Origin of the sequence: Phenylobacterium sp. 58.2.17, from assembly GCF_026411515.1 — a bacterium.
Taxonomy (GTDB): Bacteria; Pseudomonadota; Alphaproteobacteria; order Caulobacterales; family Caulobacteraceae; genus Phenylobacterium.
On record NZ_JAPMTQ010000025.1, the window covers coordinates 1 to 54856 of the forward strand.

51 protein-coding genes are annotated in these 54856 nt (G+C 69.2%); 22 read left to right on the forward strand and 29 right to left on the reverse strand.

The features are described from left to right. Positions 1–139: 139 nt before the first annotated feature. Both aspS and OUA97_RS15075 read right to left on the reverse strand, forming a co-directional pair. Positions 140–1969 carry an aspartate--tRNA ligase gene (gene aspS, locus OUA97_RS15070; RefSeq protein ID WP_267232803.1) on the reverse strand — a complete coding sequence of 610 codons (1830 nt, stop codon included), beginning with the start codon at positions 1967–1969 and terminating at the stop codon, positions 140–142. 59 nt (positions 1970–2028) lie between these two features. Further along, a complete protein-coding gene (locus OUA97_RS15075; protein WP_267232804.1) occupies positions 2029–2934 on the reverse strand; it encodes a LysR family transcriptional regulator in 906 nt (301 codons plus the stop codon). Positions 2935–3040: 106 nt separating this feature from the next. On the opposite strand from OUA97_RS15075, the gene OUA97_RS15080 reads away from it, so the two are divergent. Next, entirely contained in the window at positions 3041–3814 is a 774-nt protein-coding gene (locus tag OUA97_RS15080) for an SDR family oxidoreductase (protein WP_267232806.1), read from the forward strand. A 3-nt stretch (positions 3815–3817) separates the two neighbouring features. Here the strand turns inward: OUA97_RS15080 and OUA97_RS15085 are convergent, their stop codons facing one another. The 6 genes from OUA97_RS15085 to lepB form a co-directional block, all read right to left on the reverse strand. Further along, entirely contained in the window at positions 3818–5146 is a 1329-nt protein-coding gene (locus OUA97_RS15085; protein WP_267232808.1) for a serine hydrolase domain-containing protein, read from the reverse strand. A gap of 73 nt (positions 5147–5219) precedes the next feature. Then, positions 5220–7469, reverse strand: a complete 2250-nt coding sequence (gene parC / locus OUA97_RS15090; protein ID WP_267232810.1) for a DNA topoisomerase IV subunit A — start codon at positions 7467–7469, stop codon at positions 5220–5222. A gap of 72 nt (positions 7470–7541) precedes the next feature. Further along, positions 7542–8273, reverse strand: coding sequence for a DNA repair protein RecO (gene recO / locus OUA97_RS15095; RefSeq protein WP_267232811.1), 732 nt, complete (start codon positions 8271–8273; stop codon positions 7542–7544). A gap of 41 nt (positions 8274–8314) precedes the next feature. Further along, complete coding sequence (gene era / locus OUA97_RS15100; RefSeq protein WP_267232812.1) at positions 8315–9250, reverse strand: GTPase Era; 936 nt, start codon at positions 9248–9250, stop codon at positions 8315–8317. Further along, positions 9247–9945 (reverse strand): ribonuclease III, encoded by a 699-nt coding sequence (gene rnc, locus OUA97_RS15105; RefSeq protein ID WP_267232813.1) that lies wholly within the window; start codon positions 9943–9945, stop codon positions 9247–9249. The genes era and rnc overlap by 4 nt, the downstream gene beginning before the upstream one ends. Beyond that, positions 9942–10715: a signal peptidase I gene (lepB, locus tag OUA97_RS15110; RefSeq protein ID WP_267232814.1), complete on the reverse strand. Its 774-nt coding sequence runs from the start codon at positions 10713–10715 to the stop codon at positions 9942–9944. The genes rnc and lepB overlap by 4 nt, the downstream gene beginning before the upstream one ends. A gap of 246 nt (positions 10716–10961) precedes the next feature. Here lepB and OUA97_RS15115 point away from each other — a divergent pair, with 246 nt between their 5' ends. Together OUA97_RS15115 and OUA97_RS15120 are read left to right on the forward strand one after the other, a co-directional pair. Continuing rightward, positions 10962–11858, forward strand: coding sequence for an EamA family transporter (locus OUA97_RS15115; protein WP_267232815.1), 897 nt, complete (start codon positions 10962–10964; stop codon positions 11856–11858). Between the two features lie 22 nt (positions 11859–11880). Further along, positions 11881–12243, forward strand: coding sequence for a nuclear transport factor 2 family protein (locus OUA97_RS15120; protein ID WP_267232816.1), 363 nt, complete (start codon positions 11881–11883; stop codon positions 12241–12243). Between the two features lie 62 nt (positions 12244–12305). Here OUA97_RS15120 and acpS read toward each other — a convergent pair whose 3' ends face one another. From acpS to pyrE, 3 genes are read right to left on the reverse strand one after another with little or no spacing between them, the layout of a single operon-like run. Further along, the gene (acpS, locus tag OUA97_RS15125; RefSeq protein WP_267232818.1) at positions 12306–12704 is read right to left on the reverse strand and encodes a holo-ACP synthase; all 399 of its coding nucleotides are present in this window, start codon (positions 12702–12704) and stop codon (positions 12306–12308) included. Next, complete coding sequence (locus OUA97_RS15130) at positions 12701–13459, reverse strand: pyridoxine 5'-phosphate synthase (RefSeq protein WP_267232820.1); 759 nt, start codon at positions 13457–13459, stop codon at positions 12701–12703. The genes acpS and OUA97_RS15130 overlap by 4 nt, the downstream gene beginning before the upstream one ends. Then, entirely contained in the window at positions 13456–14040 is a 585-nt protein-coding gene (pyrE, locus tag OUA97_RS15135; protein ID WP_267232821.1) for an orotate phosphoribosyltransferase, read from the reverse strand. Before pyrE ends, OUA97_RS15130 begins: the two co-directional genes overlap by 4 nt. A gap of 39 nt (positions 14041–14079) precedes the next feature. Here pyrE and OUA97_RS15140 point away from each other — a divergent pair, with 39 nt between their 5' ends. Together OUA97_RS15140 and OUA97_RS15145 are read left to right on the forward strand one after the other, a co-directional pair. Beyond that, positions 14080–14811 carry a glutathione S-transferase family protein gene (locus OUA97_RS15140; RefSeq protein ID WP_267232822.1) on the forward strand — a complete coding sequence of 244 codons (732 nt, stop codon included), beginning with the start codon at positions 14080–14082 and terminating at the stop codon, positions 14809–14811. 121 nt (positions 14812–14932) lie between these two features. Continuing rightward, a complete protein-coding gene (locus OUA97_RS15145; RefSeq protein ID WP_267232823.1) occupies positions 14933–15301 on the forward strand; it encodes a hypothetical protein in 369 nt (122 codons plus the stop codon). Here OUA97_RS15145 and OUA97_RS15150 read toward each other — a convergent pair. Continuing rightward, on the reverse strand, positions 15298–16557 hold the full coding sequence (locus OUA97_RS15150; RefSeq protein WP_267232824.1) for an amidase: 1260 nt from the start codon (positions 16555–16557) through the stop codon (positions 15298–15300). The two genes, OUA97_RS15145 and OUA97_RS15150, sit on opposite strands and share 4 nt — an antisense overlap. After that, positions 16551–18278, reverse strand: a complete 1728-nt coding sequence (locus OUA97_RS15155; protein WP_267232826.1) for an N-acyl-D-amino-acid deacylase family protein — start codon at positions 18276–18278, stop codon at positions 16551–16553. Before OUA97_RS15155 ends, OUA97_RS15150 begins: the two co-directional genes overlap by 7 nt. Positions 18279–18753: 475 nt before the next feature. On the opposite strand from OUA97_RS15155, the gene OUA97_RS15160 reads away from it, so the two are divergent. Then, the gene (locus OUA97_RS15160) at positions 18754–19191 is read left to right on the forward strand and encodes a CBS domain-containing protein (protein ID WP_267232827.1); all 438 of its coding nucleotides are present in this window, start codon (positions 18754–18756) and stop codon (positions 19189–19191) included. Between the two features lie 131 nt (positions 19192–19322). On the opposite strand, the gene OUA97_RS15165 is transcribed toward OUA97_RS15160, so the two are convergent. The 4 genes from OUA97_RS15165 to folK all read right to left on the reverse strand — a co-directional run bounded on the left by OUA97_RS15165 (position 19323) and on the right by folK (position 23290). Then, positions 19323–21491 carry a RelA/SpoT family protein gene (locus OUA97_RS15165; protein ID WP_267232829.1) on the reverse strand — a complete coding sequence of 723 codons (2169 nt, stop codon included), beginning with the start codon at positions 21489–21491 and terminating at the stop codon, positions 19323–19325. Positions 21492–21586: 95 nt separating this feature from the next. Then, on the reverse strand, positions 21587–21946 hold the full coding sequence (rpoZ, locus tag OUA97_RS15170) for a DNA-directed RNA polymerase subunit omega (RefSeq protein ID WP_183770296.1): 360 nt from the start codon (positions 21944–21946) through the stop codon (positions 21587–21589). Between the two features lie 85 nt (positions 21947–22031). Continuing rightward, positions 22032–22670: an HAD hydrolase-like protein gene (locus tag OUA97_RS15175; RefSeq protein ID WP_267232832.1), complete on the reverse strand. Its 639-nt coding sequence runs from the start codon at positions 22668–22670 to the stop codon at positions 22032–22034. An 83-nt stretch (positions 22671–22753) separates the two neighbouring features. Then, positions 22754–23290, reverse strand: a complete 537-nt coding sequence (folK, locus tag OUA97_RS15180) for a 2-amino-4-hydroxy-6-hydroxymethyldihydropteridine diphosphokinase (RefSeq protein WP_323690859.1) — start codon at positions 23288–23290, stop codon at positions 22754–22756. On the opposite strand from folK, the gene OUA97_RS15185 reads away from it, so the two are divergent. Further along, the gene (locus tag OUA97_RS15185) at positions 23289–23891 is read left to right on the forward strand and encodes an NYN domain-containing protein (RefSeq protein WP_267232835.1); all 603 of its coding nucleotides are present in this window, start codon (positions 23289–23291) and stop codon (positions 23889–23891) included. The genes folK and OUA97_RS15185 overlap by 2 nt on opposite strands. Beyond that, on the forward strand, positions 23891–24550 hold the full coding sequence (locus OUA97_RS15190; RefSeq protein ID WP_267232836.1) for a uracil-DNA glycosylase: 660 nt from the start codon (positions 23891–23893) through the stop codon (positions 24548–24550). Before OUA97_RS15185 ends, OUA97_RS15190 begins: the two co-directional genes overlap by 1 nt. Here the strand turns inward: OUA97_RS15190 and OUA97_RS15195 are convergent. From OUA97_RS15195 to dapA, 3 genes are read right to left on the reverse strand one after another with little or no spacing between them, the layout of a single operon-like run. Beyond that, positions 24547–25287 (reverse strand): GNAT family N-acetyltransferase, encoded by a 741-nt coding sequence (locus tag OUA97_RS15195; RefSeq protein ID WP_267232837.1) that lies wholly within the window; start codon positions 25285–25287, stop codon positions 24547–24549. The genes OUA97_RS15190 and OUA97_RS15195 overlap by 4 nt on opposite strands. After that, entirely contained in the window at positions 25274–25729 is a 456-nt protein-coding gene (gene smpB / locus OUA97_RS15200; RefSeq protein ID WP_267232838.1) for an SsrA-binding protein SmpB, read from the reverse strand. Before smpB ends, OUA97_RS15195 begins: the two co-directional genes overlap by 14 nt. Then, a complete protein-coding gene (gene dapA, locus OUA97_RS15205; protein ID WP_267232839.1) occupies positions 25729–26613 on the reverse strand; it encodes a 4-hydroxy-tetrahydrodipicolinate synthase in 885 nt (294 codons plus the stop codon). Before dapA ends, smpB begins: the two co-directional genes overlap by 1 nt. A 125-nt stretch (positions 26614–26738) precedes the next feature. Here dapA and OUA97_RS15210 point away from each other — a divergent pair, with 125 nt between their 5' ends. Then, entirely contained in the window at positions 26739–28910 is a 2172-nt protein-coding gene (locus tag OUA97_RS15210) for a lytic transglycosylase domain-containing protein (protein ID WP_267232841.1), read from the forward strand. A gap of 24 nt (positions 28911–28934) precedes the next feature. Here the strand turns inward: OUA97_RS15210 and OUA97_RS15215 are convergent, their stop codons facing one another. Beyond that, complete coding sequence (locus OUA97_RS15215) at positions 28935–30239, reverse strand: serine/threonine protein phosphatase (protein ID WP_267232842.1); 1305 nt, start codon at positions 30237–30239, stop codon at positions 28935–28937. 22 nt (positions 30240–30261) lie between these two features. Beyond that, positions 30262–32709 (reverse strand): TonB-dependent receptor, encoded by a 2448-nt coding sequence (locus OUA97_RS15220; protein WP_267232843.1) that lies wholly within the window; start codon positions 32707–32709, stop codon positions 30262–30264. A gap of 151 nt (positions 32710–32860) precedes the next feature. Here OUA97_RS15220 and OUA97_RS15225 point away from each other — a divergent pair, with 151 nt between their 5' ends. Next, positions 32861–33415 carry a TetR/AcrR family transcriptional regulator gene (locus tag OUA97_RS15225; RefSeq protein ID WP_267232844.1) on the forward strand — a complete coding sequence of 185 codons (555 nt, stop codon included), beginning with the start codon at positions 32861–32863 and terminating at the stop codon, positions 33413–33415. A 19-nt stretch (positions 33416–33434) separates the two neighbouring features. Here the strand turns inward: OUA97_RS15225 and OUA97_RS15230 are convergent, their stop codons facing one another. From OUA97_RS15230 to OUA97_RS15240, 3 genes are read right to left on the reverse strand one after another with little or no spacing between them, the layout of a single operon-like run. After that, positions 33435–34973, reverse strand: a complete 1539-nt coding sequence (locus OUA97_RS15230) for a DHA2 family efflux MFS transporter permease subunit (protein ID WP_323690862.1) — start codon at positions 34971–34973, stop codon at positions 33435–33437. 12 nt (positions 34974–34985) lie between these two features. Further along, on the reverse strand, positions 34986–36137 hold the full coding sequence (locus tag OUA97_RS15235) for an HlyD family efflux transporter periplasmic adaptor subunit (protein ID WP_267232845.1): 1152 nt from the start codon (positions 36135–36137) through the stop codon (positions 34986–34988). Positions 36138–36175: 38 nt separating this feature from the next. Then, on the reverse strand, positions 36176–37588 hold the full coding sequence (locus tag OUA97_RS15240) for an efflux transporter outer membrane subunit (protein WP_267232846.1): 1413 nt from the start codon (positions 37586–37588) through the stop codon (positions 36176–36178). A 111-nt stretch (positions 37589–37699) separates the two neighbouring features. On the opposite strand from OUA97_RS15240, the gene OUA97_RS15245 reads away from it, so the two are divergent. Beyond that, positions 37700–38335, forward strand: coding sequence for a TetR/AcrR family transcriptional regulator (locus OUA97_RS15245; protein WP_267232848.1), 636 nt, complete (start codon positions 37700–37702; stop codon positions 38333–38335). 33 nt (positions 38336–38368) lie between these two features. On the opposite strand, the gene OUA97_RS15250 is transcribed toward OUA97_RS15245, so the two are convergent. Next, positions 38369–39004, reverse strand: coding sequence for a TetR/AcrR family transcriptional regulator (locus tag OUA97_RS15250; protein ID WP_267232850.1), 636 nt, complete (start codon positions 39002–39004; stop codon positions 38369–38371). A 198-nt stretch (positions 39005–39202) separates the two neighbouring features. Here OUA97_RS15250 and OUA97_RS15255 point away from each other — a divergent pair, with 198 nt between their 5' ends. Continuing rightward, on the forward strand, positions 39203–39424 hold the full coding sequence (locus tag OUA97_RS15255) for a hypothetical protein (RefSeq protein ID WP_267232851.1): 222 nt from the start codon (positions 39203–39205) through the stop codon (positions 39422–39424). On the opposite strand, the gene OUA97_RS15260 is transcribed toward OUA97_RS15255, so the two are convergent. Beyond that, entirely contained in the window at positions 39421–40410 is a 990-nt protein-coding gene (locus tag OUA97_RS15260; RefSeq protein ID WP_267232852.1) for a GlxA family transcriptional regulator, read from the reverse strand. The two genes, OUA97_RS15255 and OUA97_RS15260, sit on opposite strands and share 4 nt — an antisense overlap. 114 nt (positions 40411–40524) lie before the next feature. Between OUA97_RS15260 and OUA97_RS15265 the strand changes: the two genes are divergently transcribed. The 5 genes from OUA97_RS15265 to OUA97_RS15285 all read left to right on the forward strand — a co-directional run bounded on the left by OUA97_RS15265 (position 40525) and on the right by OUA97_RS15285 (position 45108). After that, positions 40525–41187: a DJ-1/PfpI family protein gene (locus tag OUA97_RS15265; RefSeq protein WP_267232854.1), complete on the forward strand. Its 663-nt coding sequence runs from the start codon at positions 40525–40527 to the stop codon at positions 41185–41187. Positions 41188–41257: 70 nt separating this feature from the next. Next, positions 41258–42160 (forward strand): class I SAM-dependent methyltransferase, encoded by a 903-nt coding sequence (locus tag OUA97_RS15270; protein WP_267232855.1) that lies wholly within the window; start codon positions 41258–41260, stop codon positions 42158–42160. Then, the gene (locus OUA97_RS15275) at positions 42157–42942 is read left to right on the forward strand and encodes a TrmH family RNA methyltransferase (RefSeq protein ID WP_267232856.1); all 786 of its coding nucleotides are present in this window, start codon (positions 42157–42159) and stop codon (positions 42940–42942) included. Before OUA97_RS15270 ends, OUA97_RS15275 begins: the two co-directional genes overlap by 4 nt. A gap of 99 nt (positions 42943–43041) precedes the next feature. Continuing rightward, on the forward strand, positions 43042–43992 hold the full coding sequence (locus OUA97_RS15280) for a bifunctional helix-turn-helix transcriptional regulator/GNAT family N-acetyltransferase (RefSeq protein WP_267232858.1): 951 nt from the start codon (positions 43042–43044) through the stop codon (positions 43990–43992). Between the two features lie 90 nt (positions 43993–44082). Further along, the gene (locus OUA97_RS15285; RefSeq protein WP_267232860.1) at positions 44083–45108 is read left to right on the forward strand and encodes a protein kinase; all 1026 of its coding nucleotides are present in this window, start codon (positions 44083–44085) and stop codon (positions 45106–45108) included. Positions 45109–45129: 21 nt separating this feature from the next. Here OUA97_RS15285 and hrpB read toward each other — a convergent pair whose 3' ends face one another. Next, positions 45130–47565 (reverse strand): ATP-dependent helicase HrpB, encoded by a 2436-nt coding sequence (gene hrpB, locus OUA97_RS15290; RefSeq protein ID WP_267232861.1) that lies wholly within the window; start codon positions 47563–47565, stop codon positions 45130–45132. Between the two features lie 175 nt (positions 47566–47740). Between hrpB and OUA97_RS15295 the strand changes: the two genes are divergently transcribed. The 5 genes from OUA97_RS15295 to OUA97_RS15315 all read left to right on the forward strand — a co-directional run bounded on the left by OUA97_RS15295 (position 47741) and on the right by OUA97_RS15315 (position 52603). After that, complete coding sequence (locus tag OUA97_RS15295; protein WP_267232862.1) at positions 47741–49288, forward strand: amino acid permease; 1548 nt, start codon at positions 47741–47743, stop codon at positions 49286–49288. A 64-nt stretch (positions 49289–49352) separates the two neighbouring features. Next, positions 49353–50021 carry an MBL fold metallo-hydrolase gene (locus OUA97_RS15300; RefSeq protein WP_267232863.1) on the forward strand — a complete coding sequence of 223 codons (669 nt, stop codon included), beginning with the start codon at positions 49353–49355 and terminating at the stop codon, positions 50019–50021. Positions 50022–50073: 52 nt separating this feature from the next. Next, entirely contained in the window at positions 50074–50811 is a 738-nt protein-coding gene (locus OUA97_RS15305) for a response regulator (protein WP_374452349.1), read from the forward strand. After that, entirely contained in the window at positions 50808–52157 is a 1350-nt protein-coding gene (locus OUA97_RS15310) for an ATP-binding protein (protein ID WP_267232865.1), read from the forward strand. Before OUA97_RS15305 ends, OUA97_RS15310 begins: the two co-directional genes overlap by 4 nt. Before the next feature lie 227 nt (positions 52158–52384). Continuing rightward, entirely contained in the window at positions 52385–52603 is a 219-nt protein-coding gene (locus OUA97_RS15315) for a general stress protein (protein WP_056018305.1), read from the forward strand. Between the two features lie 32 nt (positions 52604–52635). On the opposite strand, the gene egtB is transcribed toward OUA97_RS15315, so the two are convergent. Next, positions 52636–54856, reverse strand: a 2221-nt coding sequence (gene egtB / locus OUA97_RS15320; RefSeq protein WP_416362437.1) for an ergothioneine biosynthesis protein EgtB, incomplete at its 5' end; no start/stop codon positions are given.

Sequence of the window (54856 nt, forward strand, 5' to 3'; positions counted from 1 at the left end):
TCGTCGCTCGCCCCGCGCCGCCGGCCCCGCCCGCGGCCCCGGCGCCGCCGGCCCCGCCGCGCTTCTTCGCCGCCGTCGACTGACGAGCACAAAAAAAGGGGGCCATTGGCCCCCTTTTCCGTATCTGTCGCTGCGCGCCCTAAACCTTGATCGGCGGCGCCAGGCGGATGTGCAGCTCCTTCAGCTGCTTCTCCAGCACTTCCGACGGCGCGTTCATCAGCAGGTCCTGGCCCTGCTGGTTCAGCGGGAAGGCGATGACTTCGCGGATCGCGGTCTCGCCGGCCAGCAGCATGACGATCCGGTCGATGCCGGGCGCCAGGCCGCCGTGCGGCGGCGCGCCGTGGCGGAAGGCGTTCAGCATGCCGCCGAACTCTTCCTCGACGACGTTGGCGCCGTAGCCGGCCAGTTCGAACGCCTTCACCATCACCTCGGGGATGTGGTTCCGGATCGCGCCCGAGCAAAGCTCATAGCCATTGCAGACGATGTCGTACTGGAACGCGCGGATGGTCAGCGGGTCCTGGTTCAGCAGCGCGTCGAGGCCGCCCTGCGGCATCGAGAACGGGTTGTGCGAGAAGTCGACCTTCTGCTCTTCCTCGCTCCACTCGAACATCGGGAAATCGACGATCCAGCAGAACTTGAACTGGTCCTCGTCGACCAGCTTCAGGTCCGTGCCGACCTTGGTCCGGGCGTTGCCTGCAAACTTCGCGAACACCTTGGGATCGCCGGCCACGAAGAAGGCGGCGTCGCCCTGCCCCATGCCGATTGCGGTCATCAGCGCCGAGGTCGCGTCGGGGCCGAGGTTCTTGGCGATCGGGCCGCCCCAGCCGCCCTGGTCCTCGGACCAGAAGATGTAACCCAGGCCAGGCTGGCCCTCGCCCTGCGCCCAGCTGTTCATGCGGTCGCAGAACGCGCGGCTGCCGCCCTTCGGGGCCGGGATCGCCCAGACGGCGTTCTTGGCGTCTTCCAGGATGCGCGCGAACAGGCCGAAACCGCCGCCGCGGAAGTTGTCCGACACGTCCTGCATGACGATCGGGTTGCGCAGGTCGGGCTTGTCGGTGCCATAGCGGGCCATCGACTGCACGTAGGTCAGGCGCTCGAACCCCTTGTGCTCGATGGTCTTGCCGAAGTCGTCGACATAGGACATCGGCTGGTCGATCGGCGAGACGCGCTTGCCGCCGCCGAACTCCTCGAACACCCCATGCATCACCGGCTCGATCGCCGCGAACACATCCTCTTGGGTGACGAAGCTCATCTCGACGTCGAGTTGGTAGAATTCCAGCGATCGGTCGGCGCGCAGGTCCTCGTCGCGGAAGCACGGCGCGATCTGGAAGTAGCGGTCGAAGCCCGAGACCATCAGCAGCTGCTTGAACTGCTGGGGGGCCTGCGGCAGCGCGTAGAACTTGGTCGGGTGCATCCGCGAGGGCACCAGGAAGTCGCGCGCGCCTTCCGGCGACGAGGCCGTCAGGATCGGCGTCTGGTACTCCAGGAAGCCCTGGTCGATCATGCGATTGCGGATCGAGTGGATGACCTTCGAGCGCAGCACGATGTTCCGGTGCAGCGTCTCGCGGCGCAGGTCCAGATAGCGGTGCTTCAGGCGGATTTCTTCCGGGTACTCCGGCTCGCCGAAGACGGGCAGCGGCAGTTCGGCGGCTTCGGACAGCACCTCGACGGAACGCACCCGCACCTCGACCTCGCCGGTCGGCAGGTTGGCGTTCACGGTTTCCGGGCTGCGGGCCACGACTTCGCCGTCGATGCGGATGACGCTCTCGGCGCGCAGGCGCTCAATGACGTCGAAGCCGGGGGTCTCCGGGCTGATGACCAGCTGGGTCAGACCGTAGTGGTCGCGCAGGTCGATGAAGACCAGACCGCCGTGGTCGCGCTTGCGGTGAATCCAGCCTGAAAGGCGGACGGTCTTGCCCGTGTCGGCGGCGCGAAGAGCGCCTGCGGTATGGGTGCGGTAGGCGTGCATGGGGAGTCGCTAAGGCTCTGAAAATCGAGGGCGGAAGGGCGCATGTGGGGCCTCGAAAGTCAAGGCGCGCGGACGTGCGGACGCAGCAGCGCCTCCAGCCAGGCGGAGAAGACCTTGAGCCTTTCCGGCGCTTGTCGACGATGCGGGTAGAGCAGCGTCATCTGCATGGGTTGAGCGCGATGCTCGTCCATCACCCGCACCAACTCGCCCGCCGCCAGATGGCCGGCGACGTCGTAGGCCGGGATCTGAATCAGTCCCAGCCCCGCCAGGCAGCAGGCGATCAGCCCTTCGGCGCTGTTCACGCAGACGGTCCCGCGCATCGGCTGCGTGCGCACCGTCTCCCCGTCCATCCACTCCCACGGTTCCACTCGCCCGCTTGAGGGCGATGCATAGTTGACCGCCAGATGCTCCCCCAGGTCCTGGGGGCCGGCGGGGGCGCCGTGGCGCGTCAGATAGGCCGGGCTCGCCACATTGATCAGTTCCAGGTCGCCGATGCGGCGCCCGACCAATCCGGAATCGCCCAAGGGTCCGACCCGCAGCACGCAATCGGCCCGCTCCTCCACGAGATCGACCGCGCGGTCGGTCATCCCGAGGTCGATCTCGATCTGCGGATACGCCGCGAGGAACTCCGGCAGGGCGGGCGCGATCACCAGCCTCCCGATGCGTCCGGGCACGTCCACCCGTAGCCGGCCGGAGGGTCGACCGCCCGCGTTACGAAAGAGCTCCTCCGCCTCCTCCATGTCCGAGAGGAGTCGAACGCAGCGCTCGTAGAAGATGGCTCCGTCTTCCGTGACGGACACCCGCCGCGTGGTCCGGTTCAGCAAGCGCGCGCCGAGCCGCGTCTCCAGCATCTGCACCGCAGCCGATACCGAGGATCGCGGCAGGCCAAGGCTGTCGGCGGCGCGCGTGAAGCTCGCGCACTCCACCACGCGGGCGAACACCCGGTAGAGATCCATGCGGTCCATCGCCGGCCCCATTATCCAATATTGACGACTAGTGTTGTCACATTGGCGGCATTTATCCAGCAAATACGGACGGTAACTTGCCCCATCAGCAGCAAGGAGACCGGCGATGGCCAATCACGACATCAAGGGAAAGACCGTCCTCATCGCGGGCGGCGCAAAGAACCTCGGCGGCCTGCTCGCCCGAGACCTCGCCGCCCACGGCGCGCGCGCCGTGACGATCCACTACAATAGCCCCGCCACCGCCGCTGACGCCGAAGCCACCGTCCAGGCCGTCCGGGCCGCTGGCGCCGAAGCCTTGGCGCTCCAGGCCGATCTCACCAGCGCCGCGGCGATGGAAAAGCTGTTCGATGACTCGGCCGCGGCGTTCGGCCGGCCCGACATCGCCATCAACACCGTCGGCAAGGTGCTGAAGAAGCCGATGGCCGAGATCACCGAGGCCGAGTTCGACGAGATGAGCGCGGTCAACGCCAAGTCCGCCTTCTTCTTCCTGCGAGAAGCCGGCCGCCTGCTCAAGGACAACGGCAAGGCCTGCACCCTGGTGACGTCCCTGCTCGGGGCCTTCACGCCGTACTACGCCGCCTATGCCGGGATGAAGGCGCCGGTCGAGCACTTCACCCGCGCCGCCGCCAAGGAACTGGGCGAGCGTGGGATCTCGGTCACCGCCATCGGTCCAGGCCCCATGGACACGCCGTTCTTCTATCCGGCCGAAGGCGCGGACGCAGTCGCCTACCACAAGGGCGCGGCGGCCCTCTCGAAGTTCTCGAAGACCGGGCTCACCGACATCGAGGACATCGTGCCCTTCATCCGTTTCCTGGTGTCGGACGGCTGGTGGATGACCGGCCAGACCGTCCTGGTCAACGGCGGCTACACGACGAAGTAGGCGCTACTTCGCCGGATCGACGAGGGCCTGGTAGACCAGCGTCCTCGTCAGTCCGCCCAGGTCCGGCCCGCCGGTGCCGCCATAGCGTTGGATCATGCCGACGAAGATCACGTCGTTGGTCGGATCGATCCAAAACCAGGTGCCGGCCGCCCCGCCCCAGCTCATCGTACCCTTGCCTTCCAGGCCGCCGGCCTTGCGGGGGTCGTTGACCACCATGAAGTCCAGGCCAAAGCCCACCGCCTCGTTGAACGACGAGGCGGTCGAGCCGTTCGACGACACCAGCGCCGCCTGCGGGATGACGTTGGTTCCCATCAGTTCGACCGAGGCCGGCGACAGGATCCGCACTCCGTCCAGTTCGCCGCCGTTGGCCATCATCTGGGCGAAGCGCGCATAGTCGCGGGTGGTCGAGACCAGCCCGCCGCCGCCCGACTCCAGCCGCGGCTTGTCGACGAAGTTCTGGATCGGCTGGCCGAACAGGGTCTTAGCCTCCTCGATCTTGCCGGTCTCGGGATTGCCGATATAGGGCGTCGCCAGCCGCCCGGCCTTGTCCGCGCCGGTGTAGAAGCCGGTGTCGTTCATCTTCAGCGGCCTGAAGATGCGGCTTTCCATGAAGTCGCCCAGGCTCTGGCCGGTCATCCGCTCGACCACCGCGCCCTGCAGGTCGACGGCGACCGAATAGCTCCACTGCTCGCCGGGCTGGTACATCAGCGGGATCGCGGCGGTCTTGGCGGTCAGGTCCTTCAGGTCGGCCGCGCCCAGGATCCGGCCGTCACGGAACATGCGGTCGACCGGGTGCTTGTCGCCGAGGCCATAGCCGAACCCGGCCGTATGGCTCATCAGCTCGCGCATGGTCGGCGGCCGCTTCACCGGCTCCAGGATCGGCTGGCCCTGGACGTCGACGCCCTTCCAGACCTTCAGGTCCTTCATCTCGGGCAGGTACGTCGTGATCGGGTCGTCCAGCCGCCAGCGGCCTTCTTCGAACAGGATCATCATCGCCACGCCGGTGACGGGCTTGGACATCGAGTAGATGCGGAAGATGGCGTCCTTCTCGAGCGCCGCGCCGGTCTCCAGGTTCGCCTTGCCGTAGGTGTTGAACGCCACCACCTTGCCATGGCGCGCTAGCAGGGTCTGCACGCCCGCCACGCGACCATTGGCCACCACCTGGGCCATGGCGCCGTCCAGCCGTTTCAGGCGTGCGCTGTCAAAGCCCACCGCCTCCGGGCTCGCGGCCGGAGCCAGCGCCGCCGCCGGCTCCTTGGCCAGGGCGACGGGCGACGCGGCCCAGGTCATCGTCGCCGCGGCCAGAGCCGTCGCCAGCAGATGGCGCTTCATGAAACTTCCCCCTCCCGAACATCGGTCGGTGAAGCTTAGCGTTGCGCCCGACACCTACAAGGTGTCGCGCGGCCTATTTCGGCTTGAACCGCTTGCTGGTCGGAAAGCCCTTGGGCGCCAGCTTGCCGGCCGCCGCGCGCCGGCCCAGCCACTCGCGCCACTCGCCCCAGACGCGGGTGCGGCCGGCGGTGTCGATCCAGGTCGCGCCCTCCTCGGCGTTGAACACAACCGCGTCGCGCAGGCCGCCTTCGCGGTAGGTTTGCAGCTTCACGCCCTTGCCGCGCGGCATCTCCGGCAGCTCCGACAGCGGGAAGATCAGGATCTTGCCGTTGTCGCCGATCACCCCGAAGTGGTCGCCGCTCATCGGCATGGCGAAGGCCGCGCCCTTGGCCCCGGCGTTCAGCACCTGCTTGCCGGCCCGGCGGAAGCTGACCGCCTCCTCCTCGGGCAGGATGAAGCCGTAGCCCTCCTTCGAGGCGATGACGCGCTTGGTCCCCGGCTTGTGGGGGAAGATGTCGATGATGTCGGTCTTGTCGTCTAGGTCGAGCATCAGCCGCAGCGGCTCGCCATGGCCGCGCGCACTCGGCAGCTTGTCGCAACCGATGGTGAAGAACCTGCCGTCCGAGGCGAAGATCAGCAGCTTGTCCGTCGTCTCGGCCGCGACGATGAAGCCGAGCTTGTCGCCTTCCTTGAACTTCAGTTCCGACGGGTCCTCGACCTTGCCCTTGGCCGCGCGGATCCAGCCGCGCTCGGAAAGGATGACGGTGATCGGCTCGCGCACGATCATCGCCTCCATGGCCGCCTCGGCGTCCACCACCGGGGCGGTGTCGAAGGTCGAGCGGCGCTTGCCCAGGTTGGTGTCGGGACCAAGGATCGCGCGAACGTCCTTCAGGCCGACGCCGACCAGGCGCCACTGCGCCTTGTCCGAGGCCAGCATCTTCAACAGGCCGTCGCGTTCCTCGGCCAGCTCGGCGTGCTCGCGCCGCAGCTCCATCTCCTCCAGCTTGGCCAGTTGGCGCAGCCGGGTGTTGAGGATGGCGTCGGCCTGGATGTCGGACAGCGCGAACGCCTCGATCAACCGGGCCTTGGGCTCGTCCTCGTAGCGGACGATGCGGATCACCTCGTCCAGGTTCAGGAAGGCGATGACCAGGCCGTCCAGGATGTGCAGCCGCGCTTCGATCTTGTCGAGGCGGAAGCGCGCCCGGCGCACCACCACCTCGCGGCGGTGATCCAGGAACGACTGCAGCAGCTGGCGCAGGCCCATGACCCCCGGCGCGCCCTTGGCGTCCAGCACGTTCATGTTGACCGGGAAGCGGCTCTCCAGCGCCGAGAGCTTGAACAGGCTCTCCATCAGCACTTCGGGCTCGACGTTGCGGTTCTTGGGCTCGAGGACCAGGCGCACGTCCTCGGCGCTCTCATCGCGCACGTCGCCCAGCAGCGGGGCTTTCTTGGTCTCGATCAGGTCGGCCAGCTGCTCGACCAGGTCGGCCTTCTTCACCTGATACGGGATCTCGGTGACGACGATCTGATAGGTCCCGCGGCCGGTGTCTTCCTTCTCCCAGCGCGCCCGCACCCGCACCCCGCCGCGGCCGGTGGCGTAGGTCTCCAGCATGCTCTCGCGCGGTTCGACGATCACCCCGCCGGTCGGGAAGTCGGGGCCCTGGACGTGATCCAGCAGCCGCGAGGTCTCGGCGTTCGGGTCCTCCAGCAGCACCAGGCAGGCGTCGATCAGCTCGGCGGCGTTGTGCGGCGGGATCGAGGTAGCCATGCCCACGGCGATGCCGCTCGAGCCGTTGGCCAGCAGGTTCGGGAACCCGGCCGGCAGCACCACCGGCTCCTCGTCCTCGCCGTCATAGGTCGGGCGGAAGTCGACGGCGTCCTCATCGATGCCGTCCAGCAGAAGCTGCGCGGCGACGGTGAGCTTGCACTCGGTGTATCGCATGGCCGCGGCGTTATCGCCGTCGATGTTGCCGAAGTTCCCCTGCCCGTCGACCAGCGGATAGCGCTGGGCGAAGTCCTGGGCCAGGCGCACCAGGGCGTCGTAGACGGCGGTGTCGCCGTGCGGGTGGTACTTACCGATCACGTCGCCAACCACACGGGCGCACTTCTTGGCCGTGGTGTTCGGGTCCAGCCGCAGCTGGCGCATGGCGTACATCAGCCGCCGGTGCACCGGCTTCATCCCGTCGCGCACGTCGGGCAGCGCTCGACCGGTGATGGTCGAGAGCGCATAGGCCAGATATCGCCGTGACAGCGCCTCGGTCAGCGGCTCGTCGATGATGCGGTCGCCGTCCCCGTCGCCGGGCGGTGGGATGTGCTTGGTCATGGTCGAATCAAACTCGCAGTTCAGTCCCGTTCTAACGGGCGACGCGACGGAAGTCGCCGCGGCGGATGCGGCCTAGAGCCGGTCGGCCTCGATGAGCCGCTCCACCAGCCACACCCGCGCCGGCGGCAGCGGCCTGTTCACCGGCCCGAACACGAACAGCTCCAGGAAGTGCGCCGTCAGGTCCAACCCTGCCTTGACGTCGCCGGCCGCCAGCCCGGTCTGAGCCGACAGCATGAACTGCGGCAGCGGCAGCAGCCGGTCCTTGTACGGCTCGCCGGCCTTGCGGCTCACCGCCCGCCCGGTGCGCGGGCTCACATAGATCAGGTCGTCGACCTCGCCGGTCGCCGCGCATTTCGACAGGTCCATGCCGAAGCCCAGCTCCTGCAGCAGCCCGGCCTCGAAGCGCACGAACACCGCCGGCCAGATTTCCGGCAGCATGAGCGCGGCGCTCAGCGCCTCGAAGGCCAGGAACACACCGGGGTGCGGCTCGCGCTCGGGCAGCGCCGCGGCCGCCACCGCCGCAGCCGCCGACAGGCCCGCCAGCGCCATGCGGTCGTCGAACAGCGCCGAGGGCCCCTCCCCCACCGGCTCCAGCTGCGCCGAGCCCAGCTGGTCCGACATCCGCGCCCGGTAGTGGACGACGGTTCGCGCGCCAGCCTGCAGGAACGGCTTCATCCGCCGCGATGCCCCGCCGGCCACGTGGGCCGCATACTTGCCGTGCCGCGCGGTCAGCAGTTCGACGATCGCCCCGGTCTCCCCATGGGCGCGGGCCGACAGCACATAGGCGTCGTCTTCGAATTCCATCAGCCGCGAACAACCGGGATCATGACGCCCAAACTAGGATGCTAGGCGTCGAAATCCAGGCCCACGTCGCCATAGAACTCGCGCTTGTCGGCCCAGCGCTCGTCGACCTTCACGTGCAGGAACAGGTGCACCGGCCGGTCGAACAGCTCGATGAGCTCCTCGCGCGACTTCTGGCCGATCCACTTCAGGGTCTGGCCGTTCTTGCCCAGCACGATCGGGCGCTGGCTTTCGCGCTCGACATAGATCGACTGCTCGATCCGCACCGAACCATCCTTGCGCTCCTGGAACGCAGTGGTTTCGACGGCGGCCGCATAGGGCAGCTCCTCGTGCACCCGCAGGAACAGCTTCTCGCGAGTGATCTCGGCGGCCAGCAACCGCGCCGGCAGGTCGGCGGTCTGCTCCTCCGGATAGAGCCACGGCCCCTCCGGCATCAGCTCGGCCAACCGCGCCTTCAGGTCGTCCACACCTTGGCCGTCGGCGGCCGAGATCATGAACACCTCGGTGTAGACGCCGGTGTCGTAGAGCCCCTGCGCCAGACCCAGCAGGCGCTCGCGCTTGACCCCGTCGATCTTGTTGAGCGCCAGGATCACCTTCTTGCCGGCGGTCTTCAGCCCCTCGACGATCATCTGAACGTCGGCGGCCGAGCGCTTGTCGGCGGACTTGGCGCCCGGCTCGGCGGCGGCCAGTTCGGCCTGCACGTCGACCAGGTGCACCGTGACGTCGGCCTCGTCGGCGCCGCCCCAGGCCGAGCGCACCATCGCCCGGTCCAGCCGGCGTCGGGGCGAGAAGATGCCAGGAGTGTCGACCAGCACGACCTGCGACTCACCGGCCATGGCGACCCCGCGCACGGGGAAGCGGGTGGTCTGGACCTTCTGGGTCACAATGGTGACCTTGGCCCCGACCAAGCGGTTGGTCAGGGTCGACTTGCCCGCATTCGGGGCTCCGATAATCGCGGCGAAGCCGGCGCGGGTGGTCATTGAGGTCCTTCGCGTTTGAGCAGCATCACCGTGGCCGCGGCCTTTTCGGCCTCCTGACGGGAACGGCCTTCGGCAAGCTCGGGTTCATAGTCGCCCACGCTCACCGACACGGTGAACGAGGGGGCGTGGTCAGGGCCTTCGCGGCCGACCACCTTGTAGAGCGGCAGCGGCAGGCCGCGCCCTTGCGCCCATTCCTGCAGCTGGGTCTTGGGATCCTTGATCTGCGGGGCGTCCAGGCGCTCGAACTCCTCGGCCCAGAACTCCAGGAAGAAGGCCCGGGCCGCCTCCAGCCCGTCGTCGATATAGATCGCCCCGATCAGCGCCTCGCAGGCGTCGCCCAGCACGGTGTCCTTGTCGCGCGCGCCGATCTTGCTGGCGCTGTGCGCCATGCGCAGGGCGCTGGGCAGGCCGATCCGCCGGGCGACCCGGGCGCAGGCGTGGTAGTTGACGAGCCCCGCCATCAGCCGGCTCATCTCCCCTTCCCGCGCCTCGGAATTCAACGCCATCAGCCGCTCGGCCGCGAGCAGGTTCAGCACCCGGTCGCCCAGGAACTCCAGCCGCTCATAGTGGCGGACCTTGTGCGCGCCATCGCCGACGCTGGCGTGCGTCAGCGCGCGCTCCAGAAGCTCGCGGTCGTGAAAAACGTGGCCGATGCGGCCTTCCAGTTCGGCGACCGCGACTTCTCGTCTGTTCATTGGAGGATGTTGAAGAACCGGCTGGGCCGGGCGTTCAGCACCCAGGTCCAGGGCTTGAACAGCGACGCCCCCGGGTTCCATGACAAGAGGATGATCTGCGCCTTGCCGACCAGGTTCTCGGCCGGGACGAAACCGACCCCGATCTCGGCCGGGACCCGACTGTCGAGCGAGTTGTCGCGGTTGTCGCCCATGAAGAAGAAGTGGCCTTCCGGCACCACGAAGGTCGGGGTGTTGTCCACGTCGCCGTCCGGGCCGAAGTCATAGGTGATGAAGGTGCGGCCGCCCGGCAGCGTCTCCTGGAAGCGCTGGACGTTGCGCGTGAAGCCGTAGCCGGAGTCGATCATGACCGGCGGCAGTTCCTTGTCGACGACTTCCTTGCCATTGATCCACAGACGGCCCTGGCGCATCTGCACCCGGTCGCCCGGCAGGCCGATCAACCGCTTGATGTAGTCGGTGCGGCCGTCGCGCGGCAGCTTGAAGACGACGATGTCGCCGCGCTCGGGGGCGTGCTCCATGATCCGCCCCTTGAACAGCGGCGGGCTGAACGGGATCGAGTGGCGCGAATAGCCGTAGGAAAACTTCGAGACGATGATGTAGTCGCCTTCCAGCAGGGTCGGCTCCATCGAGGCCGACGGGATCGTGAACGGCTGGAAGAACAGCACGCGCAGGAACAGCGCGATCAGCAGCGCGTAGGCCACGGTCTTCACGATCTCGACGAAGTCGTTCACCCCGCTGGCTTTATCGGAAGCGGTCTCTGCGCGGTCGGTCATCTTCAATCCTTGGCCCGAAGCAGCGGACAGTTCGCCTAGCTAGACGTTGCATTGGCCTTGAGCAAGCACGCCGCGGAGGACTCTCCTCACGGCGCGGTACGGCCAATTTACGGCCAATCAAGCAAAGTCCAGGCCGCATTGAGCTTTCTCGCGCATGAACCGCCCACGACGGAATATCCAGCGTCTCTGGCCGCCGTCGCAACTTTCCTGCCTTGCCCCACCGCCGCCCGGGAGTATCACCAGACCATGACCCGTCCCGGCCTGCCGCTGACCCATGTGCTGCTCGCCCTCGCCGTCGTGGCGGTGTGGGGCACCAATTTTGTCGTCATCCGCATCGGGCTCGACCATCTGCCGCCGCTGACCTTCGCGGTGCTGCGCTTCACCTTCGCCCTGCTGCCGGCGGTGTTCTTCCTCAAGAAGCCGGACGTGCCCTGGAAGAACCTCGCCGCCTATGGCGTGCTGATCGGCGCCGGCCAGTTCGGGCTGCTCTACATCGCCATCAACGGCTTCATCTCGCCGGGTCTGGCCTCGCTGGTCGTGCAGACCCAGGTGTTCTTCACCATCGGCCTGGCCATGTGGCTGGCCAGGGAACGCCTGCGACCGTTCCAGATGGTCGCCCTGGCGCTCGCCGCCGTCGGCCTGCTGGTCATCGTCAGTCACAACACCGACGCCTCGGTGACGCCGCTGGGCCTGGCCCTGGTGCTGGCCGCCGCCGCCAGCTGGGCGGGCGGCAACGCCTTCTCCCGCGCCGCCGGCCAGGTGAACATGCTCGCCTATGTGGTCTGGGCCAGCCTCTTTTCGGTCCCACCGTTGCTGATCCTGGCCCTGGTCTTCGAAGGGCCTGCGGCGATGATCGAGGGCGTCCGCGCCGCCGACGCCGCCACCTGGGCCGCCGTGCTCTGGCAGTCGGTCGGCAACACCCTGTTCGGCTATGCCGCCTGGGGCTGGCTGCTGTCGCGCCACCCGGCCGCGACCATCACCCCCATGGCCATGCTGGTCCCGGTCTTCGGGATGGGCGCCTCGGCGGTGTTCCTCGGGGAAAGCCTGCCGCCGTGGAAGCTGCTGGCCGCGGCCCTGGTGATGAGCGGCCTGGCGCTGAACATCTTCTGGCCCCGCCTGGAACGGCGTCTCGTCAGGGCCTAGCTATCGCGGCGAGGAGATCGCCATGCCCGAACGCAAGACCGTCGACGCCTTCACCGCCCATGTCCTCTCGGGCGATCACGTCGGGGCGATCGGCGACTGGTATCACGAAGGCGCCTCCATGCAGGAAAATCAGGGCGAGCCGCGTGTCGGCCGCGACCTGCTGATGGACGGCGAGGCCCGCACCCTGGCCCGCTTCGCCCGCGTCGAGACCGAGTTGCTCGCCCCGCCGCTGATCGACGGCGACACCGTGGTGATCCGCTGGCGCTTCACCTTCGTGCCGCACGACGGCCCGCCGAAGTGCATGGAAGAGGTCGCCTGGCAGACCTGGCGCGGCGACAAGATCGCGCGCGGGACCTTCTTCTACGACCCGCGCCAGATGGCGTAGGCGCGCTATCGCATATGTAGAAGGCGGCGGTGATGCTCTGTCCGCCTGGAGGGCGACTGGCCCTACTCCGGCACCGCCTCGATGATCACGAAGGCCTGCGCATAGGGGTGGTCGTCGGTCAGCGACAGGTGGATCACGGCCCGGCGCCCCGGCGGCGTTATCTTGGCCAGCCGCTCGGCCGCGCCGCCGGTCAGGGCCATGGTCGGCTGGCCCGAGCGCATGTTGACCACGCCCATGTCGCGCCAGAACACCCCAGCCCTCAGGCCGGTGCCCAGCGCCTTGGCGCAGGCCTCCTTGGCGGCGAACCGCTTGGCGTAGCTCGAGGCCCGGTCCGGCTTGCGCTCGGAACGGGTCCGCTCGATCTCCGTAAAGATGCGATTGGTGAACCGCTCGCCAAACCGCTCCAACGTCTCGGCCACCCGACGGATGTCGGACAGGTCGGACCCGATGCCGATGATCACGCCGCTTTCCCCACCCGCGCTTCGTCCATCAGCGCCCGCATCCGGTGGATCGCCGGCGTCAGGCCCACGAAGATCGCCTCGCCAATCAGGAAGTGGCCGATGTTCAGCTCCATTACTTCCGGAATCGCCGCGATCGGCTTGACGGTCTCATAGTCGATGCCGTGGCCGGCATGGACTTCCAGGCCCAGCCGCCCGGCTTCCGCGGCCGCCGCCCGCAGCGCCTCAAGGAGCGCCGGCGCTTCGGGCGAACGCTCGCGGACGGCGTCGCAGTAGGCCCCGGTGTGGAACTCCACGACCTGCGCGCCCATCGCCTTGGCGGCCGCGGCCTGGGCCGGGTCGGCGTCGATGAAGCACGAGACCCGCACGCCCGCGGCGACCAGCTTGGCCACCACCGGGGCGATGTGATTGTGGCCCCCGACCACGTCTAGCCCGCCCTCGGTCGTGCGTTCCTCGCGCCGCTCGGGCACCAGGCAGGCGGCGTGCGGCAGGTGTGCCAGGGCGATGGCTTCCATCTCCTGCGTCACCGCCATCTCGAAGTTCAGCGGCCGGCCGCGCTTGCGGGTGATCGCCGCCAGCGCCTCGATGTCGGCGTCCGAGATGTGGCGACGGTCCTCGCGCAGATGGGCGGTGATGCCGTCCGCGCCCGCGGCGATGGCCAGTTCGGCCGCGCGCACAGGGTCGGGATAGTTGCTCCCACGGGCGTTCCGGATGGTCGCCACGTGGTCGATGTTCACGCCCAGCCGCAGCTTGCTCACTTGCTCAGTCTCCGGCTGCCCGGATCCTCGACCGGGATCGCCGCCAGCTCGGGAGGCAGTTGGTCGGCCGGATAGGCGGGCACGTCCAGCCGGGCCAGGGCCACGAACGGCGCGCCGGGATCGGCCCGGCCGCCCGAACGGTCGACGATGCAGGCGGCGACGACGACATCGCCGCCGGCCTTCTTGATGGCTTCCACGCACTCGCGCGACGACAGGCCGGTGGAGACGATGTCCTCGACCATGGCGATCCGCGCGCCCGGCGGGATCTCGAACGCCCGGCGCAGCTTGAACTCACCACCCTCGCGCTCGACGTACATCGACGGCACGCCCAGCTGGCGGGCGGTCTCGTACCCGGGAATGATGCCGCCGACGGCCGGCGAGATGCAGAGATCGACCTCGCCCACAGCTTCCTTGATCTTCGCGGCCAGCGCCTTGCACAGCCGCGCAGTGCGCTCCGGATACTGGAACACCAGGTTTTTCTGCAGGAACGTCCCGGAATGCAGGCCGCTCGACAGCACGAAATGGCCTTCGCGCAGCGCGCCCGAGGCGCGGAATTCTTCCAGGACGTCTTCAGTGTTCATGTCGGGTCTCCTGACTTTGCGGATTACCGAACCCCCGGCATGCTGTCATCGACCAATTCGCGTGGGGAGGACCGACCGGTGAAGCTGTTCCAGACCTACGACTCGCCGTTCCCGAGCCGGGTGCGACTGCTGCTCTACGCCAAGGGGATCGAGGTCGAGATCATCCACCCGCCCGGCTTCGGGGCCTCGGAGGAGACCAAGGCCGAATACCTCAAGGTCAACCCTATCGGTCGGGTGCCGACCCTGGTCCTCGACGACGGCCGCGCCCTGCCGGAATCGGAGGTCATCTGCGAGTACCTCGAAGACGCCTATCCAGAGCCCGCCTTGAGGCCGGCCGATCCCTGGGAGCGCGCGCAGATGCGGCTGCTCTCGCGGATCTGCGACTTCTACGTGGTCATGGCCATGGTCCCGCTGTTCACCCTCGCCGGCCGCTCGCGCCGCCACTGGGAGCCGGCCGTGGTCGAGGCCGCCGCCGGCAAGCTGGCCGAGGCCCTGGCCTATCTGGAAGACTTCATCGGGACCGACGGCTATGCGGTCGGCCGGGGCCTGACCCAGGCCGACGGCGCCATCGCCCCGCAGCTCGTGCTGGCCAGCGAATGGATCCCCAGCGTATTCGGTACGCCCGACCCGCTGCTCGCCCTGCCCCGACTGGCGGCCTACTGGAAGGCGATACAGGCCGACCCCATCATCGCCCGCATCCTCGACGAGACCCGCCAAGGCATCCTCGTCCAACAGCAAACGGCCCGCGACCGTGCGGCCAAGGCGGTCTGACCGGCGCCGCCAGGAGTTGAACTCCACCACCTGCCTCGCCACATCAGCGCCACGAAGCGTCCGCAGATAACGGCGTCGTGCGGATTCGGCGCGGCGAGCCATACGGGCCGGGGTGGTGGTGATGCGTAGCAAGGTCCTTCTCGCAGGGGCGCTCGGCGTGGTCGTCATCGCCACGGCCGCCCGCGCCGCAGAAGCCTCCGCCGCCACTCGCCATCCGGTCGTGCTCGACCGCTTCGTCTACGGCGCCGAGGCCTGGGGCCGCTGGGGCCTGCAGCGCCTCAAGCCCGGTCGACTGACGGAAGTCACCCGGATGGCGCGCTGGACCCTGTCGCTGCGCCACAAGAAGATCGATATCTGCGCCATCAGGATCTTCTGCCGGCCCAGGCCGGCCGAAGAGGTCAAGACCGCCGAGGCGGCCCAGCCGAAACCCAAGGGCGCCGGGCGTCTTGCGCCCGGCCTGCCCGCCCGCGTCCACTACGGCGCGCCCTAAAACGCCGACAGGTCGGGCCGCCGGCCGTTCCATCCCGACACCGCCTCGTACGCCGCCGCCAGGGCGACGACGGACGCCTCGTCGGCCATCCGCCCCATGATCTGCAGGCCGGCCGGCAAGCCGCCGTCGGTTAGCCCCATCGGCACGCTGGCGGCCGGCAGGTCCAGGTAGTTGCCGGCCCGGGTCATGGCCGAGAATGGTGAGGCGGTCTCATCGACATCCTCGATCGGCGGCGCGGGGATCGGCAGCGTCGGCGAGATCAGTGCGCCGTAGGGCGCCATCCAATCCTGGAACTCGCGTTGATCGGCCGCCCGCCGGGCCAGCGCCCGGGCCAACTCCGCGTCGGTGACGCTGCGGCCGGCCTCGAAACGCTTGACCACCCAACGATCCATGAACTCGCCATTGGCCGCAATGTGCGGCCCGCGCACCCGCCAGCCCTCGGCCGCCATCAACCAGCCGTTGGGGATGAAGTAGTCGGCGAACGGCCTCGGCGTACGGGCCGTCTCGATCTCCACACCCAGGACCGCCAGGGCGCCGACCGCGGCCTGGTACAGTTCCGCCACCTGCGGGTCGGTCGCCGGCATCGCCTCCATCGGCAGCACCGCCACCTTCCAGCCGCGCACGTCCATCGCCAGCGCCGCCGCCGCGTCGAACCGCGGGCGCACGGCGCCGCCGCCGTCCGGACCGGAGATCAACTCCAGCACCCGCGCGGCGTCCGCCACCGAGCGGGCCAGCGGGCCCAGCGTGTCCAGGCTGGGCGCTAGGTCGTGCACGCCCCGCGTCGAGACCAGCCCGCGTCCGGGCTTTAAGCCCACCACGCCGCACGCGGCGGCCGGGATCCGGATCGAGCCGCCGGTGTCGGTGCCCAGCGCCACGTCGCAGAGGCCGCTCGCCACCGCCACCGCCGAGCCGCTGGACGATCCGCCTGGCGCGCGATGCACGGCCCCGTCCCAGGGGTTCCACGGCGCACCCACCGATCGATTGGTGCCCCAGCCGCCGAACGCCAGCTCGACCGTATGGGTCTTGCCCACCGCCAGGTAACCGGCGTCGAGCAGTCGCTGGACCGCCACGGCATGGTCCTTCGGCGCCGCGTCCAGCGGAACCACCCCGCCGCCGCCCGTCGGCACGCCGGCCACGTCGATCAGGTCCTTGATCGCGAACGTCGGCCCATGGCCAGTCCCCAGCGGCGGGTCGAACACCTGGGTAAAGGCGTGCAGCCGCTCGCCCATCCGGCGACGTTCGCCTGCGCTCACCATGTCCAGCTCCAGTCCTTGGCGCTCGCGCGGCAGCCGCCGTCGCTCCAGCCGCTCCAGCCGCGCCCGCGCACCACCTGGCCGGCCAGCTGACCGGTCGGCTCGCCGTCCTTCAGCGCCTGCTTGCCGTTGACGAACACGTCGCTGACCCCGACAGCGAACTGCTTGGGCTGCTCATAGGTGCCGACGTCGCCGATGGTCGCCGGATCGAACACCACCACGTCCGCATAGTAGCCGGCCTTCAGCATCCCGCGGTCCTTCAGCCCCAGGTTCTGGGCCGGGAACGCCGATAGCCGCCGCACGGCGTCGGCCAGGCTCGTCGTCTTCTCCTCGCGCACGTACTTGCCCAGCAGCCGCGCGAAGTTCCCGTAGGCCCGCGGATGGGTGCTCGACTTCAGGAATACGCCCTCGGGCGCCTGGGCCGAGGCGTCCGAGCCGAAGCTCATCCAGGGCAACGCCGTCTGGCGGGCCACGTTCTGCTCGGACATCAGGAAATAGACCACCTGCACCCGGCTACCATCCTCGATCACCAGGTCGATGGCCGCGTCCTCGGGCGAAACGCCGCGGTCCTTGGCCACCTGCGCCAGGGTCTTGCCGGTCAGCCCCTTCAGAGCCGGGTTCTTGAAGCCGACCAGCAGCGTGCCTTCAGCGCCGGCATGGCGGTAGAGGTTCTCGAAGGCCGGCTTCTCCTGCCGCATCTCGGCGATGACCTTGGCGCGGGTCGCCGGGTCCTTCAGGCGCTGGGTCCAGCTCTCCACCCCGCCGGCCTCCACCCAGGGCGGCATAGCTGCGTCGAGGCCCGTCGAGCCAGCCGTATAGGTGTACATGTCCGCAGTGATCCGATGGCCCGCCGCCCGCGCCGCCTCGATACGGGCGATCGCCGGGCGCAGCTTGTCCCAGTTGCCCTTGCCGGCCTGCTTCAGGTGATAGATCTCGGCCGGCGCGCCGGATTGCTTGGAGATGTCGATCAACTCGTCGATGGCCTCCAGCAGCCGGTCGGCCTCCGAGCGCATGTGGCTGATATAGATCCCGCCGCAGCGGCCCGCCTCGCTCGCCAGCGCGACCAGCTCCGGGGTCTCGGCATAGCTGGCCGGCGCGTAGATCAGCGACGATCCGACCCCCAGCGCCCCGTCCTGCATCGCTTCGACGACCAGCTTGCGCATCGCCGCCAGTTGCTCGGGCGTCGGGTCGACGTCGCCCTCGCCCAGCACGTGCTCGCGCACCGTCGCGGCCCCCACGAACGAGGCGACGTTCAGCGCCGATCCGCGCTTGGTCAGCCACGTCAGGTATTCGTCCAGGCTGGTCCAGGCGATGTCGTACTTGATGTCGCCCATGCGCTGGGTTTCCAGCCGCTTCATCTGCGGGCTCAGCGGTCCCATGGAACTGCCCTCGCCCATCACCTCCAAGGTGACGCCCTGCTTCAGGTCCGACAGCCCGCGCGGATCGGCGATCAGGCTGTCTGTGGCCCACGACAGCATGTTGATGAAGCCGGGCGAGACCGCCTTGCCGCCGGCGTCGATCACGGTGCGGGCGCCCTCGGGCGCCTTGGGCCCGACATAGGCGATGCGGTCCTCGGCGATCGCGACCTCGCCCTTGAACGGCGCACCTCCTGAGCCGTCATAGACCTGGGCGTTGCGGATCAGGACGTCATAGGCCGGGGGCGACGTCGCCTGGGCGGCGGTGGAGGCGAGCAGGACGGCGGCGAACGCGAGCGGCTTGTGCATGGCGCCCATGTGACGGGAGAATCCGCGCCCTGTCAGGCCCCGCAGAACGGGCGCCGCGAAGATTGTGCCACCAGGCCGGGAACCTATGCGCGCCTGCCCGGTTCAAGCTCATGTCTACGGACATGTCCGATCCCCGAAACGCAAACTCGAGATCGGCTCGGAGCCCAGAAGCGCCAGACGGCCTTCTGGGCTTTTTCATCCGCCTTCGGAATTTTTGCAGCCGGCCGGAACCCATCGCACGGGTCGCCCGTTGATGAGACGGTTGGAGATGAAAGTCGAAAACCAGCCCGACAAATCAGCCAGCGATGGAAAACGATAGTCGGACTTGAAGCCCGGTGGGTCCTCGACCCCCGGGCTTCGCTGTTTTGGGCGCACGATCGCCTCGCCGCCGCGACCTCGGAACACCCGCCGTTCCTGGCCGTTTGCCGCAGAGGCCGGCCCCCGTCGCCGGCTCCCCCAGGTACGGAGGCCCGACATGAAAGTCGCCGATTGCATGACCCGCAACGTCAAGATGGCCAGCCCGCAGGAGTCCCTACGCGACGCTTCGAGGATGATGGCCGAGCTCGACGCCGGCATCCTGCCCGTCGCCGACGGTGATCGGTTGGTCGGAATGATCACCGACCGCGACATCTGCGTGCGCGGCATCGCGCTGGGCAAGGGCCCGGACGCCAAGGTCGCCGACGTGATGAGCCGCGAGGTCAAATACTGCTTCGAGGACGACGACAGCGACGCCGTCCTGCGCAATATGGGCGACATACAGGTGCGCCGCCTGCCGGTGCTCAATCGCGACAAGCGGTTGATCGGCATCGTCTCGCTGGCCGACCTCGCCTCGGTCGGCCAGACCTCGCGCACCGGCGAGGCGCTCGGCGGCATCGTGCGACCGGGCGGCGAACACTCGCAGTCGGTTCACTGATCTAGAGCGCCCGTCGAGGCCGCTGTCGGCTGGCGGGTGAAAACGGCCTGAATTCAAAGAGTCCTGAGCATTTCCGATCCAATCAGATCGGAAATCGCTCCAGGGCTGGGCGCGCTCCAGGCGGAAGCCCCTCACCCCTTGGCGCGGTCGACAGTCTCGATGCTGGGATAGGCGCGCAAGGCCGCGGCGATGTTGGTCAGGTGCCGGGCGTCCTTGACCTCGACGTCGAAGTCCACGTCGAAGAAGTCCGACTGCCGCCGGTGCATGCGCAGGTTGACGATATTGCCGCCCGCCTCGCCGATCGCCGTGCAGGCCTGGCCCAGCACGCCGGGCGCGTTGCGGATGGTGGCGGTCAGCTTGGACAGCGTCACCGTGTTGCGCTCGGCCTCGGGCGTCCATTGCAGGTCGCGCCAAAGCTCCTCGCGGTCCTCGAACTCGGCCAGCCGCGCACAGTCGATGGTGTGCACCGTCAGGCCGGTGCCGTCCGGTTCCAGGATGCCGACGATGCGGTCGCCGGGCACGGGCGTGCAGCACTGGCCGAAGTTCAGCGAGACGCCCGGCGTCAGCCCGCCGCCGCGCACATAGAGCCGCGCCCCCTTGCCGCCCTCGATCCGGCGCGTGGCCGCCGCGGCCTCGCGATCGGCCGCGTTCAGCCCGGGGAAGATGACATCCAGCACCTGGGTCGGAGCGATCCGCCCGCGGCCGACCATTTCGAACAGGTCGTCCTCGCTGGCCACCGCGAACCGCTCCAGTGACGGCTTCAGCAGTACGTCCTTGCGCGACTTTCCGGCCCGCTCGAAGGTCTGGTCCAGGCTCGCCCGGCCCAGCCGCACGAACTCGTCGCGCTCGGTCTGGCGGATGTGCCGGCGGATCGCCGAACGCGCGCGCCCGGTGACGGTCAGCGAACGCCAGTCCGGCGGCACCACAGGCTTGGTCCCGCGGATCACCTCGACCACATCGCCGTTCTGCAGCGTCGTGCGCAGCGGCTTAAGCTCGCCGTTGATCTTCACGCCGATGCAGGTGTCGCCGACGTCGGTATGGACCGCATAGGCGAAGTCCAGCGGCATCGCCCCGCGCGGAAGGCTCACCAGCTTGCCCTTCGGCGTGAACACAAACACCTGGTCGAGGTACATCTCGAGCTTGGCGTGCTCGACCAGTTCTTCGACATCGCCGCCGTGCTCCAGCACCTGGACCAGGTGGCGCAGATTGACCAGCGGGTCGCGCCCGCCGCCGGCGGCCTGGTCCTCAGGGTCGAAGCCATAGGACGAGTTCTTGTAGCGCCAGTGCGCCGCCACGCCGTCCTCGGCGATCCGGTCCATGGTCTCGGTGCGGATCTGCATCTCGATCCGCATGCCCTTGGGCCCAACCACGGTCGTGTGCAGCGAGCGGTAGTTGTTTCGCTTGGGAGTCGAGATGAAGTCCTTGAACCGCTCAGGCACGCTCGGCCAGGCGCGGTGGATCACCCCCAGGGCCGCATAGCAATCGGCCTCGGTGTCCACGATCACCCGGAACGCATAGATGTCGGAAAGCTGAGAAAATCCAATCGATTTGCGCTGCAGCTTGCGCCAGATCGAATAGGCGTTCTTCTCGCGCCCGAAGACCCGGGCCGGAATGCCGGCGGTCTCCAGCTTGGCCGCGATTTCGCCAGAGACGATCGAGACGGCCGCGCCCTGCTCGATGCGCAGCGCCTCCAGCCGCCGGCCGATAGCGTCGCGCGCCACGGGGTTCAGGTGCTCGAAGCACAGCTCTTCCAGCTCGGTGCAGATCCGGTGACAGCCGATCGAGCGCGCCAGCGGGGCATAGATGTCCAGGGTCTCGCGCGCGATCCGCTCGCGCTTGGCCGGGCTGGAGATGTAGTGCAGCGTCCGCATGTTGTGCAGGCGGTCGGCCAGCTTGACCATCAGGACCCGCACGTCCTTGGAAATGGCCAGGATGAACTTGCGCAGGTTCTCGGCCTGCTTGGTGCGCTCGCTGTTGAGTTCCAGCTTGGTGAGCTTGGTCACCCCCTCGACCAGCTCGGTGATCTCGGGCCCGAACAGCGCGCGGATGTCGTCGGGCGTGACCGGAGTGTCCTCGATCACGTCGTGCAGCAGCGCGGTGACGATGGTGGCGGTGTCCAGCCGGTAGTCGGTCAGGATCCCCGCCACCTCGATCGGGTGGGCGAAATAGGGGTCGCCCGACGCGCGCTTCTGTGACCCATGCATGCGCATGGCGTAGACATAGGCGCGGTTCAGGACCGCCTCGTCGGCGGTAGGGTCGTACGAACGGACCTTCTCGATCAGTTCGTACTGGCGAAGCATCTTCGGCCGCTGCTTGGCGACCGGCGCATCGGCTTTGTCGGCGGGCGGTTGTTGAGGCGCCGCCGTGACGGTGAGGGGTTCTGCGCCTTCCGGGCTCAGTACCGCTCCTCCTGGCCGCCGTCACGGTCGCTCTGAAGCGCGCGAACCAGTTCCAGCTCGCTCATCTGCATGTGGGTCGGATCCGCCAGCAGGGCCAGGGTTTCGGCCTCTTCCTCGGCTTCCGAACGCTCATCCACGCGCTGCAGCGTGCCGATCAGGTTTTCCCGCAGGTCATCGGCGTCCACCACGTCGTCGGCGATCTCGCGCAGCGAGACGACCGGGTTCTTGTCGTTGTCGCGGTCGACCATCAGCGGCGCGCCGGCGGAAATGGCGCGGGCGCGATGGGCCGCCAGCAGCACGAGGCTGAAGCGGTTGGGGACCTTCTCGACGCAATCTTCGACGGTGACGCGGGCCATGTAATCCTCAGAGCGGCGGTAGAACCGCACAAAATAGAGGGTCCGCGTCGATTGTGCAACGCCGCATACCCTCGGAAAACGAAGCTCAGGCGCCGCAGAGCCCGGCTTCGCGCAATACGTCGTCGGTGGTTTCGAACACCGCGCTCGGCCGCTGGGCCCGCAGGATGTCGGCCGTGGCGTAGCCCCAGGTCACCGCCCCGGCGGCCAGGCGCATCTGCCGCGCCGCCTCAATGTCGCGCACCTCGTCGCCGACGCTCAGCACGTCGGCCTCGGCCACCCCAGCCGCCCGGATCACCTGCCGGAACTTGGCCGCCTTGCCGAAAATCGACGCCCCGCAGCCGTAGTACGCCACCAGGCCGGCCAACTCGGGCCCCAGCACCTGGCGGACCACCGCCTCCCCGTTCGAACTGACGATGGCCACCTTCACGCCGCGCGCCGCCAGGCGGCGCAGCATGTCGGCCACGCCTGGGAACAGGCCGATCGTCGGTGCGGCCTGGGCCGCCAGCTTGCGCATGTGCGCGGCGATGAGCGGCAGCTTCCAGGGGCTGACCTTCAGCGCCTGCATGATCTCGCGATTGGGCCGCCCGCGCAGCTCGGCCATCTCGGACAGGTCGATCTCGCGAAAGCCGTAGCGGCGGGCCACGCCGTTCAGCGCGCCAGCGAACCAGGCGGCGCTGTCGGCCAGCGTGCCGTCGAAATCAAAGATGATGAGCCGATAGCCCACGGGCCGATCCTGCCGCCTCGAAAGGGGCCGCGCCGTATACCCGCCTGACGGGCGCGTCAACTTCGACGATCACCCCTGCGACGTTAAAGCGGGACCGCGTCCAGCCCGACCGTGGCGCTGGCGGCCAGCTCGGCCGCCGTCCGCCCCAGCACCGGATGGCGCCACTCGGGCGCGATCTGCGCCAACGGCCCCATGACGAACAGCCGCTCGTGCGCCCGCGGGTGCGGCAGGGTCAGTTCCGGGTCATTGGAGACGATTCGGCCATGAGCGATCAGGTCGAGATCGAGCGTCCGCGGCGCGTTCCGGACGCTGCGCATGCGGCCGAATTCGTTCTCCAGCATGAACAATGTTCGGATTAGCGCTTGCGGCGAAAGCCGAGCCTCGACAAGCACAACGCCGTTGCGATACTCCTGATCGCTCGGGTCGGGCCAGGCGGCCGAACGCCACCAGGACGACCGACGCAGGATGGGCAATCCCGCCTCCGCGAAACGAGCAAGCGCCGCCTCGAGAAGGGCTTCGGACGAACCATAGTCGCCGGCGACATTACCGCCCAAGGCGACAACAGCAGCCTCGTCCGGATCTACGCCCAGAGACATTTTCGCAGGATTATTCGCACTCATGACTTTCTACCCCACGGACAGGCTGGCGCTCTTCATTGACGGAGCGAACCTGTACTCCGCCGCCAAGGGGCTGGGCTTCGATATCGACTATCGCAAGCTGCTGGAAGAGTTCCGCAGTCGCGGCGTGCTGGTGCGGGCCTACTACTACACCGCCCTGGTCGAGGATCAGGAATATTCGCCGATCCGACCGCTGGTCGACTGGCTCGACTACAACGGTTTCCGCCTGGTGACCAAGCCGGCGCGCGAATACACCGACGCGCAAGGGCGCAAGCGCTGGCGCGGCGACATGGATGTCGAGATCGCCGTCGACATGATGGAGATGGCGGCCCACGCGAACCATCTGGTGCTGTTCTCCGGCGACGGCGACTTCCGGGTCCTGGTCGAGGCCGTGCAGCGCCGCGGCGCGCGCGTCACCGTGGTCTCGACCGTCAAGTCGCAGCCGCCGATGGCGTCGGACGACCTGCGCCGTCAGGCCGACAACTTTGTGGATCTGGCCGACCTCGCCGACATCATCGGCCGACCCTCGCGCCTGCCGCGCTTCATTCAGGAAAGCCGCGCCGCCCGCGACGAGCATGGCCACGACGTCGACGCCGAGCTCTGATGTCCGTTGAACTTTGGGGCGCCGAGCCGCCCCGTGACTGCCCGCTGTGCCCGCGCCTGGTGGCCTACCGCCAGGCCAACGCCGCCCAGAACCCCGACTGGTGGAACGGCCCTGCCCCGTCGCTCGTGCCGGTCGGCGGACCGCAGAGCGTGCGTCTGCTGGTGGCCGGCCTTGCGCCCGGACGCACCGGCGCCAACCGCACCGGCCGCCCCTTCACCGGCGACCATGCCGGCTGGATGCTCTACGACACCCTCTTCAAGACCGGCTTTGCGAACGACAGGTTCGACGCCCGCACAGACGACGGCCTCGAACTGTACGACTGCATGATCACCAACGCGGTCCGCTGCGCCCCGCCCGGCAACAAGCCCGAGACCAGCGAAGAGAACACCTGCCGCCCGTTCCTGACCCAACGGTTCAAGGACCTGCCGAACCTCAAGGTGATCGTCACCCTGGGCGACGTCTCGCGCCGCAACGTGCTCAAGGCCCTGGGCCTCAAGGCCTCGGCCGGCATCTCAGGCCACGGCGCCGAATTCCAGGCCGGCCCCTATGTCGTGCTGAACAGCTACCACTGCTCGCGCCTCAACACGAACACCGGCCGCCTGACCGCGCCGATGTTCGAGGCCGTCTTCCGCCGCGCCCGCGAGCTGATCGACGCCTAGCGGCTCCAGTAGAAGTACCGCCAAGCCTGCGTGAACCCGGCACGCCGGTACAGGCTGCGCGCACCGGCGTTCCCTTCCTCGACCTGCAGGAAGACCCGCTCCACGCCGCGTGCCTGGGCCGCGCCCGCCAGCCCCGCCAGCACCCGCCCGGCCAGGCCCTCGCCGCGCCGCGAGGCGTCGGTGCGCATCCCGTGCACGCTGGCCCAGCCGTGGCCGAAGGCGGCGACGCCGACCGCCAGGGTCAGGTCGCCCTCCGAAATTCCGCCATAGACCGCGTCCGGCGAACGCGTCAGCGCCGCCACTCTATGACGGCCGTCCGCCTCGTCGAAGCCTTCGCTGGTGAACACCCGGGCCCAGCCGGCGTCCGGCGCCTGCGCCACCGCCGCCGCCGCGCCGCGGGCCGCGGCGATCATCGCCGCCGCGCCGCCGACCTTGACCAGCGTCGGCTGCTCGAAGTGATAGCCGCGCCGCGCCAGCTCGGCGCGCACACCCTCCAGTCCGGGCGCATCGGCGACCCGGAACGCCGGCGCCAAGCCGCGCGTGGCATAGGCCGTCTCGATCTGGTCGATCACGCCGGGATCGGCCGCAAGGTCATGGCTCAGCGGCACGGCGCTCGCGGCCCGGCGAATGGTTCCGTCGTTCAGGGCGACCAGCCAGCCGCCGATCTCCAGCGCCTCGCGCGGCGCGACCGCCGCGACGGTCGCCCGCTCGATCGCCTCGACGTCAGCCTCGGTCACGCAGCAGCCGGGCCTTGTCGCGCTGCCAGTCGCGCTCGGCGGTCGCCTCGCGCTTGTCATGCGTCTTCTTGCCCTTGGCCAGCGCGATCTCCAGCTTGGCCAGGCCTTTATCGTTCCAATAGAGCTTGGTCGGGATGATCGTACGCCCCTCGCGGGTCACGGCGCCGATCAGCTTGTCCAGCTGCTTGCGGTGCAGCAGCAGCTTCCGGTGCCGCCGCGGCTCGTGATTGAAGCGGTTGGCCTGGGCGAACGGCGGGATATCCGAGTTGATTAGCACCACCTCGTCGCCCTCCACCGAGGCGTAGGATTCGGCGATGTTGGCCCGCCCATTGCGCAGCGACTTGACCTCGGACCCGGTCAGCATCAGGCCCGCCTCGAAAGTCTCTTCGAGGAAGTAGTCGTACCGCGCGCGGCGGTTCTCTGCGATCAGCTTGCCAGCCATCAGACGACGCCGGCTTCTCTCATCCCGGCCAGCACCTCGGCGCGCGAGGCCTCCGACGCCGGCACGATCGGCAGGCGCACGTCCTCGGTGCAGAGGCCCAGGTGCGAGAGCGCGAACTTGACCGGCGCCGGCGAGGCGTCCGAGAACAGCGAACGGTGCAGGCGGAACAGGCGATCCTGCCAGTAGAGCGCGGTCTTCCAGTCGTCGCCCATGGCCGCGTTGTAGAAGGTGGCGCACAGGTCCGGCGCGACATTGGCGGTGACCGAGATGCAGCCGTGGCCGCCGTGGGCCATGTAGCCCAGCGCCGTCAGGTCGTCGCCCGAAAGCAGCACCCAGTCCTCGCCGCACAGCTGGCGCTGGACGGTGGCGCGGGTCATGTCGGCGGTGGCGTCCTTGATGCCGACGATGTTCGGCAGCTTGGCCAGCCGGCCCAGGGTCTCGTTGCTGATGTCCACCGCGGTGCGGCCGGGCACGTTGTAGACTAGCACCGGCAGCTGCACCGCCTCGTTGATCGCCGCATAGTGGGCGTAGAGGCCCTCCTGGCTCGGGCGGTTGTAGTACGGGGTCACCACCAGGGCGGCGTCCGCGCCGATGGTCTTGGCATGCCGCACCAACTCGATCGCCTCGTCGGTCGAATTGGAGCCGGCGCCGGCGACCACCGGCACGCGGCCGGCGGCGGTCTTCACGGCCAGCTCGACCACCCGGCGGTGTTCGTCATGGGAAAGCGTCGCGGTCTCACCGGTCGTGCCCACGGGCACGATGCCGTGGACGCCGCCCGCGATCTGACGCTCGACGAGGGCCACGAACGCCTTCTCGTCCACCGCGCCGTCGCGGAACGGAGTCGCCAGGGCCGGCATCACGCCCTTGAACAATGTATCTGACATGGTCTGCAAAAAGCCGTGAAAGCGAGGCCAGTTGTTGCGGCCTCATGATTTGGCCGGACAATATGGCGGGGCGCCCCCGCGCCGCAACATAGTTTCATCCTTCAGCGAGACCGGAGTTCGTCACCTTGCCGTCCAAGGCCCGTAAAGCGTTTCTGACCACCGCCTCGATCGCCCTGCTGGCCACCGTGGCCAACGCCCAGGCGCCGACCGGGGGGGCTCCGGCCCAGGGACCCTACCGGCCGTTCTCCGGCGCCGATCGCCCGCCCTCCGAGGGGCCGCGCCCGATCGAGCTGACCCAGACCCCGCCGACCGCCTATCGCCAGTCGCTGTCGATGACCGAATCCGCGACCCTCGAATCCGCCCTGGCCGCGGCCAAGCGCGGCGACGTCACGACAGCCCGGTCCGCCATCGCCGCGCTCTCCGACCCGATCGCCAAGAAGCTCGCCACCTGGGCCCTGGCCGACTCGTCGGCGGAATCGATGTCGTTCTTCGAACTCGACCAGGCCCGCCGCGACCTCGCCGGCTGGCCGCGCGGGAGCCGCCGCCAGCTCGGCGCGGAGAAGCTGCTGGAGACCTCGGGCCAGACGCCCCAGCAGGTCATCGCCTGGTTCGGCGGCTCCGATCCGCAGACCGCCGAGGGCGCGATGGCCCTGGCCAGCGCCTATCAGGCCAGCGGCCGGCAGAAGGACGCCGAGGACCTGATCCGCCGCTTCTGGCGCGACAAGCTGTTCGAGGTGACGCCCCAGCGCACCATGCTGGCCCGCTTCGGCGCGATGCTGACGCCCGAGGACCACGTCCGCCGCGCCGACATCCTTCTCTACGGCCCGCAGGGTCCGGCCGCGCGCGATATCCTGCCGCTGCTGCCGCCCGACCAACTGCAGGTCGCCCAGGTGCGGATGGCCTACCGCGCCGGCTCCTCAGCCGCCAACGACCAGGCGAACGCGCTGCCCGGCGCCCTCTCCAACGATCCGGGCGTCGCCTTCGAACGCGCCAGCTTCTACCGCCAGCGCAACCTCGAGACGCTGGCGCTCGCCAATCTCCGCTACTTCCCCACCGACCTGGCGCACGGCGACATGGCCGACCGCATCTGGGCCGAGCGCTATCGCCTGATCCTCTACGCCCTGCGCAACGGCGACTCAGCCGGCGCCTACGCCGCCGCCGCCAATAGCGGCCTGACCACCGGCGCGCCGGCCGCCGACGCCGAGTTCTACGCCGGCTGGATCGCTCTCACCCGCCTGAAGCGGCCCGACCAGGCCGCAGTCCACTTCGCCAACCTTGAGCGGATCGGCCAGTCGCCCATCACCCGGGGCCGCGCCTTCTACTGGCAGGGCCGCACTGCCGAGGCGCGCGGCGACCAGGCCGCGGCCAAGGGCTTCTACGCCGCCGGAGCCAAGTACAACACGACCTTCTACGGCCAGCTCGCCACCGAAAAGCTCGGCCAGCCGCTGGTGCTCGGGTCGGACCCGCAGGTCACCCAGGCCGACCGTGCGCGGTTCGAGAGCCGCGACACGGTGCGCGCCGCCCGCCTGCTCTACGAGATCGGCAATCGCGACCTCTTCAAGACCTTCGTGCTGGCGCTGGACGACATCCTGCCGACGGTCGAGGAACAGGCCCTGCTGGTCGACCTGGCGCGGGGCTACGGCGACCAGGACACCTCCATGAAGGTGGTGCGGACCGCCGCTCAGCGCGGGTTCATCCTGCCCGAACGCGGCTATCCGCTGCGCAATCCGCCGCCGGTGGCCGGCGCGCCCGAACCGGCCCTCACCCTTGGCATCACGCGCCAGGAAAGCGGCTTCGACCCCATGGCCCGCTCGGGGGCCGACGCGCGCGGGATGATGCAGCTGCTGCCCGCCACCGCCGCCAGCACCGCCCGGGGCCTGGGCATGAGCTTCGAGACCTCGATGCTCTGGCAACCCGACTACAACATGCAGCTGGGCCAGGCCTTCCTCGGCCGGCAGATCAACAACTTCTCGGGCTCGTACCCGATGGCGATCGCCGCCTACAACGCCGGGCCGGGCCGTCCGCCTCAGTGGGTCCAGTTCTGCGGCGACCCGCGCGGCGGCTCGACCGATCCCATCGACTTCGTCGAGTGCATTCCGTTCTCGGAAACCCGCAACTACGTGATGCGGGTCATGGAGGGCATGCAGGTCTATCGCGCCCGCCTGGCCGGCGGCTCGGCCCCGATCACGCTCAGCGCAGACCTCAAGCGCGGTTCGTACAGCGGTTATGCCGGGACGGTCGGCCCGCAACCGCCGCTGCCCCTGGGCGGAGCGAACGCGCCGATCCCTAATCCCTAGGGACCGGCGCTCGCGGCGCGCGCTCTACTTCGCGCCGTTTCCGAACCGCTTGCGGAAGTCCTCAAGGCGGATCGTAAAGTCGTCGGCGGCCAGGAACTCCTGGTCGCTCATCTTCGGCTGCTCGACCTTGCGATACCAGGCCGCGTATTCAGGCGTCTCGCCGGAGAACTTCTTGTAGTAGGTCGAATAGGTGCGGACCTTGATGACCGGCGTCTCGCCGCTCATGTCGAAGGTCATGAACCGCATCCAGCCGTCGCCGATGCCGACCGGCCAGGCGGCCTTCACCCCAGCCGCGATCGCCGTCTGTCCGCGATCCTGATAGTCGGCCAGCACCTGATGCACCATCGCCCCGCCGGCCCCGGCGTCGGCGCGATAGGCCTGGCCGTGCTGGTGGCCGTTGAGCGCCAGGAAGATCTGCGGGTGGCGGCTCAGGAACTTGGTCCACACCGCCTCGGGATTGTTGTGCTCGGGATGGACCATGGCCATGTCGACCATCGGGTTCGGGGCCCGCTCGCCGGCGGTGTTCAGGTGGTCGTGGGTGCTGACGATGGTCGGCAGCCCCGGATGGGCGGCGATCACCTTCGCCGCCCATTCCAGCACCTCGTCGCTCGGCGCCATCTCGAGGCCGATATGCAGGAAGCGATAGCCGCCCGCAGTGAAGATCTGCGCGCTGTCGGCCCCGCCGTTGAAGGAGGCGACATACCAGGGCTTGTCCTTGAAGAACGCGGTCTGCGCCCCGAAGACCTCACGCCAGTTGTCCAGCCCGCCCGGGTGCAGCATCCCGTACGGCCGCGGATGGTCGCCCGGGTTCATGAAGTCCTTGATCGGCAGGTAGCGGGAATCCGTCCACATCGCGTCGTAGTCGTGATTGCCCGGAACCACCGAGAACGGCGTCTTGCCGGCGATGATCTCGAAGCCCTGTTTGGCGGTCGGCATCTCGACGCTGCGGACCTTGTCGGTCGGCGCGAAGTGGGCGTCCAGCAGCGGGTTGGCGCCCTTGCTGACGCCGAACCCCGCATGGGCCTCGTCGAACGGCTTGGTCTGGTGCTGCCAGGTGTCGCCCAGCGAAGTGACGAAGGCGATGTCCCCGCCGTTCGTCTGCAGCCGGCTGGCGATGTAGCTCATCTGCTCGAAGAACAGTTCGCGCGCATCGAACGGAAAGCCCTCGGCCTTCTGGTGGGTGTAGTCGACATAGTTCTGGGTGTCGGGGATCACCGCCAGGGTGAAGCTGTCGTCTTTCGCCCAAGCCGCGGCGGGGGCGAACATGGCGGCGCTGGCGGCCAGGGCCAGGGCCAGGGCCAGCGCCAGACGGCGTGTCTTGCCGATCATAAAATCTCTCCGGAATTGGGGCTTAGAACTGCAGGCCGAGCTCAAGGCCGAAGGTCCGCGGCGCGCCGGCGATCGCGGTCGGGGTGCCGAAATTCTCGCCGGAATTGCCGGCGTCCAGCAGGTATTCCTCGTCCAGCAGGTTGTCGGCGAACAGCCGCACGCTCCACCCCTGCGCCTCGTTGCGGACGCCCAGGTTGCCGCTGACGAAGACGTGGCCCTTGTCCATCTTCGGGGCGACGTTCTCGTTGTCGAAATAGATCTTCGACTGGTAGCGGACGCGGCCCGAGAAGAAGCCCGTCAGGTCGCCGCTCAGCGGACGCTCGGCGTTCAGCCCGACCGCGGCCTGGTATTCCGGCGAGATCCGGAAACGGTGGCCGGTGAAGTCCCCCTCCGACGACTTGAAGTCGTCGAACTTGGCGTCGAGGTAGGAGAAGTTGGCGAAGGCGTCGATGCCGGTCGCCAGCAGGAAACTGCCGGCGAACTCGAACCCGGTGGCGCTGGCCGAGCCGGCGTTCACAGCCCGCTGGCCCAGGGCCGGGTTGGCGGGATCGATCAGCTCCATGGTCTGAAAATCGGTCCAGGCGTAGTGGAACAGGGCCGCGTCGAACCGGATACGGTCAAACGCCCCTTTCAGGCCGACCTCGTAGTTCCACAGCTGCTCGGGATCGACCGGCGCCACCGCGCCCTTGCTGTCGGCCTGCAGGAAACCCGAGCGCTGGCCCTTGGCCACGCCCGCATAGGCGTGCAGCCCGTTGTCGAAGTCGTACTGCACCGACAGGCGCGGCAGCACCGCGTCGAAGTCGGCGTCCCCGTCCAGGGCCCCGTTGGTCACCGCGAACAGCAGGTTCTTGGGCGCGGCCGCATAGGCGGCCGGCAACGCCGCCTGCACCGCCGAATAGTAGCTCGTAAACAGCGGGTGGCGCGGGTTCGTCGCGCTGAAGGTCGGGTCCAGGGCCACGAACTTGGCCGCCACCGCGCTCGACACTGCGCTGTAGACGCCCAGCTTGATCAGGCCCGACTGGCCGACCGCCGGCTGGTTGGAGACGAACCGCCGCTCGTTGCGCACATAGCGGACCCCGCCGTTCACCGTCAGCTGGTCGGTCAGCTCGTAGCTCACATCGACAAAGGCCGAGGTGTCGGCCTTGCGGCCCTTCTGCTCGCGGTATTCGCGACGGTTCGGATCCAGCGTGATCCCCAGCGACGCCGGTAGCACCAGCTCGCTCGGCTGGCCGTTGGGCAGCACCCAGACCCCGCTCTGCAGGATCCCGAAGATCGGCTCGCTGAAAGTCAGGCCGATGGTCTCGTCGACCGCCTCGCGAATATAGCTGACCCCCGCGAAGCCCTGCAGCCGCTCGCCGGACGAGAAGTTGAACCGCGCCTCCTGGTAGAAGCCCGAGGTCTCGTTGGCGATGTCGCTATCGACCAGCGGCACGAAGCCGCCGTCCATGTCGAAGTACTGCTGATAGTCGTACTCGCGATAGCCGGTGATCGACGAGAAGCTCAGCTTGTCGTTCAGCTCCGCCTCGATCAGCAGCGTGCCGCCATAGACGTTGCGCTCGAAGTTCGAGGGCTTGCGCGGCGCCTGGTAGGTTTCCTTGTAGTAGTCCGCATAGCCCAGGCTCGGCGTCGGGATCGTGAAGCTGGTGAACTGCGTCCCGGTCGGATTGTCGTGCTGGACATAGGCGACCGCCGTCAGACTGAAGCGGTCGTTCGGCTCGAACTTGAACGACGCCCGCGCCCCGGTGGTGTCCAGGCCCATATAGTCCTGCGCATCGCCGCCGGCGGCCGCCTTGTTCTCGATGTAGCCCGTGCGTTCCTCATGGAAACCGGCGAGACGGAAGGCCGCGACGTCGGAGACCGGCAGGTTCACCGCCCCCTCGACGCGCCGATAATCCAGGTTGCCGACCGCTGCGTTCAGATAACCGCCGAACTCGTCCTGCGGCTTGCGGGTGATCAGCGACAGGCCGCCGATCTGCGAGGCGGTCCCGAACAGCGTGCCCTGCGGCCCGCGCACGATCTCGATGCGATCCATGTCGTAGATCGCCATCTGCGCACCCTCGCGACGGCTGATGTCGACCCCGTCCAGATAGGTCGAGACGGCTGATTCCGACCCCGCGCCCGACTCGTCAGAGGTGATGCCGCGGATGCTGATGCTGGGCGCCGCCGGGCTCTGGTTCTTGTAGTTGGTGCTGGGCGCCAGGCTCGCCACCTCCTCGACCGAGCGCAGCCGCATCTTCTCGATGGTCTGGCCGCCATAGGCCGAGATCGCGATCGGCACGTCTTCCAGCGCCTCGGCGCGCTTCTGGGCGGTGACGATCACCTCCTCCAGCGTGCCCGGCAGCTCGGCCTCCTCAGCCAGCGCCGGCGCGGCGACGATCAGCACCGACGCCAGCGACATCAGGCCCGCCGCGCGGCGGGCCACACCCCGGCGGCGCACCGATTGCGCGCACCCAGAGAACTTACTCGACATGATTGACGCCCCTTGCCATCGCGATTTACGTTCCTCGCGTGTAACGTTATTGAACGATGGTTTTGCGACGCCGATGCAACGCAATGACGACAGCCGCCCCGATCACGCCGCCCCGCCCCGCCGCGGCCGCGGCCGGCCTCGCGACCTGTCCATGGAACCGGCGATAATGCGGGCTGGCTGGGAGTTGCTTGCCGAGCGTGGCTATGCCGGCCTGGCCTTCGAGGAGTTGGCCGAGCGCGCCGGCTGCAGCCGCCCGGCCCTCTATCGGCGGTTCGCCAACAAGCGTGAGCTGATCATCTGGATGCTCGACAACGCCGCGCGCGACACCGACCCGGCGCTGCCCGAACACGTCCCGCCGCGGACTGTGCTGATCGAGAACCTCTGGGCGTTCGTGCGCCACCTCGGCGGCCCGGCAGGCGTGGCCACGCCTGAGCTCGCCCAGGCGCGGCGGCGCGACTCCGAGCTCTCAGCCGCTCTCGACGCGCTCTATGAGCGCGAGCGTCAGCCCTATCTCCTCGCGCTGAGCCGGGCCTTGAAGGACGCCCTGCCCGCCGCCGACATCTCGGCGCTGGTGGACAACATGGTCGGCGCGGTCCTCTTCCGCGCCGGCCTCCAGGGCCAGACGCTGAAACTGGCCCAGGTCGAACAGATCGTCGACCAAGCCCTGGTCGCCGGCCGGGCCATGACGCGCAAGGCCCGACGCTGAGGGCCCGTATGGCGGGGAGCTAGTGGCCCCCGCCCGGGCCGGCCGCCCGCTTCGGACGCGGGGCCAGCCAGATCGTCGTCGCCGCGATCGCGAAGACCACGGCGGTGGTCAGGAACATCAGGTTGGTCGACAGCATCACCGCCTGGCTCTGCACCAGCCCTTCCAGCTGGCGCAGCGCCTGGTCGGGCGAAAAACCCTGCGCGACCAGGCCGTCCAACGCCGACTGCGGCTGGTTCAGCGCCCCGACCAGTTCGGCCCGCTTGGCGCTGGCCTGGTTCTCCCATGACGTGGTCATCAGCGAGGTGGCGAACGCCCCGGCCACCACCCGCAGGAAGTTGGCGATGCCGGCGGCAGCAGCCGTCTCCTCCTCATCGACGGCGCCCAGCGCGATGCTCTGGGTCGGGATGAAGAAGAACGGCATGGCGAAGCCCAGCGCCAGCTGCGGCAAGGCGATGGTCAGGAAGTCGGCGTTGGTGGCGAAGTGGCTGCGCCAGATGGCGACCCCCGCCATCCAGAACACCCCGAACGAGACCAGCGCCCGTGGATCGCGCCGGGCGACCTGGCTGGCCACGATCGGCGACATCACCACCGCCAGCACGCCCTGGAACGCCGCAGCATAGCCGGCCCAGGTGGCGGTGTAGCCCATGTTGGTCTGCAGCCAGAGCGGCAGGATCACCACGCTGGCGAAGAACGCCCCGAAGGTGAGACTGAGCGTCGTCACTCCGATGGAGAAACCGCGGTGTCGGAACACCCGCAGGTTCACGATCGGGTTCTGCGCGGTCAGTTCCCAGATCAGGAAGGCGACAAACCCCACCGCCGCGACGATCGCCAGGCCTACGATGAACGACGAGGCGAACCAGTCGTGCTCCTTGCCGGTGTCCAGCATGATCTGCAGCGCGCCGACCCAGACGATCAGCAGCGTCAGGCCCATATAGTCGACCGGGACCCGGCGCGTGGCGCCCTGATGCTTGATCAGCGCGCGGTAGGCCAGGAACGCCACCCCGAACGCCACCGGGATGTTGATGAAGAAGATCCAGTGCCAGCCGATGGTGTCCGAGATCGTGCCGCCCAGAATCGGCCCGGCGATCGGGCCGACCACGGTGGTCATGCTCCACAGGCCCAGCGCCTGAGGCGCCTTCTCCTTGGGGAAGATCTGCAGCAGCAGGGTCTGCGACATCGGCATGATCGGGCCGCCGCAGAGGCCCTGCAGCACCCGGGCGAACACCAGGAAGCCGAAGGTCGGCGCCAGCCCGCAGAGGATCGAGCAGACCCCGAACCCGACCAGGCCGAACACGAACACCTTAACCGCCCCGAACCGCTGGGCCAGCCAGCCTGACAGCGGCACGGTGATGGCCTCGGCCACCGAATAGGAGGTGATGACCCAGGTGCCCTGGCTCGGCGACACGGCCAGGCCGCCGGCGATGTGCGGTACGGCCACGTTGGCGATGGTGATGTCCAGCACCACCATGAAGTTGGCCAGGCCGAGCAACAGCCCGGTGACCAGCAGCGCCATCCCCGTGAGGGGCGCCGGCGCCGGCGTCGATTGGCTCTGGCTCACGGGCCTGGCCCCTTACTTCGAGATGTCGATCACGGCTTCCATGGACAGCCCCACCCGCAGCGGATGCTCGGCCAGTTCCTTGGGGTCCAGGGCGATGCGGACCGGCACGCGCTGGACCACCTTGATCCAGTTACCGGTGGCGTTCTGGGCCGGGATCAGCGCAAAGGCCGAACCGGTGCCGCCGCCGACGCCGGCGACCTTGCCGTGGAACTTCACGCCCTTGCCATAGAGGTCGCTGGTCAGCTCGACCGGCTGCCCCCGCCGCACCTTGCGCAGCTGCACTTCCTTGAAGTTGGCGTCCACATACGCAGTCTGGATCGGCACGATGCTCATCACCGGCGCGCCGTTGGCGACCTTCTGGCCGACCACCACGCTCTTGCGCGCCACCACCCCGTCGACCGGCGAGCGGATGGTGGTGCGGGCCAGGTCCAGTTCGGCCTGGGCCAGCTTGGCGCGGGCGGCGGCGACCTCCGGATTGTCGGCGGCGCTGGTTCCAGCGACCAGGGCGTTGGCGGCCTTCTGCTGGCCGGCCGACTGAGCGGCGGCGGCCTTGGCCTGGGCCAGACCCGCCTGGGCGGCGGCCAGCGCGGCCTTGGCGGCCTGATAGCGGTTCTCGGCCTGGGTCAGTTCGTCGCCCGACACCGCGCCGGATTCGGCCAGGTTGCGGCGGCGGCCGTACTCGACCTCGGCCCGCGAATAGTCGGACCGGGCGCTGGCCAGCATCGCCTCGGCGCGGGCGATGTCGGCGCCGCGCGCGGCGGTCTGGGCGGCCAGCGCCTCGTCATTGGCGAAGTACTGCCCCACCCGGCGCTCGGCCTGGCCGAGTTCGGCGCGGGCGCGGTCGACCGCCAGCTTGAAGTCGGCCGGGTCGATCACCGCGATCACCTGGCCGGTCTTGACCACCGTGGTCTCGCCGACCGGCGCCTGCACGATCGGGCCGGCGACCAGCGCCGTCACCTGGGCGGTGTCGGCGTTCACATAGGCGTTGTCGGTGGTCACGTGGCGCGAACCGACCAGCAGCCAGTAGAGGCCCCAGATCAGCGCCCCGGCGAGCACCACGCCGCCGAGGATCATGAACAGGCGCTTGCGCCGCGCGCCGTTGGCGGCGGGCGCGGTCGCGACGGCGGCCGCGGGTTGGGGATGCGATCCGATATCGTCGGGCATGGAAGGCCTTTCCGGGGGAGGACGGAAAATGGTTGGGGTCAGGCGGCCCGGAAGCCGCCGCCCAGGGCGCGGACCAGGGCTGCGTCAAGGGTCAGCGCGCGCGATTCCAGGTCGGCGGCGGCCCGCCGCTGCAGGATCACGGCGTTCTCGGCGGTCAGCACCGAGGTGTAGGAGTCCAGGCCCCCTTCGTAGCGGACCCGGGCGATGCGATAGGCTTCCTCGCCCTTGGCCAGCGCCTGCCGCGCCGCGCCCAGCCGGACGGCCAGCGCCCGCTCGCTCACGGCGGCGTCGGCCACTTCCTTCAGCGCTTGGGTCAGGGTCGCGTCATAGTCGGCGACGGCGGCGTCGTACTCGGCCCGCGCGCCGCGATAGGCGCCTGACAGCCGCCCGCCCTGGAAGATCGGCAGGCTGAGCGCCAGCCCGGCCTGGCCGATGTCCGAGCCGCTCTCGGTCAGCAGGTCCAGGCCCAGCGACTGGGCGCCGATGAAGCCGGCCAGGTTCACGTTCGGATAGAAGGACTTGCGCGCCACGTCGATGCGCTTGCCGGCCGCCTCGGCCCGTAGCCGCGCGGCGACGATGTCCGGACGCCGGCCCAGCAGATCGGCGGCCAGGTTCTCGGGCAGCCCGAATTCGCGCACCGCCGGCGCGGCGGGCCGGGCGATCGCCAGGCCGCGGTCGGGTCCGGCGCCCAGCAGGGCGGCGATCGCGTCGCGGGCCAGGCCCACCTGCTCGCGGCTGGCGGCCAGATCCTGGTCCGCGCTGGCCAGCGCGGCCTCGGCCTGCTTCAGCTCGCCCTGGTTGGCCGCGCCGTTGGCGACCTGCTGGGCGACCAGCTTGCGGGTGGCCTCGCGGTTGGCCTGAGCCTGGGCGGACGCTTCTTCGGCGGCGAACGCCCGCGACAGCTCGGCATAGGCGCCGACCACCGAGGTGGTCAGCACCAGCCGCGCCTGGGCGGCGTCCATCTCCGCGGCGGTGGCCTCCGAGGTCGCTGCGGCCAGCGCCGCGCGGTTCTTGCCCCAGAGGTCGAGGTCGAAGGAGAGGTCCAGCGTCGCCCGGCCGGTGTCGTTGTAACCCTCCGGTACGAAGGCCGGCGGAATGCCGTTGTTGTAGCTCTGCTTGGTCTGCGCGGCCTGCGCGTTCAGCGCCGCGCTCGGTAACAGCGCCGCGCGACTCTGCTGGGCCCGCGCCTGGGCCGCCCGCACCCGGGCCTGCGCCTGGACCAGGCTCGGCGATCCGGCCAGCGCCTCGTCGACCAGGGTGTCGAGCTGGGCGTCGCCATAGCTCTTCCACCACTGGTCGGCCGGCCACTGCGCGGCCGGGGCGTCAAAGCTCGAGGTTGCGGCATAGGCCTGCGCAAGCCTGACCTGGGGGGCTGGACCCAGGTTCGGTACGGCCGCGCAGCCCGCCAACAGGAGGGCCGCCGTCACGGGGGGGAGAATCAGGCGTGCCATGCCGCGTCTCGAGAATCGACTAGGGAGAAGTACGGCCTGGAAAACCGTACGGTACGGTCATATGTTCCCGACACTGGATTTCGTCAAGGACAAACCGTACAGGATGGTCAGATGTTGACAGCCACGCCTCAGAGCAGACGTGAAGAGCGTCGCGACGAACGCCGCGACGGCATTCTGGACGTCGCGCGCGACTGCTTCCTGGCCGACGGCTACGCCGCGACCTCCATGTCGACCATCGCCGCCCGGCTCGGCGGGTCGAAGGGCACGCTCTACAACTACTTCAAGTCCAAGGAAGAGCTATTCGAGGCGGTGATGCAGCGCCAGTGCGGCGCGCTGGCCGAGACCCTGTTCGATGTCGACCACGACGGCGACGACGCGCGCGAGCGCCTGCAGCACTTCGCCGGGAAGTTCCTGACCCTGCTGCTGACCCCCGAGTCGCTCGGCATCCACCGCGTCGTGGTCGGCGAGTCCGGCCGCTTCCCCGAACTCGGGCGCATGTTCTACGACATGGGGCCCAAGGTGATCCTGACCAAGATCGCCGGCTACCTGTCCGACCTCATGGACCAGGGCGTCCTGCGCCGCGCCGACCCCTTCGTCGCCGCACAGCAGTTCAAGGACCTGACCATCTCGGGCGTGCTGCAGCCGCGCACCTGGGGCGTCATCGAAGGCGACATGACCGACGCCGAGATCGAGGACCAGGTCAATAACGCCGTCGACACCTTCCTGCGCGCCTATCGACCGGACTGACGCCCTGCCCGACCGGCGGTGAGCCCGATGCCGCTAGTCGGCGACCAGGCCGTGCATCAGGCCGTCCAGCGTCACGCTGATCAGCTCGTCGGTGGGGGCCCACGCGAAGTTCGGCCGGGCGATCATCATGCTGACCACGCCGTGGCAGGCGGTCCACAGCGCCTGGGCGGCGCTGTCGGCTGTGCCGGTTCGCAGCCGCCCCTCGGCGGCGATCTCGCGGACCACGCCGGAGAACACCTGATAGCACTGGTCGCCCAGGTCGGCGGTCGTCTCTTCTTCGCCGATCACCGCGGCCAGCCGCGCGACGTTGCAGAACACCAGTTCGTAGGCGTTCGGATGCTCCAGGCCCCAGCGCATGTAAGCGTCCAGCATCAGCTTGACGCGGTTCACCGCGTCCATCGGCTTGGCGGAGATCTCGGCGTTGCGCTCCAGCAGGTTGCGGATCGTGCCCTGGCAGATCTCCAGCAGGATGCAGCTCTTGTCGGGGAAGTGCATGTAGAGCGCCGTCGACGACACCCCCACCTCGTCGGCGATCTTGCGGATCGTCGCGCCCTCATAGCCCTCGGCCACGAAGATGCGTTCGGCGGCCTCCAGGATTTCCTGCCTGCGGAGGTGGCCGTCGCCCTTGGGTTTCCGGGCTGAGCGCCGCGTCGTCACTGCGATGGTCACAGCTATCCTTCCGAGTCCGTTCGGTGACAAGCGGAAACCAAAACCACCCAGGTTGCAAGCCTCGACGAAAAGAAAAGGCCTGCTGAATCCGAGACTAAGGGCGCCCTTGCGTAAGCTATTTCGCAGGCGAGCGCGCCCGAACAGCAGCGTTTCGACCGCTCAGGCGTTTCATTCCGGCGAATGGATGAGGGAGCGGCCATGACACTGCCCGACGACCAACTGCAACGCCTGGCGCTGCACAGCGCCTTCGGACTTCACCTCGTCGCCAAGTGGATGGCGACCCGCACCGACGTCGATCCTGAGATCCGCGAGCGGCTGTCGGTCCACATGACCGCCCTCGACGGGGTGCTGTCGGCCAACGGACACGACTGGATCCGCGAGGAGATCGAGGGCACCGAGGCGGCCCTGCACGGGCGCTAGCCCGCTTCTCCTTCGGCGCGGCCGCGGAAGCGCCGGCGATAGGCCGCCGGCGTCATCTGCGCCTTGCGCGCAAACAGCCGCGAGAAGGTGGCCAGGTCCAGGTAGCCGACCTCTCGGGCGATTTCGCCCAGGCCGAGATCGCTCGCTTCGAGAAGTTGCTTGGCGCGCCCGACGCGCAAGTCCTGGAGATGATCCAGAGGCGTGCAGCCGGTCTGCGCCTTGAACCGCCGCAGCAGGGTGCGCGTCGAGACGTTGAGAGCCTGCGCCAACCGCTCAAGGCTGTAGGGCTCGGCCAAGCGCTGGCGCAGCCATCGCGAGACCGACTGCGAGAAACCGTCCCGCGCACGAACGTGCAGCCGCGGGTCCAGATAGGGCGCCTGACTGGTCCGCCCGGCGTCCAGCAGCGTGACCTTGGCCAGCGCACGAACCGCGGCGTCGCCCAATCGCTCGCGCACGATCGCCAGCGCCAGATCGTGGGCGGCGCTGAACGCCCCGCTGGTCGTCACCGGCCCGTCGCGGACCAGCAGAGCTTCCGAGAGGACGTCGGCCGACGGATAACGGCGCGCCAGCTCTCCTGCGAAGGCCCAGGCCGTCGTCGCTCGCCGCCCGTCCAGCAACCCCGCTTCACCGAGCAGGAACGCCCCGCCGCAGATCGCGGCCACGGGTCCACGAACGGCCGCCCTTCGGATCAGGGAAATCTCAGACCCAAGTTTCGAAAGCGTCGCATCAAGCTCGGCGGCGCTCACCACCTCGAAGGCCGGCACAACGAGCAGGTCGCAGGCCGCCGGAGCGGGCCCTACGCCCAGGCTCACGCCGCCAGCCGCCACTACCGGCCCGCCCCGCGCCCCGATCACCGACACCTCGAACGGCGCAGCCTCACGTGGGCGTCGCAGACCCGCGAGCCGATTGGCGATCAGCAGCACGTCGGCCAGGCCGAACACCTCGGCCGCCAGACATCGGTCGTATGCCAGGACGGAGATCCGCATGGGTGGAGCATAGGCGGAGATTGGCGATATCACCCATAAAAATGTCGATACCGCCAGCCGTATGGGTCCGGTCGCCCGCCCTAGGGTCGCACCAACAACAACCGGAGATCCCAGATGCGCATGTCCATCCTGCTTTATGACGGCTTCACCGCCCTCGACATCGTCGGCGGCTACGAGTCCCTTTCCCGGATACCCGGCATGCAGGTCGAGTTCGTGGCCAAGGAGAAGGGCGTCATCGCCTCCGACACCCGCTTCCTGGGGCTGCTGGCGTACAAGACCCTGGAGGACGCCGCCGGGACCGACATCCTCTATGTGCCGGGCGGCCCAGGCGGCTATGTCGCCCAGCGCGACCCGGAGATCCTCGACTTCATCCGCGCGGCCCATGCGACCAGCACCTGGACGGTCGGCGTCTGCAACGGCGTGGAAGTACTGGCCGCCGCCGGCGTCCTCGACGGCGTCGAAGTCACCACCAACTTTTTCGCGCGCGACCAGGTCGCCGCCCTAGGGGCCAAGGTCATGAAGACCCGCTACCACCGCGACGGCAAGGTCGTGACCGGCGCAGGGGTTTCGGCCAGCGCCGACGCCGGACTGATGCTCACCGAGATCCTAGTCGGCCAGCCGCTGGCCGAGATTATTCAGCTCGGCATCGAATACTATCCCTCGCCTCCGTTCGGCGCGGCGACGGTCGACGAGACGCGGCCCGAGTTGCAGGACGCCATCCGCAGCTTCGAGGAGCGCGCCGAAGCACTGTTGGAAGCGACCCCACGCGTCTTCTAGGCCCGGCGGGCGGGCGCGGCGGCCAAGGCGGGGCTTTCCCTTTCCAGCGCCGCGCTCTAATCGCTGGGCCATGACCAAGACCGCCCCCGTCGTCGCCGAACTGCCCGGCGCCATGCGCACCACCGGCTGGGCCGACTACGCCCTGCTGGACTCGGGCGGCGGCCGCAAGCTCGAACGCTACGGCCCCTATACCGTGGTGCGCCCCGAACCCCAGGCGATGTGGGACCCGCGCCTGCCGCAGGACGCCTGGGACAAGGCCGACGCCGTCTTCGATCCGTCGGACGAAGAGGACGCCGGCAAGTGGCGCTTCCGCGGCAAGCCCAAGGAAAGCTGGCCGATGGCCTGGGGCGACGTGTGCTTCCATGCCCGCTTCACGGCCTTTCGGCATCTGGCCTTCTTCCCGGAGCAGGCCGCTAACTGGGCCTGGCTGGACCAGCGCGTGCGCGCCCTGCCCGGCCAGCCGCGGATCCTCAACCTGTTCGGCTACACCGGCGTCGCCAGCCTGGTCTGCGCCGCGGCAGGCGCCCACGTCACCCACGTCGACGCCTCCAAGAAGGCCATCGCCTGGGCGCGTGAGAACGCCGCCCTCTCGGGCCTGGACGACCGCCCGATCCGCTGGATCTGCGAGGACGCGCGCCGCTACGTCCAGCGCGAGGTGCGCCGCGGCTCGCGCTATGACGGCATCATCCTCGACCCGCCGAAATACGGCCGCGGTCCGGACGGCGAGGTCTGGCGTCTATTTGAGAACCTGCCTGAACTTTCGGCCCTATGCGCCGAACTTCTCGGGGAAAACGCCTCCTTCCTGCTGCTAAACGCCTATGCCGAGCGGATCTCGGGCGCGGCCCTTTCGTCGCTTTGCGCCGCCAAGCTTTCCGGCCGCGCCGGGGCCATCGACTGGGGCGAGTTGACCCTGGTCGAGGACGCCGGCGATCGCCAGATCGGCATGTCCTTCTACGGGCGGTGGTCGGCATGAGCCGCCTCGTCACCTCCCTGACCAACCCGACGGTGAAGTCGGTCCGCGGCCTGCACCTGCGCAAGGAGCGCGAGCAGTCCGGCCTGTTCGTGGCCGAGGGCCTGAAGATCGTCACCGAGGCCGTCGAGCTCGGCCACGCCCCGCGCATCCTGATGTACGGCAAGGACGCCGAAGGCCACCCGCTGCTCAAGCGCGCCATCCAGGCGACGCTGGCGGCGCGCGGCGAGGTGATCGAGGTCACCCAGGACATCCTCGCCAAGGTCTCGCGCCGCGACAACCCGCAGGCCGTGGTCGCCGTCTTCGCCCAGGTCTTCACGCCGCTGACCACCCTCGATCCCGCGGCCGCGACCTGCTTCGTCGCCCTGCACCGGGTCCGCGATCCGGGCAACCTCGGGACTATCGTGCGAACCGCCGACGCCGCCGGCTGCGGCGCGGTGATCCTGGTCGGCGACTGCTGCGACCCGTTCTCGGTCGAGGCGGTGCGCGCCACCATGGGCTCGATCTTCGCCGTGCCGATCGCCAAGGCGACCGAGGCCGAGTTCGCCGGCTGGCGCTCCTCCTGGCCCGGCTCGGTGGTCGGCACCCTGCTCAGCGCCACCGTCGACCACCGCCAGGCCTCCTACGCCAAGCCGGCCATGATCCTGATGGGCAACGAACAGCAGGGCCTGACGCCGGAGATGGCCGCGCTCTGCGACGTCAACGTCAAGATCCCGATGCGGGGCCGCGCCGACAGCCTCAACCTGTCGGTGGCCACCGGCATCATGATTTACGCCGCCACCTAACCCCCGCCCCTCCCCGCATGTCCGCGAGCCATCGCTTGACGGCCAATTACATAGCTATGTATATAGTATGCTATATTTATCGTCGCTGGACGAGCTGAGATGACTGCCGACACCCTTTCCGACCTGGGCGTAATGTTCCTGGGCAGTCGCCTGAAGCGCTTGGGCGACCGCTTGCAGACCGAGGCCGCCGCCATCCTGCAGGCCATGGACCTGCCGGTGCAGCCGGCTCAGCAGCCGCTGCTGGCCGTGCTCCGGCGTGAAGGCCCGCGCACCGTCGGCGCCGTCGCCCAGCACCTACGCATCAGCCAGCCGACCGCCACCCGCGCCCTGCAGGCGCTCATAGAACAAGGGCTGGTCGAGGTCAGCAAGGATGTCCGCGACCAGCGCCAGAAGCTGCTGTCGCTCACCCCCGCCGGCGAAGCCCTGATGGACCGCCTGGAACACGACCTCTGGCCGCGGGTTGAAGCGGCCGCCATCGCCCTCTGCGACGGCCGCGATCAGGAGCTCATGAACACGATCGCCGCGGTCGAGGCCGCCCTCGACGCACGCTCGCTGACCGAACGGACCCTGGCCCCCGACATGGCCGTTCGCGATTTCACGGACAACCTGGCCGAGGCGTTCTACGCGATCAACGCCGAATGGATCGAGGAGATGTTCGCGTTGGAGGCCAACGACATCGACCTGATGTCGAACCCGCGCGAGCGGATCGTCGACAAGGGCGGCGAGATCCTCTTCGCCGAAGTCGACGGCCTCGGCGTCGTCGGGACCTGCGCCATCATGCAGGCCAAGGACGGCTGGTTCGAACTGACCAAGATGGGCGTCTCCAAGTCCGCCCGCGGCCGCAAGGTCGGCGAATTCCTGCTCGCCAAGGCGATCGAGCGGGCCCGCGCGATGGGCGCCGCCGACCGGCTCTACCTGTTGACCAACACCAAGTGCGCGCCCGCCATCCACCTCTACGAGAAGCTGGGCTTCGAGCACGACGCCGAGGTCATGACCCTGTTCGGCGCCCGCTACGAGCGCTGCGACGTCGCCATGCGCTTCCGCGGCTGACCGCTCGATCCACTCCCGCCGCCCTTGTTCGCGGCGGCGTCAATTCATAGCTCACCTTGCAACCAGGCGTTTCGAGGAGCACCGAACACAATGGCGCGCGCCGAGGACCGCCTGATGAGCCGCCGGCGCGCATACGATGCGCTCGCCCCGCGCCTGGCCTCCCTGAGCGACAATGACCTGACCGCGCTCCTCGCGCAGACGACGACGTGGCACGACCATGTCCTCGGCAATAAGTCCGGCGTTATTGCGCTCGACGGCGCGAAGGTGTTCGTCAAGAAGATCACCCTCACCGACTTGGAGCTCGCGCCCGACAACAGGGGCACGAGCGCCAATCTATTCGACCTTCCGATGTTCTATCAGTACGGGGTCGGCTCGGCGGGCTTCGGAGCCTGGCGTGAGTTACAGGCCTATCTCAGGGCGACCGGATGGGTGCTCTCGGGTGAATGCCCCTACTTTCCCTTGGTCTATCACTGGCGGGTGCTGCCCAGGGCAAGACGCGCACCCCTACCCGCCGCAAAACAGGAGTGGCTGGATCAGGCGCCCGACTACTGGAACGGCTCGAACGCCGTCCGGCAGCGCCTAGCGGCTATTTCGGCGGCCACGACCTCGATCGTGCTCTTCTTGGAATACGTCCCGGAAATGCTGCACACTTGGCTGGAAAACAGGCTCTCCGGCCAGAGCGTCGATGCAGCGCTTGAATCGACGTTCTTCAATTTTCACGACCAGTGGCGCGCCGCTCGCGGCTTCATGAATGATCGCGGCATGCTGCATTTCGATCTGCATGCCCGCAACGTGCTGACCGATGGCGACCAAGTCTTCGTAACCGACTTCGGCTTGGCTCTGTGCGCCGACTTCGACCTGTCCTCGTCCGAACGCGCGTTCTTCGAGGCTCATCGTCACTACGATCATGCGTACTTGGACTGGGTCGTCGCTAAGTGGCTGGCTTCCCTGCCAGCGCCGCTCTCTCCTGCGCTCACCGATCTTGCCGAGCGGGCGTCGCCCGCCGCGGTTGCCTTCGGAGACTTCTTCGAGGCCCTGTCGCAGAGGAGCCGGCGCACCCCGTATCCCGAAGCGGCGCTTGAGGCGGTGTTCACCACCTCCAGAGCGGCCGACTGACGCCGAGACGGGCGGCGCCGCTCAGGTCCCGCGCGGCTTGGCCCGCGCCGTCGGCGCGGCGTTGGCCGGGTCCTCCGGCCAGACGTGCTTGGGATAGCGCCCGCGCATGTCCGAGCGGACGTCCTTCCACGAGCCGCGCCAGAAGCCCGGCAGGTCCTTGGTCGTCTGGATCGGCCGATGCGCCGGCGACAGCAGCGACAGGGTCAGCGGCGCGCCGCCGACGCTTGGATGCTCGGCCAGGCCGAACACCTCCTGCACCCTCACGTCCACCCGCGGCCCGCCCTCGGCGGCGTAGTCGATGGCGAAGCTGTTGCCGGTCGGCGCCGTCCAGCGGGCCGGGGCGCTCGCCTCCAGCCTGCGCTGCTGGTCCCACGGAACCAGCGCCCGCACCGCCCCGTCCAGCACGTCCGGCTTCAGCGCCCCCAGCGAACGCACCCCCGCCAGCAGCGGCGTCAGCCAGTCGTCGAGCCGCTCCAGCAGCGCGCCGTCGCTGAGGTCCGGCCAGTCCTGGCCCTGGGCGCGCAGGAACCCGGCCCGTTCGCGGAACGAGCGCGCCGCCTCGCCCCAGGGCAGCTTGCCCAGGCCCTCGGCCCGCACCCGCCCGGCCAGCGCCGCGGCGATCAGCGCCGGATCGGGGTTCTCGTCGATCTCCTCGCGCACGGTCAGCTTGCCCAGCCGCGTCAGCCGCTTGGCCCGCAGCCGCCCGCCGCCGCTTTCGTCGAGCCGGTATTCAGTCTCCATCTGGTCCCTGAACGCGGCGACCAGCTCGCCCTCGTCCACCGGCGCGGCCAGCAGGATGCGGTCGCGCCGCTCGCCGCCGCCCATCTCGGCGATGGCCAGCCACTTCTCACGCGCCAGGGCGTCGGTCGGCTCCACGAACGCGCCGCGGCCGCTGACCAGCTGGAACTCGCCGCTGCCGCCCCGCGCCTTGGCCACCCGCTCGGGATAGGCGAAGGCCAGCAGCAGCCCGTCCTCCAGCGGCTCGCCCTTGCCCGGCTTTCCCGCCAGCCGGGCCCATCGCTCGGCCAGGGCGCGGGCGTCCCGCGCCCGCGCCGAGCGGTCCCGTCCCAGGCCCTCCAGCCGATGGCGCAGGTCGGCGTCGCGCCCGCCCAGGCCGCGCTCGGTGACCAGGGCGGCGATCTGCGCGGCCCGCTCGGCCTGCCCGCTCTCGCCCGCCTTCAGCACCATGTGCGCCAGCCGCGGGGCCAGCGGAAACTCGCTCAGCGCCTCGCCGTGCGCGGTCAGCACGCCGTCCTCGCCCAGCGCCTCCAGCCGCCGCAGCAGGGTCCGCGCCTCGTTGAAGGCCGCGGTCGGGGGCGGATCCAGGAACGCCAGTTCGCCCGGATCGCGCGCGCCCCAGCGCGCCAGGTCCAGCGCCAGCCCCGACAGGTCGGCGTCGAGGATCTCCGGATCGGCGAAGGCCGGCAGCGCCCGGGTCTCGGCCTCGTCCCACAGCCGGTAGGCGGCGCCCGGCTCGGTGCGCCCGGCCCGGCCGCGCCGCTGGTCGGCCGCCGCGCGGCTGACCCGCACCGTCGCCAGCCGGGTAAGCCCGCTGGCCGGATCGAAGCGCGGCACTCGGGCCAGGCCGGCGTCGATCACCACCCGCACGCCCTCGATGGTCAGGCTGGTCTCGGCGATCGAGGTCGCCAGCACCACCTTGCGCACGCCCGCCGGGGCCGGGCTGATCGCCGCGTCCTGCTGGGCCGGATCCAGCGCGCCGTATAACGGGGCGATCCGCACGTCGGGCCGCCGCACGCGCTCGGCCAGCCGTTCGGCGGTCCGCAGGATCTCGCCCTGCCCGGGCAGGAACACCAGGATGCTGCCGCTTTCCTCGGCCAGCGCCCGCTCCACGGCGCGGACCACGCGGTCCTCGAGCCGCAGCCGCTCGTCCCGGCCGAGATAGCGAGTATCCACAGGAAAGCTGCGCCCCTGGCTCTCGATCACCGGCGCCTGGTCGAGCAGCCGCCCGACCGCCGCCCCGTCCAGGGTCGCCGACATCACCAGGATGCGCAGGTCCTCGCGCAGCAGACCCTGCGCATCCCGCGCCAGGGCCAGTCCGAGATCGGCGTCCAGGCTGCGCTCGTGAAACTCGTCGAAGATCACCACGCCGACGCCGTCCAGGCTCGGATCGGCCAGGATCATGCGGCTGAACACGCCCTCGGTGACCACCTCGATGCGCGTGCGGGCCGAGACCTTCGACTGCATCCGAACCCGATAACCGACTGTTTCGCCGACCTTTTCACCCAGGGTCTTGGCCATGCGCTCGGCCGCCGCGCGCGCCGCCAGCCGCCGCGGCTCCAGCATCACGATCTTGCCGCGCTCCAGCCACGCGGCGTCCAGCAGCCGCAGGGGGACCAGCGTCGTCTTGCCCGCGCCAGGCGGGGCCACCAGCACCGCCGAGGTCCGCTCGTCCAGCGCCGCCAGCAGGGCGGGCAAAATTTCCTCTACCGGAAGCATGCGGTGATCTAGCTGCGCCTGCCCTCCAGGCCAAGACGGACGCTCATCCTTCGGGCGCCCGCTTTCGCGCAAACGCCAGCGACGGCTTGGCGCTTGACCGCAAGGTTACGAAGAGGCCACGTAACGCTCAATTAGACCGCGCGGCGGGGGCCGCACGGGTTTTCCTGGAGGAAATATGTGGCGAGTTAAATCGCTCGACGCGATTCTCGCGACCGCAGAGAAAAAGTCTCTGCACCGGTCGCTGGGCGCGTTTCAGCTTACCATGCTTGGCATCGGGGCCATCATCGGCACGGGGATCTTCGTTCTGACCGCCGAGGCGGCGCAGAAGGCCGGCCCCGGCATGATCGCCAGCTTCATGATTGCTGGCTTCGTCTGCGCGGTCGCCGCGCTCTGCTACGCCGAAATGTCGTCGATGGTCCCGGTTTCCGGGTCCGCCTACACCTACAGCTACGCCGTGATGGGCGAACTCCTGGCCTGGATGGTCGGCTGGGCGCTGATCCTCGAATACGCCGTCGCCGCTGGCGCGGTGTCGGTGGGCTGGTCCGGCTACGTGGTCGGCCTGATCGAGCACGCCTTGCACATCGATATCCCGAACGCGCTGGTGCTCGGGCCGATGGACGGCGGCATCGTCAACCTGCCGGCCGCCCTGATCGCCCTGGCGGTCACCGGCCTGCTGGTCATCGGCACCAAGGAATCGGCCACCGTCAACGCCATCCTGGTGGCCGTGAAGGTCTCGGCCCTGACCCTGTTCGTCTTCCTCGCCGTGCCGGTGATGAACATGGAGAACTTCCATCCTTTCGCCCCGCTCGGCATGGCGGGGATCTCGGCGGCCGCGGCCTCGATCTTCTTCGCCTATGTCGGCTTCGACGCGGTTTCGACCGCCGCCGAAGAAACCAAGAACCCGCAGCGCAACATGCCGATCGGCCTGATCGGCTCGCTCGGCATCTGCACCATCTTCTACATCCTGGTCGCCTCGGGCGTGATCGGCACCGTCGGCGCCCAGCCGCTGACCGGGCCGGACGGCGCCGGCCTGCGCCCCGGCAGCCCCGAGCTCACCGCCGCCTGTAAGGCCGCCGGCGACGCCGCGGTGGTCTGCTCGAAGGAAGCCCTGGCCTGGACCCTGCGCTCCATCGGCTGGCCGCAGGTCGGCAACCTGATCGGCCTCGCGGCCGGCCTGGCCCTGCCCTCGGTCATCCTGATGATGATGTTCGGCCAGACCCGGATCTTCTTCGTGATGAGCCGCGACGGCCTGCTTCCGGCGGTGCTGTCCAAGGTCCACCCGAAGTACCACACCCCGCACGTGATCACCGTGATCACCGGCGTGTTCGTGTCGCTGTTCGCCGCCTTCTTCCCGGTCGGCGTGCTGGCCGACATCTCGAACTCCGGCACGCTGTTCGCCTTCGCGATGGTGGCCATCGCGGTGCTCGTGCTGCGCCGGACCGACCCGCACCGCAAGCGCCCGTTCCGCGCGCCGGCGATCATGATCGTCGCGCCGCTGGCTGCGGTCGGCTGCGTCTATCTGTTCTTCAGCCTGTCGACCGAAACCAAGCTGCTGTTCCTCGGCTGGGCGCTGGTCGGCCTGGTGGTCTACTACCTCTACGGCTACCGCAAGAGCCACGTCGGTCGGGGCATCGTCGATGTTCCCGAATTGTCGCCCGACGCGCCTCCTGGTCCCGTCGCGCCGATGCCCGGCGCGCCGGCGCCTGGCGATCGCCAGCACTAGGTTGGAGAGGCCCGGGTTCGTCCCGGGCCTTTTCTTATGGCGCGACAGGCCCGATGTTAGGGCCATGAACGCCGAACCCGCCATCCGCGCCCTGATCGCGCCGGTCACCCCGCTGCAGCAGAACTGCACCATCGTCTGGTGCGCCAAGACGCTGAAGGCCGCCATCATCGATCCGGGCGGCGAGGTTCCGCGCCTGCTCGAAGCCCTGAAGGCCAATGGCCTGACGCTTGAGAAGATCTGGATCACCCACGGCCACCTGGACCATGCCGGCGGAACCGCCGCCCTGCAGGCCGCCACCGGCGCCGTGGTCGAAGGGCCGCACCCCGACGACGCCTTCTGGATCGACGAGATCACCGCCTCGGGCGCCAAGTGGGGGATGCCGGACGCCCGCTCCTTCACCCCCGACCGCTGGCTGGCGGACGGCGACACGGTGTCGCTGGGCGAGACCCAGTTCGAGGTCTTCCACTGCCCGGGGCACACCCCCGGCCATGTGGTGTTCTTCCACCGCCAGGCCCGCTTCGCCCAGGTCGGCGACGTGCTGTTCCAGGGCTCGGTCGGCCGCACCGACTTCCCGCGCGGCAACCATCAGCAGCTGATCGACTCGATCACCGGCAAGCTCTGGCCGCTGGGCGACGACGTCGCCTTCGTGCCCGGCCACGGCCCGATGTCGACCTTCGGCCAGGAACGCCGCACCAACCCGTTCGTCGCCGACGAGGTCCTGGCCGGCGCCTAATGCTTTCAGTCATGAAATCTGCGCGTTACGCGGGCGCGTGAATATGGCCCGGATGGAGACACGTACCGAACAGTCCGGGCCCGCCGGCGCCCGCATTCTGATGGTCGACGACGATCCGGGCATCCGCGACGTCGTGTCCGACTTCCTGGGCAAGCACGGCTACCAGGTCGAAACCGCCGGCGACGCCCGCGAGATGGAGCAGGCCCTGGACCGCGGCTCGGTCGACCTGATCGTGCTCGACGTCATGCTGCCGGGCGAGGACGGCCTGGCCATCTGTCGCCGCCTCGCGGTCGGCGAAGGCCCGCCGATCATCATGCTCTCGGCCATGGGCGAGGACACCGACCGCATCGTCGGACTGGAGCTCGGCGCCGACGACTACCTCTCCAAGCCCTGCAACCCGCGCGAACTGCTGGCCCGCGTCCGCGCCGTGCTGCGCCGCGCCGAACAGCGCGGCCAGGCCGCCAGCGCCAGCGCCGGCTGCGAGTTCGCCGGCTGGCGCTTCGACCTCGTCCGCCGCGAACTGCGCTCGCCGCAGGGCGTCGTCGTCAACCTGTCGTCCGGCGAGTTCTCGCTGCTGCGCACCTTCGTCGAGCGGCCGCAGCGGGTGCTGACCCGCGACCAGCTGCTGGAGTTCGCCCGCGGGCCCGATTCCGACGCCTTCGACCGCGCCATCGACGTTCAGATCAGCCGCCTGCGCCGCAAGCTGGACGACGGCGGCGGCGGCCAGGACCTGATCCGCACGATCCGCAACGAAGGCTACATGTTCACCGCCAAGGTGAAGCGCCTGTGACCGCGCCCTGGGCCGGGCGGCCGACCGCATCCCTGTTTGGTCAGCTGCTCGCCCTGATCGGGCTCAGCCTGGTCGCCGCCCAGGCGATCAGCCTGTTCCTGCTGTTCAACCTGCCGCCGCCGGCGCCGGACTTCTATCGGATCGGCGAGATCGTCCAGACGCTGCGCGGGTCGCCCCCCACCTTCACCGAGCGCCACCCGCTGGCCGTCACCATCGCCAAGACCCCGCCGCCCCTGGTCATGGACGGGCGGATGACGCCGAAGATCCGCGCCCAGATCGCCGCCGGCCTCGGCGTCCCGGTCGAGCGGGTGATGGTGGCCTCGACCTCGCGCTTCCCGTTCTCCGACCGCCGCGTGTTCCGCGTCATCCGCGACCGCATCGCGCGCGAGGGCGGCGAGGTCGAGGAGCACTTCCTGATCGCTCCGTTCAAGGTCGCCGTGCAGCAGCCCGACAGCCGCTGGAAGGTGCTCTCGCCCGAGCGCGGCATCGGCCTGGACGCCTGGCAGCAGCGGATCGTGCTGCTGTTCGTGCTCTCGGCCCTGGCCATGACCCCGGTGGCCTTCGTGTTCGCGCGCCGGCTCTCCGCGCCCATCCGGCTGTTCACCGACGCGGCCGAGCGGCTCGGCCGCGATCCGCGCGCCCCGCCGCTGTCGCTCAAGGGCTCGGCCGAGATCAGCGTCGCGGTGAAGGCGTTCAACGACATGCAGGAGCGCCTGCGCCGCTACGTCGAAGACCGCACCGCCATGGTCGGGGCCATCGCCCACGACCTGCGCACGCCTCTCACCCGCCTGCGCTTCCGCATCGAGAACGTGCCCGAGGACGTGCGCGTCAAGATGGCCGCCGACATCGACCAGATGGAGGAGATGATCTCCGCCGCCCTGACCTTCGTGCGCGACACCAGCCGCCCGGGCGAGCGGACGCTGCTGGAACTGTCGTCGCTGCTCGAAAGCGTCTGCGACGAGATGGCCGACACCGGCGCCGACACCCAGGTCGAGCTCGGCGAGAAGGTGGTGCTCGAGGGCGACCCGCTGGCCCTGCGGCGCCTGTTCGCCAACCTGCTGGAGAACGCCGTCAAGTTCGGCGGCCGCGCCCGCGCCCGCGTCTATCGCGACGGGGCCAGCGCCATCGTCGAGATCGAGGACGACGGCCCCGGCATCCCGCCCGAGGAGATCGAGCGGGTGTTCGAGCCCTTCTATCGGCGCGAGCCCTCGCGCAGCCGCCAGACCGGCGGCATCGGCCTCGGCTTGGCCGTGGTCCGCTCGGTGGCCCGCGGGCATGGCGGCGACGTGGTGCTGGAAAATCGCCCGAACGGCGGCCTCACCGCCAAGGTCCAGCTGCCGATCTGACCGCTCCGGAAAAATTTAACGCCGCCCCAACGGCGCGCGCCCGCGCCGCTATCCCCTGCCGGACCACGAACACCGTGTCCGGACAAAGCTTTGCGGTACGAAACGTCGCAGGGCTCAATCGCATTTTGCGCGCAACCTCCTTCGCCCTTGGCGAGTTTGCTTGACCGTAAGGACAGCGAGGCGTCGGCCGCCCTCCCCCCGACGGTCGATGCATAGAGGAGCCGCTCATGGATCTTGAACCCACCGCCAAGCCGAAATCCCGCCGCGGATTTGCAGCAATGAATCCCGAACGCCGCCGCGAGATCGCGCGCAAGGGCGGCGCCAGCGTGCCGGGCGAGAAACGCAGCTTCGCCAAGGACCGCGACCTGGCCGCCTCCGCTGGGCGCAAGGGCGGTGAGTCCTCGCGTGGCGGCGGCCGCAGCCGCGGCGACCGTCTCGAAAGCTGAAACGCCGAGGCGCCTGCCGACTCCAAGGTCGGTCAGGCCCTCAGCAGCGCCACTGCGAAGCTCGGGGCGGGACTTTCCCAGCTCCGCTCCAGCTTCCAGCCGGCCTCCGCGGCCAGGTCCGCAAACCCCTCCAGCGTGAACTTGTAGGAGTTCTCGGTGTGGATGGTCTCGCCGGCGGCGAAGCGGAACCTGCGCCCGGCCACGCTGACGACTTGGTCGCGCTCGCTGACCAGATGCATCTCGATCCGGCTCTGCTCGGCGTTCCACACCGCTTGGTGCCGGAACGCCGCCAGGTCGAAGTCCCCGCCAAGCTCGCGGTTGATCCGCGTCAGCAGATTTAGGTTGAAGGCCGCCGTCACGCCCTGGGCGTCGTCATAGGCCGCCGTCAGCGTCGCCTCGTCCTTGGCCAGGTCGATGCCGACCAGGAACCGCGCCTCCTCGCCCAGCAGCCGCCGCGCCCCTGACAGGAAGCCGACGACCTCTTCCGGGGTGAAGTTGCCGATGGTCGAGCCAGGGAAATAGCCGACCCGCGGATGGCCCGCCGTCTCCGGCAAAGCCAGCGCCTTGGTGAAGTCCTCGACCAGCGGCGCGACCGTCAGCTTCGGATAGTCCCGTCCGATCGCCGCGGCCGCGGCGTCCAGCGCCGAGGCGCTGATGTCGATCGGCGCATAGACCGCCAGCTGCGGCGCGGCGTCCAGCAGCAGCCGGGTCTTGGTGCTCGCCCCGCTGCCGAACTCGACCAGGCTGGCCCCGGCCGGAATCGCCGCGGCCATCTCACCCGCCGTCCGGCGCATCAGCGCCAGCTCGGTGCGGGTCGGATAGTACTCGGGCAGCTCGGTGATCGCCTCGAACAGCTCCGAGCCCGCCGCGTCGTAGAAGTACTTGGCCGGCAGCGCCTTCTGCGGCCGCGACAGCCCGGCCACCACGTCGCGTGCGAATTCGCTGTCCGCCGCCGCGCCGTCCGGCTGCGCGGGCCCGTCCCAGGCCAGCCGCACGCCGGAGAACATCCACCGCTGCTGCGGGTAGAAGAAGTTGCGGTAGCTGGCCCGCACATGCCCGGCCGGCGTCGCGCAGCAGCCGCCGCGCAGCACCATCTGGCCGATCATGAACTTGCCATTGTACTCGCCGACCGCCCCGCCCGCCGGACGGAAGCCGGGATAGGGGCCATAGGCGCTGCGGGTCCATTCCCAGACGTCGCCGAACATCTGGCGCAGGCCCGGGCCCGACCTCGCCGCCGCCGGTCCGAACTGCAACTGCTCGCGCATGTTGCCGACCGCCGCCAGCCCTTGGGCGGCGTGCTCCCATTCGGCCTCGGTCGGCAGCCTCGCCCCGGCCCAGGTCGCATAGGCGTCGGCCTCGTAGAAGCTGACATGGGTCACCGGCGCGTGCGGCGCGATCGCCCTGCGTCCCTGCAGGGTCATGGCCAACCAGCCGCGCTCGCCCTGCTCCCAGTAAAGCGGCGCCTCCCAGCCCTCGGCCTGGACCCGCGCCCAGCCCTCCGACAGCCAGAGCTCGGGCCGCCGATAGCCGCCGTCGGCCATGAAGGCCAGCCACTCGCCGTTGGTCACCAGCCGGTCGGCCAGCCGGTACGGCTCCAGATAGACTCTGTGCCGCGGCCCCTCGTTGTCGAAGGCGAAGCCCTCGCCGTCATGCCCGATCTCGACCACGCCGCCGTCGAAGGCCACCTCGCCCGCCGGTCCGGGATCGCGTCCGACCGGCAGAGCCGGCGCCGGCACATAGGCCGGCTTCAGCGGCGACTGCGCAAACAGGTGCAGCACGTCCATCAGGATCAGTTCCTGGTGCTGCTCCTCGTGCGCCAGCCCCAGTTCGACCAGTTCGGCCATGCCATCGGCCGGCGCGGCCAGCAGCCGCCCCATCGCCTCGTCGACATGCGCCCTATAGGCCAGCACCTGGGCCAGCGACGGGCGGGTCAGCAGGCCGCGCTGCGGGCGCGGCTGCCGCGGCCCCAGCGCCTCGTAGTACGAGTTGAACAGATAGCCGAAGGCCGGATCGAACACCCGGTAGCCCGGCAGGTGCGGGATCAGCAGGAAGGTCTCGAAGAACCAGGTCGTGTGCGCCAGGTGCCACTTCACCGGGCTCGCATCCGGCATCGACTGGGCGGCCTGGTCCTCGGCCGACAGGTGCGCGGTCAGCGCCAGGCTGGCGTCGCGGACCTTGCGGTAGGGATCGGTGGCGCTGCGGGGGGGGGGGGGGGGGGGGGGGGGGGGGGGGGGGGGGGGGGGGGGGGGGGGG

Bases quoted from the DNA above. Each gene is read 5' to 3' on its own strand.
- OUA97_RS15270 (WP_267232855.1), top strand. From the start codon at position 41,258: ATGACCAAGACCGCCCCCGTCGTCGCCGAACTGCCCGGCGCCATGCGC.
- OUA97_RS15115 (WP_267232815.1), top strand. From the start codon at position 10,962: ATGACCCGTCCCGGCCTGCCGCTGACCCATGTGCTGCTCGCCCTCGCC.
- OUA97_RS15085 (WP_267232808.1), bottom strand. From the start codon at position 5,146: ATGAAGCGCCATCTGCTGGCGACGGCTCTGGCCGCGGCGACGATGACC.
- OUA97_RS15120 (WP_267232816.1), top strand. From the start codon at position 11,881: ATGCCCGAACGCAAGACCGTCGACGCCTTCACCGCCCATGTCCTCTCG.
- lepB (WP_267232814.1), bottom strand. From the start codon at position 10,715: ATGACCGACCGCGCAGAGACCGCTTCCGATAAAGCCAGCGGGGTGAAC.
- OUA97_RS15185 (WP_267232835.1), top strand. From the start codon at position 23,289: ATGACTTTCTACCCCACGGACAGGCTGGCGCTCTTCATTGACGGAGCG.
- OUA97_RS15220 (WP_267232843.1), bottom strand. From the start codon at position 32,709: ATGTCGAGTAAGTTCTCTGGGTGCGCGCAATCGGTGCGCCGCCGGGGT.
- OUA97_RS15235 (WP_267232845.1), bottom strand. From the start codon at position 36,137: ATGCCCGACGATATCGGATCGCATCCCCAACCCGCGGCCGCCGTCGCG.
- OUA97_RS15080 (WP_267232806.1), top strand. From the start codon at position 3,041: ATGGCCAATCACGACATCAAGGGAAAGACCGTCCTCATCGCGGGCGGC.
- OUA97_RS15255 (WP_267232851.1), top strand. From the start codon at position 39,203: ATGACACTGCCCGACGACCAACTGCAACGCCTGGCGCTGCACAGCGCC.
- OUA97_RS15300 (WP_267232863.1), top strand. From the start codon at position 49,353: ATGAACGCCGAACCCGCCATCCGCGCCCTGATCGCGCCGGTCACCCCG.
- OUA97_RS15265 (WP_267232854.1), top strand. From the start codon at position 40,525: ATGCGCATGTCCATCCTGCTTTATGACGGCTTCACCGCCCTCGACATC.
- era (WP_267232812.1), bottom strand. From the start codon at position 9,250: ATGACCACCCGCGCCGGCTTCGCCGCGATTATCGGAGCCCCGAATGCG.
- dapA (WP_267232839.1), bottom strand. From the start codon at position 26,613: ATGTCAGATACATTGTTCAAGGGCGTGATGCCGGCCCTGGCGACTCCG.
- OUA97_RS15295 (WP_267232862.1), top strand. From the start codon at position 47,741: ATGTGGCGAGTTAAATCGCTCGACGCGATTCTCGCGACCGCAGAGAAA.
- parC (WP_267232810.1), bottom strand. From the start codon at position 7,469: ATGACCAAGCACATCCCACCGCCCGGCGACGGGGACGGCGACCGCATC.
- smpB (WP_267232838.1), bottom strand. From the start codon at position 25,729: ATGGCTGGCAAGCTGATCGCAGAGAACCGCCGCGCGCGGTACGACTAC.
- OUA97_RS15160 (WP_267232827.1), top strand. From the start codon at position 18,754: ATGAAAGTCGCCGATTGCATGACCCGCAACGTCAAGATGGCCAGCCCG.
- rnc (WP_267232813.1), bottom strand. From the start codon at position 9,945: ATGAACAGACGAGAAGTCGCGGTCGCCGAACTGGAAGGCCGCATCGGC.
- OUA97_RS15245 (WP_267232848.1), top strand. From the start codon at position 37,700: ATGTTGACAGCCACGCCTCAGAGCAGACGTGAAGAGCGTCGCGACGAA.
- OUA97_RS15215 (WP_267232842.1), bottom strand. From the start codon at position 30,239: ATGATCGGCAAGACACGCCGTCTGGCGCTGGCCCTGGCCCTGGCCCTG.
- pyrE (WP_267232821.1), bottom strand. From the start codon at position 14,040: ATGAACACTGAAGACGTCCTGGAAGAATTCCGCGCCTCGGGCGCGCTG.
- OUA97_RS15280 (WP_267232858.1), top strand. From the start codon at position 43,042: ATGACTGCCGACACCCTTTCCGACCTGGGCGTAATGTTCCTGGGCAGT.
- OUA97_RS15145 (WP_267232823.1), top strand. From the start codon at position 14,933: ATGCGTAGCAAGGTCCTTCTCGCAGGGGCGCTCGGCGTGGTCGTCATC.
- OUA97_RS15155 (WP_267232826.1), bottom strand. From the start codon at position 18,278: ATGCACAAGCCGCTCGCGTTCGCCGCCGTCCTGCTCGCCTCCACCGCC.
- OUA97_RS15190 (WP_267232836.1), top strand. From the start codon at position 23,891: ATGTCCGTTGAACTTTGGGGCGCCGAGCCGCCCCGTGACTGCCCGCTG.
- OUA97_RS15285 (WP_267232860.1), top strand. From the start codon at position 44,083: ATGGCGCGCGCCGAGGACCGCCTGATGAGCCGCCGGCGCGCATACGAT.
- OUA97_RS15240 (WP_267232846.1), bottom strand. From the start codon at position 37,588: ATGGCACGCCTGATTCTCCCCCCCGTGACGGCGGCCCTCCTGTTGGCG.
- rpoZ (WP_183770296.1), bottom strand. From the start codon at position 21,946: ATGGCCCGCGTCACCGTCGAAGATTGCGTCGAGAAGGTCCCCAACCGC.
- OUA97_RS15165 (WP_267232829.1), bottom strand. From the start codon at position 21,491: ATGCTTCGCCAGTACGAACTGATCGAGAAGGTCCGTTCGTACGACCCT.
- OUA97_RS15305 (WP_374452349.1), top strand. From the start codon at position 50,074: ATGGAGACACGTACCGAACAGTCCGGGCCCGCCGGCGCCCGCATTCTG.
- folK (WP_323690859.1), bottom strand. From the start codon at position 23,290: ATGAGTGCGAATAATCCTGCGAAAATGTCTCTGGGCGTAGATCCGGAC.
- OUA97_RS15315 (WP_056018305.1), top strand. From the start codon at position 52,385: ATGGATCTTGAACCCACCGCCAAGCCGAAATCCCGCCGCGGATTTGCA.
- recO (WP_267232811.1), bottom strand. From the start codon at position 8,273: ATGGAATTCGAAGACGACGCCTATGTGCTGTCGGCCCGCGCCCATGGG.
- OUA97_RS15140 (WP_267232822.1), top strand. From the start codon at position 14,080: ATGCTGTCATCGACCAATTCGCGTGGGGAGGACCGACCGGTGAAGCTG.
- hrpB (WP_267232861.1), bottom strand. From the start codon at position 47,565: ATGCTTCCGGTAGAGGAAATTTTGCCCGCCCTGCTGGCGGCGCTGGAC.
- OUA97_RS15275 (WP_267232856.1), top strand. From the start codon at position 42,157: ATGAGCCGCCTCGTCACCTCCCTGACCAACCCGACGGTGAAGTCGGTC.
- OUA97_RS15225 (WP_267232844.1), top strand. From the start codon at position 32,861: ATGGAACCGGCGATAATGCGGGCTGGCTGGGAGTTGCTTGCCGAGCGT.
- OUA97_RS15075 (WP_267232804.1), bottom strand. From the start codon at position 2,934: ATGGACCGCATGGATCTCTACCGGGTGTTCGCCCGCGTGGTGGAGTGC.
- OUA97_RS15260 (WP_267232852.1), bottom strand. From the start codon at position 40,410: ATGCGGATCTCCGTCCTGGCATACGACCGATGTCTGGCGGCCGAGGTG.
- aspS (WP_267232803.1), bottom strand. From the start codon at position 1,969: ATGCACGCCTACCGCACCCATACCGCAGGCGCTCTTCGCGCCGCCGAC.
- OUA97_RS15150 (WP_267232824.1), bottom strand. From the start codon at position 16,557: ATGGTGAGCGCAGGCGAACGTCGCCGGATGGGCGAGCGGCTGCACGCC.